Genomic DNA, 52685 nt, shown 5'->3' with positions numbered 1-52685 from the left:
CCCCCCCCCCCCCCCCCCCCCCCCCCCCCCCCCCCCCCCCCCCCCCCCCCCCCCCCACCCGGAACGGAGAATTAACGTCAAACTGACTGAGGTCGAGGTTTGACAGAACCAACAGGTTGGACGCTCGGCAGATCCAGGGTCATCGTGCTTCTCTAAACAATCTACCGCTCACGCGTCCGTGATGATATCACTCGAGCCACTTGGTTTTCAAGAGGGCTAGGTAGATGGGAATGTTACTTTAGGGATAATACCATGTCCCGGCAGCGCAGGCTTGACCTTGTCGAGATCGAACAAATCTCTTAGCGATGCATCCCTTCTGTACGGTGCAGTAGGCAACAGTCAGTCTCTACAATGCTCAAAGCAAAGAATGCACCAGGCCGCCTTTCACAAAGGGATGCTGGGCGATTGATTCTGATCATTGATGATGACCAAGCGCCCCAGGGATTCGCCTCTGCGCTACTCAGGGCAGCGGGCTACGAAGTTCAGAGGTTCGCATCGAGTGGCCCAGTCTTGTCGGGATGCGCCGCACCATCGATTTGCATGCTCATCGACGCCCAGCTGGCTGGCGGAGAGGATGGCATCGCCTTGCTGGAGACCCTTCGGGGCCGCGGTGATCGTACACCTGCGATCATCGTTACGGCCCACGGCAATATCCCGCTGGCCGTTCGTGCTATACGAGCAGGCGCTTTGGATGTAATCGAAAAGCCGTACTCCCCTCTTCGCATGCTGTCGGCGATTTCGGAGGCTGCCCATGCCGGAACGGCAGCAGCTCGCTCCGCCGCCTTGATTGCGACGTTAACGCCCCGTGAAAAGCAGGTTCTTGTCGGCCTCGTTTCTGGAAAAGCGAACAAGATGATCGCGGGTGAGCTCGGTATCAGCACTCGAACAGTTGAAGCATATCGAGCTCATCTCATGATTAAACTCGACTGCCGTTCGCTTGCCGAAGTAATACGGATTTCGAATCAGGCTGGTGTAGAAATGAGCGCGAGGTAGGATTTCGCTTTAGCGCCTACACTGACGAGGGCCAGCTGGCCTTCGTGCGGCAGATTGCCGGGGGGGGGAGGACGCGCCTGGTTTTCAACGTTCCGCGCCTGCAACGCGAGATGTTCGGCCGGTAGGGCCGCCCTTTCTGATACAAAGGGCAACCGGCCGAGGTCGCTGCCCTCAAGGAGGAGGTTCCGTTCCTCAAGGACGTGCCGCACCACTACCTCCAGGCATCTTTGGTCGACCGGCAGGCAGCATGCGGCCGCCTCCGCTTCTCCGACCCGAAGCAGCTTAACCACGAGGTCAGCGCGGGCGGGAAGTGGATGCTCTTGCGCCTGCCCATGATGGGCAAGCGCAAGGGTGACGCCGGTCAGCTGGAGGTGCGAATGCGCCGCCCGCTCCTGGGCGAGCTGCGTTCGGTCACCGTCCGGCTCGACTGTGACTGGCTGCGCGGGCAGCACCTGCACAAGGCGCCGTCGTGCACAAAGCGGGGTAGCGCGAACCGCCGCAAGGCGGCTCGCGCGCTCGGTCGCCACAAGTCGAAGGAGGCAAGGAGGAGCGCCGCGCTGCTTAAGGCGACCAGACGGCTGGCGAAAGACTATCGGCTGACGTGTTGGACAATCTGAAGATGCGCGGCATGACCGTGTCGGCGCGCGGCAGCGCCGGGAAACCAGGCCAGAACGTCGCGCGGAAGGCTGGGCTGAACCCGGCCATCCTCTCGGTGGGCGAGGGCATGGCCGAGCGCATGCTGGCCTACAAGACGCTCTGGTACGGCTTAGAGTTGCCCCCGTATGCTGCCGCACAGCACGAGCCAGACCTGCTTGCCGTGCGGGCACCGAGATACCGCGTCGCGATACAGCCAGGACGTGTTCCGCTGCACGGCGCGCAGGTTCACCGGCCACCGACCTGAGCGCGGCCAACGTCATCCTCAGCGCGGCCGCGCGGTGGAGCATACCCCAAAGGATCCTGGTTCGGGGTCAGCCTGCGTAGTCCTCTGCGAAGAGCATGGCGTCGGACCATGGAACCAAGGCTCGAGACCAGATGCCCGTCCTATAGGGAGGGGAGAAGTTACCATGTGGTCCGCATACTGGCCAAGGATGATCCTGGATTTCGACGCCTGAAGACCATGCCTGGCATTGGAGCCCTCGTCGTCACGACCTTAAGCTCGGCCTTCCATGATCACTCCTAATTCACCTGTTCGTAGAAAGTCGGTCCATGGATCGGCCTGCTCCCTCGCGCCATCACTTCGGAGAACGCAACGTGATCGGCAATATCGCACGAGCAGCAGATGCCAATCTCCGAAGCGCCTTGTGCCAGGCGGCCCCGGGCTGGTGCACCGGGGCCGAGCAAGCCGAGGCGGCCTTGGGGGGGGGGGCGGACTGGAACGCTCCTTTATCGGATGTGGGACAAAAGCACAGATTCAGTTTGGATGCACCGCGGGAATGCGCCAGCGCATGAAAACCATCCTGACGGCCGAAAACTTCTTCCGATGGCTGCCGGAGCGCCGACCTTCGAGCCTACCAGGACGGGCTTTCGATCTGACCCGGCACGAGCTCCAGCGCAGGCGTGCGCGGGACGGCGTCAAGACGCTGAGCCATCAGGAAGCCGCGGCACAGCTTGCGCGCGCAGCCCCTCTCACGCGTCGGTATTAGCTTGACGAAGGATGCCGCCACTCGCGAAGTCCTGAGCCCCGAAGATTTGCGAACAGGAAAAAAGCGAAGAATATCATGTCTTCTCTTGGCAAATAATAGTGTTCAATATTCGTTCATTTCGCCTATCGGGAATTTCTATTGAATCAAAACTCTCAAAGTGGTTTGCTTATTTTCTGAACATCCAGGAAATTTCGCCAGTTTCGCTGCAGGCCAACCCCGATTTCGTTTACTAAACAGTTCTCAAGGTCGGGTGAGGTCCGGAGGTTTGTCTGCGAGTCGGAAGATTGTTGAGGCCGCTTCGCGCCGCGAGCGAGACTAAGGTATACACACTCGATAAAGCCGGATACCCGTTGCGGCGCCAATTCATTGCGATTGCAATAGGATTTAAGGATTAGGGCGGTGAGGCCCAGAAGGTCCGGATCGTTGACTTTTGACACACTGTTTTTCCCCGTGTCCATGCAGAAGCGTTGCCACGAACCCATGAAGATGATCTTGGCTGCCAAGCCGAAATACGGCGCATCAGCTTGGCTCAGCTTCGAGCCATAGCCTCAATGTCGCAAGAGAAGAAGGCCTAAGAGCTGTGAACGTTCATTGTAGCCATATAATGGTTGCGGCGATGGTGGTCACAGCGAAATAGTTCCTCGCCGTCTTGTCGCAGCGGGTGACGATGTGCCTGAACCGCTTGAGCTTTGAGAACAGCATTCGACGAGATGGCGCTGGGCGTAGAGATGCTTGTCCAAGCTGTGCTTGCGATCCCGCGACGGATTGTTCGAGATTGCGGCGAGAGCAGCCTTCTCGACAATGACGTTGCGCGGGAATCGTAAGATGTATCGGCCAGAACGATATCCGCTGGAAGGCTGTCGCCGCGCCCGCGTCGAACCAGCGTTGGGCGTCCGTTGGCTTGGCCATCCCCTGCTGGAGCGAAGAGGTGGTCCATGTTGCGTTCACCATCGACACCCCCGACCGCGAGGTCATGGCCTGGGTTGCCACGGCGGGCGGAGGCATCAGTGGCGAGATGATCCGCGACATGATGCTGGCATGCGTTGAGAGCCGGTTCGGCGATGTCCGTGCCCCCCCCCTTCCCGTCCAGTGGCTCGCCGACAACGGCTCGCACGACACGGCCAAGGACACGGTCGACTTCGCAACCGCGCTGAACCTCGCCGCTTGCTTTACCCCACCCCGCAGACCGGAGAGCGACAGCGTCTGCGAGGCGTTTGTTAAGACCCGCCAGCGCGACTACTCCCGGGTAAACCCAAGGCCTGACGCCCTCACCCTCCTCAAGCAGCTGCCTGCTTGGTTCGAGAATTACAACACCACCCAACTCCGGCTTGCGCATGCTCTCACCCCGTGAGTTCATCGCCAGCCAACCGCCCCAACCAGCCGCCTGTCCGGTTTGACGGGAAGCACTCCACATCGAGACCAGCAGTTCCTCGCTTTGATCTCGCCCAACGCGACGCCAAGCTTCAGTGGGGGCCGGACCCATCAGCAACGAGATCGTGCCTACTCGCAGGCACCCGAAACTTCGTAGCCGCCTATCATAACCAGATCTGAGAAGATCTCTGGCGCTGGTAAGATCTGCCCAGCCGTCACTCTCGAGGAGATCGCCCCAACCGGCTGTCAAAAGCAGTGCCTGGCGCAGTGGGCCGCGATGACACCAACTCTAGGTTAATGTCCGACAGCCAATTTGTCGTTCTCGAAGCGAATGGTATCCAGAGACAATGTCAGGAGCTTCGCTGGCATGGTATCTGTTAGCCATGCGAGTCGAAGCCCTCCAGTCAGCGCAGTTTCCTTCCGAAACCCATCGGGGTGTCGCGCTGCAATTCGCTCATCATCACCATTCGCCGATGAGCGTGGTGGCGGCAGCGGACGTAGACATGCGGGTCACAACGTCGGCCTGCAAGAAGAGTGGTCGGCGACGTCGTGCACTGCGCCTAGGAATTGACTTTCATGAATAGTGCAAAGCGGATTCTTGGTTGGACCGAGGCGGAACGGCTGGAGGCTCTGGACGAATACGCCATCCTCGACACCTCACCAGAGGAAGAGTTCGACAACCTTGTACGTTTAACCGCTGACCTCCTTGAGGCGCCGGTCGCTGCGGTTTGCCTGGTTGCCAGGGATCGCCAGTGGTTCAAGGCTGAGGTTGGCCTGGGCGTGCGGGAACTGCAGCTCGGCGATACCCTTGATGCCCAGCTCATGCTGCAAACCGGAGAACTGGTCGTCTCAGACCTCGCAGATGACTCCCGCTTCGACGGCAACCCGCTGGTCACCAATGGACCTGGAATGCGGTTCTACGCGGCGGAACTCCTCCGGACGCCTGAGGGCCTGCCGCTAGGGATGCTGTGTGTGCTCGATACCAAGCCGCGGCCGCAAGGACTGACCGAACGGCAGAGCTTCATGCTGCGGACCCTCGCCCAGCAAGCTATGGGACAACTCAATTTCCGCCGGAGCCTAGCGCGGAAGGCACGCCTTCGCGCCAACCAAGCCCGCTCCGAGGCGCATCGGCGGCAAATTTTGGATAGCGCAACCGACTTCGCCATTATTAGCCTCGATTTGCAAGGTATAGTCACAGGTTGGAACGCCGGTGCTGTGAACACTATGGGCTGGGCTGAAGCCGAGATGCTTGGCAAGCCCGCCAAACTGTTCTTTACGCCGGAGGACTGCGCCTCCGGCGTTGTTGGAGCCGAAATGGACTTGGCTCGCCGTGCGGGCCGGGCCGCGGACGAACGCTGGCAGCTGCGTAAGGACGGCTCCCAGTTCTGGGCGTCGGGCGAGATGATGCCCCTGCGCGACGAGAGGGGTGATCATATAGGCTACCTCAAGGTGCTTCGCGACCGGACGGAGCAGCACCTTGCAGGTCAAGCGCTGGAGGTCATGAACGAGCGCCTCCGCCTGGCGCAGCAGGCTACGCGGGATGCGATTTGGGATTGGAGCTTCAAAGACAACAGCGTGCTTTGGAACGAGGCGTTGGAAGAAGCTTACGGTTGGCTGCCCAGCCAAGTGGAACCAACTGGTGAATGGTGGATCGCTCAGATCCACCCCGATGATCGTGACCGCATCGACCGCAGTATCCATGCGGCCATCGAGGGCGCAGGGACGGCGTGGGACGGGGAATACCGCTTCCGCCGCGCCGACGGCACATACGCCGAGGTGCTGGACCGGGGATCAGTCATTCGGACGCCGGACGGACAAGCCGTGCGCATGATCGGCGCCATGCTCGACATCAGCGAGCGAAAGCGGGCGGAGGCGGCGCTTGCTAGGAGTCATCTCGAGGCAGAGCGTCAGCGCCGTCTCTACGAGGCCATCCTTACGAACACACCGGATCTAGCTTACGTCTGGGGCCTTGATCACCGCTTCGTCTATGCCAACGAGGTCTTGCTCCAGATGTGGGGCAGGACTTGGGACGAAGCCATAGGCCGGAATTGCCTGGAGCTCGGGTACCCTGAATGGCATGCAGCCATGCATGACCGCGAGATCGAGCAGGTCATCGCCACTAAACAGCCGGTGCGTGGTGAGGTGCCATTCGACGGCGCCTTTGGGCTTCGCATCTACGACTACATCCTTGTGCCGGTCATCGGTGAGGCCGGAGAGGTCGAAGCGGTCGCTGGCACGACACGAGATGTGAGCGAGGCCAGGGAGACCGAGGCCGCATTAAAGCGGCATGGCGAGCGCATCCAGCTCGCGCTGGCTGCTGGCGCCATCGTCGGCACTTGGCACTGGGATCTACCCACCGACCGTTTCATAGTGGACGAAGGCTTCGCCCGCGCCTTCGGCCTGGATCCGGCCCTCGGACGGGTGGGCCTAAGCCTCGAGCAGGTGGTCGCAACCGTCCATCCGGAGGACAAGGCGGGGCTGGCTGCAGCCATCAAGGAGGTGATTGCTCGGGGTGGGGCGTACGCGCACCAGTACCGGGTGCGGCGTGCCGATGGAAACTACTACTGGATCGAGGCGAACGGCCGGGTCGAACACGCGCCGGACGGGACGCCCCAGAGCTTTCCTGGTGTGCTGATCGACGTGGAGGAGCGGCGCGCTGTCGAGGCGGAACGCGACCGGGCAATCCTGGAGCTTCGCGCGCTGACGGAAACGCTCGAGCAACGTGTCACCGAGCGCACGGCCGAGCTGATGCATGCCGAGGAGCAACTTCGGCAGTCTCAAAAAATGGAGGCGATGGGCCAGCTGACCGGCGGGATTGCCCACGACTTCAACAACCTGCTGACCGGTGTGACAGGCAATCTAGAGTTGCTGAGCACCCGCATAGCGCAGGGGCGCCTCAAGGACCTGGATCGCTACATCGCTGCCGCCCATGGTGCCGCTGGACGGGCTTCGGCGCTGACCCACCGGCTGCTAGCCTTCTCTCGCCGTCAGACACTGGATCCGCGGCCTACCGATGCGAACCGCCTAGTCAATGGGATTGAAGAGCTGATCCGACGCTCTGTGGGTCCCGGCATCACCGTTGAGGTGGTGGGAGCGGCGGGGCTTTGGCCAACCCTCGTCGACCCGAACCAGCTGGAAAACGCACTCCTCAACCTGTGCATCAACGCGCGCGATGCCATGCCGGACGGCGGGCGGCTGACAATCGAGACAGCAAACCGCTGGCTCGACGGCCGTTCTGGGCGTTTGCGCGACATCCCACCTGGCCAGTACATCTCGCTGTGCGTTTCGGATACAGGCACGGGCATGACCCCCGAGGTTGTCTCGAAGGCATTCGACCCGTTCTTCACTACCAAGCCGCTGGGCCAGGGAACGGGTCTCGGTCTGTCTATGATCTATGGCTTTACTCGGCAGTCGGGCGGGCAGACCCGCATCTATTCGGAAGTCGGCAAGGGCACCATGGTGTGCATGTACCTGCCCCGACACCTCGGCGTGGCCGAGACACCGGAGGCGGCCCCCGAGCTGACCCAGGTGCCTCGTGCGGAGGTCGGTGAGACCGTCCTGGTAGTGGATGACGAACCCACCGTGCGCATGCTGGTGACCGAGGTGCTGGAGGATCTCGGCTACGCCGCGCTCGAAGCTTCCGACGGAGCCGCAGGTCTCAAGCTCTTGCAGTCCGACGCACGGATCGATCTTCTTGTCAGCGATGTCGGGCTGCCCGGCGGGATGAACGGACGCCAAATGGCGGATGTTGCCCGAATAGGCCGCCCGAATCTCAAGGTGCTGTTCATCACCGGCTATGCGGAGAATGCCGTAGTAGGTGATGGGCATTTGGCGCCAGGCATACACGTACTGACGAAGCCTTTCACTTTGGAAAGCTTGGCCAGCCGCATTAAGGAACTGATTGACGAGAGATGATCCCGGGGACGCGATAAACACCCTAAGCACCGGCAGCAGTGCTAGAGGCTGCGTCTGCCCAGCGACACCCGACTTCGGGTCGGGCCAGCGAACCACATCCAGCAGCAGCGGCTGCTCATGACATGGCAGCAGCAGCGCGTCTGACCGCAACCGCCTAGCCGCATTCTGATGTACCAGAAAACGGACCTAGGCGGCTAGACACACAGCCCCCTCTTGTTCGATCACGACCGCTTTGAGCAGTACAACGTCAACTATGGGCGCCAGCAGGGAAATGAATGCTTGCTGGCTGAGTACTCGTCTAGGTGGTGAGATCAGTGGTTAGGTGTGCTGGTGACATGGCCACAAGTCTGGAGGTGAGAAAATGACGCTACGCCGTCCAAACGTCTCCTCGGACGGTATCGGAGATGGCAAACAAGTTTCGCGAGAGCCTAGAAACACGAGGTTTTCCTCATGGCACGAGCCAAACGTGGAACTTGGTCACCGCCAGCATCGGCATGGCATCAATGGCGCCGGAGAGGCATCGAGACCCGGGAGGGTTGTGAAGACTGCCAATGGCGCTCTGCACTCCTGGTAAGTATTAGGGCCGAAACGGGGTTGCGCTGACTGTAACGTCCTTCCTTCTTCCCTTTCCGCACGCTGCCGCATTGGACAAACCTTTGAAGACTTCGCCTCCGCCACCGGCGTGAGAACGTTAAGGCAAGGCCCGTCGTCGCGGAACAAAGGTTCGGCAAAATTCCATGAGTTGCCGATTCTTCGGCTGTCGAAGGCAGCCGCTACACCTGCCCTCCCTTGTTCGGTTCGCACAGTTGCCGGGCAAACGCCGTAAGGCGGTCTAGCCGGTAAGGTTTTTCCAGCAGGACCGCGGCGGGACTGAACGGCTTCAAACGGTCGCGTATGTTGTCGGCGAACCCCATGGCGACGATGATTGGCACTCTCGGGAAGAGAGCCCGAGCGTGGTGCGCCACGTCGACGCCGTCGTTGCGTCCCGGCATCCGAACATCGGTCACGACAATGTCCACGTGGTCCAGGGCATCCAGGAGCCGAATGGCCTCGTCGCCGCTATCTGCTGCAAAGATCTCGAAGCCATTAATCTCCAGTATTTCCTTGACTATTTCCCGGACCAGGCACTCATCTTCAACCAACAGCACCCTATTCACTTTTCTATACTTTCTTTGAGCCGGGCTCTCGGAGTATTGTGCACTTTCTTCCTCCACGTTCTACATCGAACAACTTACCGCAAACCGTTTCGGTAAAGCAGCCCGGACATTTCACACGTTGGGTGGGAGGCATCCCTGAGGGCCCCAGCGCTACTTTTAACAGTCCATCTACCCGGTCGACCAGAGCCGCCAAGGTGAAGGTCTTGAGCATCAGCTGGATATCACCGTCGCTGCCTTGCAGGGGACGATCGCATCGGCGGTGAAGCCTTTGACGAGAAGGGCCTTGAGGTCGCTCCTTGGAGCGCGGGCGGCCTCAAACATTTAGCGGCCGTCCATGTTGCCGAGCATGCCGATGTCCGAGATCACCAGGTCGATGTGGGCGTCCGACTTCAGAACGCCTAACCCAGAGGCGCCGTCCTGAGCCTCAGGGATATCGTAGCCTCGCTCCTCCAGCGCCTCGGGCTGGCTTTACGGCTGCAAAGAGCACCGGCCATGTCCAGATCCGTAAGCGGTCTATTCGACTGCTTTGCGGCGCATCCGGCTGACCTTCGGACCTGTTGAGCGGTTGGATGGAAGGCGGCAGGCGGGCCGCGGCTATCCAAACCCTGGTAGTAACGGCGGATCTCAACGGCTGGAACCCTCAGGCCGACCTGCGCGAGCTTCTCGACAGCATCCCTGTTCACCCGATCACCCGGATCAGTGAACTCGCCCCCGGAACCTGATGCCTGCCTACAGATGATGCCCGCCAGGTCAGTGTTGCCGTAGCCGCGGTGAACGCTTACACCGGAGTACCTTTTAGGTCCCGAGAGAAAGCCACGCTACAACCCGGAACTCCGCCGTCGTCTCGCCCCAACACCAGCACCTCGGGTACGCAGGCTCGGCTGGCTGCGTCCGGCGGTAGGGAGAGGTTGCTGGCCTGAGTCATTGCTGGTTTGCCTACGTAAACACCGGACGGCGCCTGCAGTGCGCCTATATGGCGCAGAGGTCTGTCTGGTCGACACGCGCTGCGCCACGACCCCACCCAGTCTGCCGGAAGCGGCCTCGCCGTCTGGCCACGCGGCCTTTTCAGGAATCCAGGAGGAAGGTCAAGGCTGCACATCAGAGCTGGGCGGCTCGGGACGACCAGCCGAACCTAGCGGAGCGCCATCGACAGGGCTGCCGTCATCCCCTTCTTCGGTGATCTGCTGGAGCGGCGCCACGGTGGCCTGGATGTCACCAGCCGCCCCTTGTACGCCCAGCATCCAGAAGCCACGCAGTACCGGCGGCGCGATCAGGCCATCGAATTTTCCTGTCGAGATTGCAGCCACATCGGCCGAGATCGCATGAAGGTCCGGTACGCCCGAAATCTGGAGTTCGGCCAGCTTGGCGGCAAGCCGGTGCAGGTCTGGTCGAGACACGGCCACACCGAAGTCGTGGGCCCAGCAGGTGAAACCCACGGCGCCCAGCAGGATGGCGAGCAGCCCGTTCGACCGGGTGCCACGCCAGGTGAAGAGGTGGACGTCATCGCCCACCCGGAAGGCTCGCCGGGCCTCAAGTCCCATGCGCCGGAAGGACTTCCTGCCCTCGTCGAGCAGGCGGGCCAAGGTCACGTCAATCCATCCCGGCTGGTCGTCAGCCATATAGACGGCGAGCATCTCGGCCGCGAGGCGGTCGTCCACTGGCTCAGGCGTGCTGTCCTCGAATGTAGGCGGCGTGCCGCCCTTGTGCGGGTCAACCGTGATGATGCGGGTGGGCTCGTCGACCTCGCGCACGATCCACCGGCGCCCGGCGAAGACGATGAGATTGCCCACCATGACGGGGCTGCTGATTGGGATGGAGCCGAGCGAGCGCCCGCCGGTAACCACGCGCCATTCGTCGCTGCTGGCGAACATGGCGAAGAAGTCGCGTGAGCCCGCCAGCCGCTCCCCCGCCTCGCCCAGCATCAGCACCCCGTCCGGCGCCTGCTCGATGAGCTTGGCAGCCGGGCCGCCCATGCTCCGCAGCAGATCCATGAACAGCGGCGGCTTCACCGACGCGAACGGCCCTGGGCCACAGAGCAGGCGGTAGATGGTCTCGGCGCGCGCACCGCCGCGCTCGCAGATGACGGATAACGTCTGGTGCAGCAGCGCCGATCCCAGTCCGTCAACGCTGCCCGGCGCTTCTACGAATCCTTGCCCGAGGAGGCGGATTGCGGCCACCGCGCGGATGGCCTCCTGACGGATCTGGTCCAACAGGCTTGCATCGGGCCTAAGCTCGTCCTCGATGACGTAAAGGCGCAGGACCGCTGGCGCGTCCGCTCGGCGCCCCGATCGCCCCAGGCGCTGCCGGAGCGAGGACAGGGAGCGTGGCGCCCCGATCTGCGCCACGGAGGCGACCGAGCCGATGTCGATGCCGAGCTCCAGGGTCGAGGTGCAGACGGCCGTAGTCGGCAGCCGCCCATCCTTGAGGCGGCGCTCCAAATCCTCGCGCACTTCCTTGGACAGGTTGCCGTGGTGCGGGAAGAACTCGTTGGGGACGTTGTCGCGCTCGCAAAGGCCGCGCAGCAGGTCGGCTACCATCTCAACGCGGCGGCGAGAGCCGCCGAACACCAAGGAATTCGAACCGCGCAGCGTCCCCATCAGATGGTCCGCCACGGTCCGGAGTGCCAAGTCCCCCTCGCCTTCCGTCGCCTGCGGCCGGAGAGGCTCCACGTAGCCGCGCACCTGGAGCTGCAGGTTGCTGCCACCGGGCGGCGACCGCACCAGCCGGACGCCATGTGGCGCCGCCGGTCGCAGCCAGGCTGAGGCGGCGTCGAGGTCACCCAGGGTCGCGGAGAGCCCGATGCGGCGGGCTGGCTGGGTCGCCAGAGCGTCGATCCGCCGCAGCAGCGATGCGAGGTGAACGCCGCGCGGTCCGGCGAGGAAGGCATGCAGCTCGTCGATGACGATGAAGCGTATGTTACCGAACAGCGCCTTGGCGGCGGCGGGGCGTCGGCTGAAGAGGGCCTCGATTGATTCCGGCGTGATGAGCGCCAGCCCGCGCGGCCGCTTTACCAGGCTGCTCTTTGCCGCCGCTGGCGCGTCGCCGTGCCAGCGAACCACCGACAATCCGAGCCGTTCACAAAGATCCTCCAGGCGGCCGAACTGGTCGTTGATCAACGCTTTCAGGGGGGCGACATAAAGGACCGATAAGCCGCTGACCGGCTCGCCTGCCACTTCGGACAGCACGGGGAGGAAGGCGGCCTCGGTCTTTCCGGCCGCCGTCGAGGCGGCGACAAGGATATCGCCCGCGCCCCGCCGGATCTCTAGGATGGCATGGGCCTGGATCTCACGCAGCCCCGCCCAGCCCTGGTCGCGGACCCAGCGCCTGACCTCAGGGTGGAGGAGGTCGTAGGCGCCTGCGAGATCAGAGCTTGAAGGCGGTGAGTTCATCGTCACGCGGGCCAGCCACGGCGACAACAGGCGCTTCTTTGGGTCCGGCAGCGGCCACCTCGGGCTCCGGGATCTCGGCGTCGTCGTCCGGCACCTCCGGCGAGACCTGCACGTCGCCGAGGAGGGTGCGCCAGTCGGCCCCAGGGTTCTGCTCAATGATGGACAGCAGCTGGCAGAACGCCTTGATGGTGTTGCGCGGGGTCCGGAAGTAGGCCTCGCCAACCCGCTCGTTGCAGTGGGCCATGAAGGTGTTCAGCGCCTCGTCCGGCACCAGGTGCCGCGCGGGGTCGCCACCGGCGAAGACGTTCCTGACGTTGCCGAGCAGCACCATCAGTTCCTCGGGCGTCAGGCTCTGCAGTCGCAGCACCGGGCCGGAGAGATCCACCAGGCCTTCGCGCGCGAAGCTGTTCTCGGAAAGCCGGGACTGCAGGGCAGCGTAGCTGTATAGGCCGCGGCGAGTGTCGGTGAGGAATTCCGGCGTGCCGCCCATGACGAAGCCGATGCCGGTGGTGTTTCCCTGGAGGACGTCGTTCAGGATGGCGAGGATCTGCTCGTAGTTCTGCTCGCGGGCCTGCTTGCTCTGGAGCTTGTACAGGTTGACCATCTCGTCGAAGACCACGAGCAGACCGGCGTAGCCCGCAAGCTTCGCCAACGCCGCCATCAGCTTCAACCCCTCGTAAAGGTCCTGGTCGTTGATGATGTTGCGTACGCCGAGTGCCTGACGCGCCTCGGTCTTGGTGGAGAACTCCCCACGCAGCCAGCGAAGGGCGTTCGCCTTCAGCTCCTCGCTGCCCTCCTCGCTGCCGCGCCAGTAGGCTTCTACCACGGTCGCAAAGTCGTAGCCGCCGCCGCCCTCCTGAAGATGGACCAGACGCTCCTCGAGGGCCCGCTTCACGGCAACGCCCCGCTCGCCAGCCGCCTTCACTACATCAGCCACGAAGCGTTCCAGTACGCTCGCCAGCGCGCCGCCGTCGGGCTTGGTGCGGGTCGCCATGTTCCGCACCGCCTCGCCGTAGAGTGTCCGGGCCTGGCCATTGGACGCCTGCAGCCGTCGGTCGGGCCCGAGGTCGGCGTGGACGGTCAGCAGACGCTTCTCCAGCGCCACCAGCCGCACCAAGCTAAGGAAGAAACTCTTACCGGCACCATACTCCCCGATGACGAAGCGGATGGCAGAACCGCCGTCGGCGATCCGCCCGATGTCGCGCACGAGGGCCTGGAGCTCCCCTACCCGTCCAACCTGGACGTGCTGCAGCCCGACGCGGGGAACGACGCCTGCCTGCAGTGCCTGGATAATGGTGTCGCGATCACGCGGGCGGATCTTGGTCGGTGCGCTCATGGTGTCTCTCGGACGGCAGTGAGTTCGGAACGGAGGTGCTCGGCGACCGCGACGATGTCGTCTTCGTTTTCCAGGATTGGCTCCTCGAAGTGCTCGAACGCCCAGTCGTTGATGGTATCAATTGCGCCCTCAGGGAAGAGCCTACCGCTTTTTGCCAGGGCTTCGAAGGCGGTCATCGGCAGGGAACCTGCGGCGGCGACAGCATCCAGGAGCGTGCCATGCGCGGCGTCCAAACCTGCGAACAGCTCCGCCATCGCGCTTGCCGGTTTCGAGGCAGCAGGTGCCTCCTCGGTTACAGCTTCGGCCTCCTCGTCGAAGATGCTCGACAACAACGATGCGACTTGGCTCGTCTCCTGACGGATGCGTGCCATTCGCTCCGCGTCCAGCGCGATCCCAGATTGCCCGGCAACTCCGCCCGGCTGGGCGAGTGCGACGGGACGCGGCGCCCGAAAGTCGGCGCTGACCCCCTGATGGAGAGCCGAATGCACGGACTCTGGCGGTAGGCCCAAAGTCCTGTGCAGTTTCTCGAGAAATGCGACCTCGGCGCGGGATGCCTGTCCGTCCGCCAAGACGGCTGAGACGGCAGCGCGTGCGATGGCCTGGCGGGCTTCCGGAGGCAGATCGGCCACCTTTTTCAGGGCACCCCCGCCTTTGCTCCGCTCCCGCAGGCGCCAGACGAAGGCTTCTAACCGCACCGACTCTGCCGGTGCCAGGTCCGGCATCGTCCTGGCTTCCCGGAGCAGCGCCTGGAACTCGAGATCAGACACGTCGCCGTCGGCCGACGCCGCCAGGGCGGCCACCTCCATGGCGGCCTTGGCGAGGTGAAAGGCAGGCCGTTCCGGATCGACGGCCGCGCCACCGGCAGCCTCGAACAGCATAACGTCCGCCGTCATCGTGATCGCCTCGCCACCATATCGCCGGTCCGGTTCAATGCCGAATCCGAGCGCGTCGAGCCGTTGAAAGAGTTGGCTGGCGACGCTCACCGGTAGGCGGCTGGCGCCCCGCTCCAGCGGCACGCCAAGCGCTTCAAGCAACCGACCTGGTGCCACAGGCGCCATCAAGGATTCACCCAGCAAGGATTTCACCGTCAGCCTTGCGACTGCCCCCGCTTCGGCCAAGGCTTCCTCGCGTAACGCAGACGGCAGAAGCATCGCGGCCTCCAGCGTCCCCCGCGCCTCCGGCCTTCGGCCCAACAGGCGGCTGTAAGCATCGAGCTCCGTCTGAATCGCTTCGAGCATATCCCGCAGCCCGCGAAGCGGCGCATCGATCGCAGAAATGTCGGGAAGGTTCTCGTGCGGACCAGGAATGCTGACCGAAAAGCCGCTAGCCGCCCGATAGCTCACCGACATGCGTCGCTGCGGCGCACTCACCGGCAGGCCTTTGGGGTGCCTGAAAGCGAACTGATGGGCGAAGAGACTACGGGCTTCCTCAAAGCAGCGCTGGCCCGGCGTCCTGAGCCGTGTTTCGGGGGTGCCGAGAACCCAGAGCAGCGCGTCGTCGGCCCCAAGGCTCCGTCCCTCAGCCAACACAGCCCCGAGGTGCAGGCGCGTCGACAAGGGCAAGTCCTCAGACCAGTTGACCACCGGAGCAGGTTTCGCAGCCGGGATGGCCCTTCCAGTGACGAGCGCGGCGGCCGCCAGGAAAGTGCTGCCGTAGCCTTGGAAAGAGTTGTGGGCGCCGTAGATGCCCAGCAGACGCTCCACCTCAGTAGCCAGCAGGTCCGCCTCAGCGACTTCTCGGTCAAAAAACAACCTGCGCTCGAGGCCGTAGAAGAAGAGGAAGACCAGCCCAATGTCGACCTGCGGATCCGAACGGCCTCCCGCCAGCCAATCGATGTAGGCGCGGCGCCGGGCGGGCGACAGGCCGCCGTATTCTGGCCAGTAGTTGACGTTCGTGATGTCGTCTGCTGCGGCCGCCCGGGCCACGCGTAAGGTCGGGTTGATGAGGCAGCGGTCCGTCCCCCACCCATTTGGGCTCGGCAGGTTCTCGCCCACGTAGATCATGCCGCCTGTGACCCGGGTCCCTCCCAGTCGGACTTCGGTGCCCGGCGGAATCCATCTCGCCAATCCGGGCGTCGCGGATGCTGCAGCCCGCGCGCGCCCCTGCACTTCATCCCGGCGAGACGGCGGGGTGGGCACTGGAGGTTGAGGAAGCGGTGCACCCGGACTAAGCCTGAAGGCGATCATGCCCCGATCATCCCGTGCGCCACTCGGTGGCAGCCCAGGCGACTTCACGGCCGGAGGCACGATGGCCGGGCTTGGCGCCTGCCCGTGCCCAGCATCGCGGACCTCCTGGACGAAGAAGGCAGACAGCTCGGTCGGCGAGCCGGATGGCGGTGGCGGATTGCTAGTACCAGCCGCGGGCGCGGCCGATCCCTTCTGCTGGCCAGCTAGATTGCCGAGTGCCTGGTGGGGCATCTCTAGCGTTGGCTGGGACGCCACCCGAGGCTGATCCGCGCTCCCACCGTTTAACCCAGCCGTCTCGACGGCCTGCTGCCGTCGAGACGCAAGCACCTGGGCGACGATCTCATGAGCAGTTCGCCTGCTCGCGGGCGAAGGCGGCGCCGTTGCCTCTCCCTGGCCACCGCCGTTCCCGGGCACCGGATCGGTAAGTGTCACGAGCACCCGCGTCAGGATCTCCTCGCGGGTTTTCTGCCCTGCTGGCAAGGCCTGAACCGCAGAACCCTGCGGAGGCTCTACTTTCTGAGGTGCAATAGGACCGCCTTGCTCGGCGCCTACAACCGGATACGCCATAACCGCCTCGAAGGCACGGCGCGAGCGCAGTTCGTTGTCAGCCACAAGTTCCTGCTCGCTCAACAGGAGGGGTGCCGAGGACTGGCGTTCCGCCTCGGTGCGCTCGGCGTCGCGGGACCGCAGAGCCCGTCGCGTGAGCAGCCAAACCGCGCCCGCGGCCGCCAAGCCGCCCGCAAGCTGAAGGGTTAGAATGGAAGGCATCGCGCTGAAGAGGTCCGGCTGGCCAGGGACTGGGGAAAGCGGGAATCGAGTGTCATGAGGGCGGGCGATGCTGATCGCCGGTCAGGGGGACAGGGGTAGCCCCGGAGTTGCTGGAATGCTGCCAGGGCGTGGGGGCCGTTCAGTTGCCGCCCTCCAGCAAGCTGGAGTGGACCCACCCCCATGCGTCCGCTTCACCCACCCGCACCCATCCGCCTGACCGGCCGAACACGTTGAGGCGGGTGCCTCCTGATGTGGTCCGCAGGACGTCGGCCGACCCGTTCGGCGCCGAGCGAATGTTCGCGCCGCCAGCCCGTACGACGATCCGCTCCCGCTCCGGTGCGGTCGCTTCCTTGGGCGGAGGATTTGCAGCTACCGTATCCACTGACGTGGACGTCGGTTCAGGGAGGGTCGTCGAGGGTGTGGTTGGGGAGGCGTTCACCTCAACTCGCCCGGTCGGCGCCACGGCAGTCTGGGGTGGTGCAGACGCCTGGGTGAACGGCGCACCCGAACCCGACGCGGTGGCCTGCAGTTCGCCGCCCAGCTGCCCCATGATGAGCAGCCAGACGCTGATGGCACCCGCCACGAGCGCGCCGACGGTATACTCGTGCGCCCTCCCAACAGACGGCGGCGGGGGCACTGACGCCGGTGCTCGCGTGAAAGGTGCAACACGTGGCTCGCCACGAGGTGCTGGCGGCACGCTGGCCAGTGAGCTTTCCTCCGCTGCTATGCACCTCTGGAGTTCGGTGAACGCTGTGGCGAAGCGATGGGCCAGCTCGGGATTGCTGACGAGGTAGCTGGTCGCCGCTATCCCCGGCGCCGAGAAGCGGACGAGGCCGTATCGTACGATCGCGATGCTCCGGTTGTTGGCGTACCGCCGGTCGGGGCTGCCATCCTTGTTCGCCTTCTCCCAGACCCGGGTGACCAAAGTGGCGTCGGCCGGAGGATCGATGTTCTCGGCCACGACCGTCGAAGTCGTATCCAGCCGGACATCGAGCAGGCTCACCGCCTTCGTGTCCGCCTTCGCACTGACCATCGCGAAGCCAGGGTAGAGCTCGAGCCCGCCGCCGGAATGCCTGAACGCCAGCCCTGGCCAATCCGATTCAACGTGTGGCGGCAGTGCCGGAGCGGGCTTCACGGCCTGCCTCTGCAACACCGCGCCGAGCACAGGAACGGCGACGGTACCCTCCGCCGTGCTCGTTGTGACCCAGATGGCGCGGGTCGTGCCCAAGGCGCGGAAGGCCAGGGCCAGGTTGCGGAAAGCCTCGAGCGTCGATGGCCGGAAGGCGAAATGGAGTGACGTCCAGCTGCCGTTCCTGCGGGCAACCGCCTCCTCAAGCTTCCTTTCGGCCGCCGCCAGTCTGGACCTCAGGGCTGGCAGGCGCCATCCGATGAAGGCGTTCAAGGGGAACGTCGAGGCGCGAGCCACCCGGCGGAAGGCAGCGTCGCGTGCAGCCAGGTGCTTGGGAAGCTCGGTCTCGAGCTGCCTCACCCCTCCAGAGACCGAGTCCAAGATGGAGACGACGTGAGCCAGATCGAGGTCCGCCTCCCCAGGAACGTCACTTCGCACGCTGGGAGGGGCCGCAACCCTGCAGGAGGCCCTCAGGTGGCCACCAATCAAACGAAATTCGATTTCCGGACAACCGGATGAAGCAATGCTAGCCGCCTCTGACATGCACAGGTTGTATCATGACACGACCGCGTTACGAAAGGTCATTGCGATCCAGTCACGGCTGTTATCCGCCTTTTGGGCATAGGAGACCTGGGGCGGGTAACTTCATGGTTGGAAGAAGTTCGCGCTGCTGCGACTGACCAGCGTGCTTTCCTGGCGACCTAGAACGGCGCCATGGGCGCCTGCGCCCGGCGTGCGGCAAGCTCGAGGCTGCGGCGCCAGCAGAAGCCAATTGTTGACGTGGATGAGCGTTGGCGGTGGTGGCGCGTCCGGACGCGAGCGTCCCCAACTGGAGACGCGGTAGGTAACCCATGCCCCCGGACCGGCACGTTCCGTCACCAACCGGGTAACCGTGCCCACCAGCCGATCCAGCAGCGCAGGCGGGTGATTTCGCTTCACCTAGAATCTATTCAAGATTCGGGGCTAATTCCTTCAACAAAATCGGACGCTTATGGCCGTCGTCCCCTACGGATCGCGCGGAACTTCACTGCGGACCGCGCCCGGAACGTATCGACTTCGATCGGTTTATCCCAAGAGCGCGGGGGGGCGCCCTACAGCCAGATGAGGCTGCGGTTTACCGTGGAACTCCACGCCAGATGCCGAGGCGTCGTTAACCGTGGTGTTCCACGGCGTCATCGTTATTCCTTGGCATGGTTTGGCCCGGCTGGTGCGCCCGGAGGCACAGCCGCTGATGGTGCAGGCGGCGACGGTTCGCGGATGCTGGGGCCGCCGAAGGATTGACCCAGGAGACCAACGGCGTCGCGTGCCCGCGGCACCTGTCCGCGGCCGTGCGGCAGCACGGCGCCGTTCCTGTGATTGGACCGGCGATCGCCTCGGCGCCACCTTCGCCGCCGCGCGTCCGAAGGCCAAGCCGATGGCCGCAAGGAAGCGTGGCGCGATGCAGAAGGAAAGCGCATGCCCGAGAAGGAATCGACGTTCAGAGGACACACCCCTGCCCCGCTGGCGCGGCCGGAAGGACAGGCGCCGGTGGTGTGGGGCCCCAACGGGTCGTGGATGCTGGAGCTGGCGCGCGGCGCGGACGGCGCGTTCGAGTTCGCGTACGAGCGCGTCGGCGGCATCGTCCGCGTGACTGGCCAGGCGGTGCTGCGGCAACCGGCCGGTCAAGTCCTGCAGCCGGTCACCGTCGTCATGCGCGAGGAGGACGCCGGGAAGCGGGGGGCGGGAGTGCTGGGAATCCTTGGATCCTGAGGGCAAGCGGCCGCCATCTCAGAAAGGAATGGGTCCAACCGGTGAGCTGAGCACCCGGCCTTCGGAACAGCCGCCTGTCGTACCGATGGCTCGGTGGCTATAGATTGCCCGCGAGACAACGAGCAGTGATCATGCCCGACGACAGCACCGACCTCCCGACCAAGTCCGAAGAGACACAGCGCGGCGCCGTGATTGGCGCACGGGTTGCCTTCGCAGAAATCGAGAGGGACAGCACGGGACTTTCCGAGCCCTGCCATGCCATCACCTTCCGGCATCCGCCGCTGGCAGATAAGACAATCGCGTTTGCGGCCAACGGCCGAGATCAGCTGGTCGAGGCGCTCAGCTCCGCGTCGGTGGATCGCCTGGTGCGTCGAGTGGCGGGTGCGGACATGGCTGCCTTCGAGGCGCGCATGGCCGTGTTCGGGCAGTCGTCCAACAGCATCACGTCGGCGCCTGATGCCGGGAACATCAATGATTAGGCTACCCGTTCGTTGGTGGAGGACGTGCGCGCCTCCCCGACCTCAGGCGACCTCTTCCTCGTCTCAGCCCAACGCCCGACAAGCTGTCCGTACCCATCCGGGGAAGGCCGCGGGTGCCGACGGTGGGGGAGCGATCACCGCCTCTGGTCGGCGATGAGCTCCTTGAGGCTTTCGATGCCCCGCATGGTGAAGCCGAGCGTTTCCCGGTCCTCGATGTCGTAGATCCAGAGGCAGCCGTCCTCTGGTTCCAATTGGTCCGCGATCTGGTCGAGCAGATCGACGCTCTCGCCGAGCATCTCGGCAGCGCGGGCGATGGTGAATACGTGGCTGGGTGCGGCCATGGTCAGGCTGCCTCCGCGGCTGGTGCTGCCTGCGCGGCCTTCCACGTCCACGGCAGCAGCTCGTGCAGGCGGGAGGCTGGATGGTCGGCGATGCGGGCCAGCACGTCGGCCAGCCAGGCACGAGGATCGACGTCGTTCATCTTGGCGGTGACGATCAGCGAATACATCGCCGCAGCGCGCTCGCCGCCGCGGTCGCTTCCGGCGAACATCCAAGCGCGCCTGCCGAGCGCCACGCCGCGCAGCGCGCGTTCCGCCGCATTGTTGGTCAGGCAGATCCGGCCATCCACCAGAAAACGGGTGAATGCCTCCCAGCGCACCAGCATGTAGTCTATGGCCTTGGCCAGGTCAGCGTGGCGCGACATGCGGGCGCGCTGCTCGCGCATCCAGCGTTCCAACTCGGCGACCAGCGGCGCGATCCGTTCCTGCCGCACCGCCATGCGCTGCTCGACGGGCAGGCCGTTGATGGCGCGCTCGGCGTCGAAGATCGCGTCGATCCTCCGCACCGCCTCCGCTGCCAACGGGGACCGCGCCACCTCCGCCAGCTTGAACAGCTTGCGCCGGGCATGCGCCCAGCAAGCGGCCTCGCGGATCGGGCCCGGCTTGCGGTTCGCAGCGTAGAGGTCATTGAACCCGGCATAGGCATCGGCCTGCAGGATGCCCTGGTAGCCCGCCAGATGGCGTTGCGGATGTTCGCCGGTGCGGTCACGCGAGTAGCGGAACATCGCCGACGGCGGGGCGGGCCCGGCAAAGGGCCGGTCGTCACGCAGATAGGTCCAGATCCGGCCGGTGACGGTGCGGCCCCTGGCCAGCACTGGCACTGTGGTGTCGTCGCCATGCAGCCGAGCTGCGGCCAGCACATGCGCGTCAATCAGCACCATCAGCGGTGTCAGCATGGCAGTACAGGTGCCGACCCAGTCGGCAATGGTCGAAACGCTGAGCTCGATGCCCTCGCGGGCATAGGTCTCGCTCAGACGGTTCAGCGGCAGATGCTGGCCGAACTTGGCCTCCAGGATCATCGCCAGCAGCTGCGGCCCGGCGCGGCCCCGCACGATCGGGTGGAACGGTGCCGGTGGCTGAGTGATGGCCTCGCAGGATCGGCACGAGAATTTCTCGCGCACGGTTTGGATTACCTTCCACTGCCGAGGCACGACTTCCAGGGTTTCGGTGATGTCCTCGCCCAGCTTGGCTAGCTTGCCGCCGCAGCACGGGCAGACGCTGGAGGCCGGGAGCACCACGCGCTCCCGCGGTAGGTGCTCTGGCAGCGGCGCACGCACGGGCCGACGGCGCAGCGTCTCGGATGGGATGCGCGGCTCGCCGGTCTCGGCCTTGGTGGCGTCCTCGCTGGCCGCGGTGACCCGTTCGCTCAGCTCCAATTCGAGCTGGTCGATCAGCTTGCGGCCACGTTCCGACGAGGCGCCGAACCTGTCGTGCTTGAGCTTGGCGATCAGCAGCTTGAGGTGGGCAACCATCGCCTCGGCGCCCACGGCACGCGCCTCGGCCTCCTGTCGCGCCAGTTCCGCAGCCGCGAGCGTGGCACGCAGCGCCTCGACTTCCTGGCAAGGGTGGGCGGCGACGACATCCTGCGTGAAGTGAATCACGCGCCAGGTCGCCGCGCCAGCGCTATCCCGCCACCTCCGGCCGCCAGCTGCGCTGCGGGTTTCGCCAGTCGATGCCGTCCAGCATGTAGGCCAGCTGTGCGCCGGAGATCGCCACGGAGCCATCCGTCGGCGAAGGCCAGATGAACCGCCCGCGTTCCAGCCGTTTTGCATAGAGCGACATGCCGAGGCCATCATGCCAGACGATCTTGATCAATGATCCGGCCTTGCCACGGAAGACGTAGAGATCGCCCGCATGCGGATCGCGCCCGAGCGCCTGCTGCACCTGCAGCGCCAGGCCGTTCATGCCACGCCGCATGTCAGTGTGGCCGACCGCGAGCCAGACCCGCACACCCGATGGAACTGGGATCATCCGCGCAACACCAGGAGCACGCGACGCAGCGCCGTGGCACTGATGCCCTCGCTGACGTGAATCACCGTTCCGTCCGACAAGGCGATCTCGATCCGGTCGCTATGGCAGGCGCAAGGGCTGCCCGGTATGGCGGAGGCCGTCGGTTCTGCTGGCGGCGTCGCCACCGGCAAATCCGACACAACGCGCAGCGGCATGAAGGTCGTCTCCTCGGCCGCCAGCGCCCCGCGTCGCAAAGCATCACGCCACTGCCACAGCAAGCCGCGGCTCACCTCGTTCCGGCGCGCCACCTCTGCGAAGGTCACGCCCGGCTCCCTCAACTCGGCCAGGATCCGTAGCTTATCCTCCCCCCGCCAATGCCGCCGCCGCTCCACCCCGGTGATGATCTCCACCACGCCCACTGCCTCCGTCCTTAACAGCGCTCCAAAGAACGCCCGTAAGATCACAAGACAGGTTCAGCCGCTGGGTGGTAGGCGGCCGTCACCGGATGGATACAGCTGTCCTGGGACATTGCCGGTATCGGAGTTCCCGTGTGGAGGTTCAGGTGCGTCGGATCATGATGGCGGCGGCGGCCGCAGTTGCCGCGAACCTGCTGAGGATGGCGCCGAACGATGCCTCGGCGGCCCCGGCCGCCACTTCCGTGACCGCGCCGCCAGCGGTGGCGCAGACCGTGCAGTACTGGGACCCTGGGCAGTAAGACCGAGGCTGGGAGAGGCGACAGCAGTGGCGGGAGTGGCGCCGGGAACGGGACGAAGCCCGCATCGCCGAGGCCGCGCGGCGCGAAGCCTGGCGCATCGAGCAGGAACGCGAGCAGCGCCGAGCGTGGCGGCACCAGCAAGGTTATGGCGCGCGCTACGAACGCGGTTGGTGATGGAAGGCCGCAGCGGCTGGGGCCTTGCAGCCACCATAGGTTGCCGAGGCCTTGATCCTCGTGCCCCGCCGGGCGTGCAGCGACATGTAGCCGGTCCGGGTTGGCCGGGCTGCTCCCCTCTGGCAGACGTCGCGCTATGATGCGCCCATCGTCGTCTGGAGATCGAGGATGCTGCTGCGCCTGAACCGCGAGTGGACACTGGGGGACCGGATCGGGGCCGGTGGCTTCGGGCAGGTGTTCGAGGCTCAGTGCACCTCCGGGGATGTTGGTCCCGCCGTGGCAGAACTCGTCTCGAAGGCACCGGGCGCCCAGCGCGAGATGCTGTTCACGCAGATGGAGGGGATCCGGAACGTCGTCCCCGTCATCGACAGCGGTGAGACCGACGGCCACTGGGTTCTGATTATGCCGCGCGCGCAGGCGTCATTGCGGCAGCACGTCACGGACTCCGGGGGCACCTTGCCCCTGGAAGATGCGCTGTCCGCGATGGCTGACGTCGCCATGGCGCTATCCGACAGCAACGGCAAGGTTGTGCCCCGTGACCTGAAGCCAGAGAACGTCCTGCTTCTTGATGGCAGGTGGTGCCTCGCAGATTTCGGCATCTACCGGTACGCCGAGGCGACCACGTCGCCGGACACCCTGAAGAACGCGACGAGCCTCGCGTACCCCGCCCCGGAGCGGTGGAGGGGAGAGCGTGCCACCGGCGCGGCTGACGTGTATGCCCTGGGCATCATCGCCTAGGAACTCGTGTCCGGGTCCCGCCCATTCCCCGGGCCTGACATGCACGATTTCCGGGAACAGCACCTGCACGCCGATGCGGTGCCGCTGGCAGGATTCTCCATTGCCCTGGCGTCCGTCATCGCGGAATGCCTCTACAAGTCGGCCGGTACCCGACCCAGCCACGCTAACCTCCTCACACGCCTCGAGGCGGCCCAACGCCCCGGCCTCCCAGGGCAGGGGCCGCCTGCGTGAGGCAAACGGGATAAACGTCGCGCGTATGGGCCAGGAGGCCCGACAGGCGTCATCTGCGCGTTCAGATGCGGAAGGCGCCGAGACCTCGTCCGCGACGCGCAGGCTTCCTTCAGGCGGCTGAGCGAGCAGGTGCACGATGCCATCAAGACGGATGCTCCGACAGCTACCATCCGCACTGCACAGGACGGCGGCTGGTCCGCGTCGCTTAACGGGGCGACCCTGTCCTTGAACAACGTCGTCGCCGTGCCCGAGAAGCCGTGAGAAGGCTGGGAGGCGCCCGCCTTCAACGTGGCTGCCGCGACCTCCATTGAGTTGCGGATGCCCTCGAATCGCTACGACTACGACGGCCGCTCGCACGCCCTCTGGTTCGGCGACATCAACAAGGCGGGCCGATACGGCTGGTACGAGGCTGCCTTCATGCTGAGCCCTTTTTCACACCAGCGTTCCCGGCTCGCACCGTTCTCCCTGCCGCCCGGCGAGGCATCCGCGAAGGCGCTATGGACCGGGATGGCAGAGTACCAGATGGCTTGGCCGTTCACGCCTTTGGCTTCGCAAAGCCTGGAAGATTTCATCGACCGGTGGCTCGGCTGATTCGCTGACGGAACCCAAGGGAAGCTACACCATCCCAGTTCTATGCCGGAGCGGCGCCCGGAAGGATCCTGGCGCCGATGAAAACCCTGCCCGGCACCGGATTGGGCGCGGCAGCTCGGCCGTACGCACGCATCGCCGCATCCTCCGAACTTGTTTCTTCCAGACGGATGGTGGCAGTCCCTTCGTAAAGCCGGGCACCTGGCAGGCGATGGCGAGGACCGTTCGATCTACCTGCGGGAGCCGGATGGCGGCACGGGTCCCAAGCGTCCCGGGGCCAAAGAAGGCAAATGGTTCACCCAGGAAGGTGGACACCTCGGCAAGTTGCCCGACGCTCCGACCCTCCTCGAACTGTGTCCACTCAGCGCCAACGTCCTTCGCGCTCCTGGAGCATTCCCTCGTCCTTGATGCTCAGGATAGTCACGATCTCTCCGTCGGCAACCCTGAATGACTGCTCCTGGACCTCGTACTGCTGGGCCTCGGACCGGTCGAACCACGCCTCGGCTCCGATCTTCCTCGGGAACGCCTGTTCGGCGCCGCGCCCATGGAGCAGGTCGAAGGCGTAACTCTCGGCGTCCAGCTCCGAACGTGGAAACCACCGCGACGGCACGTCGGGCGACCTCGCGAACCACTTCCGCCCGTGCAGCCCATGGCACACCAGTATCGAGGGACTGTGGCTCGCCTCTACGAGCTTGATGGCAGTGGCGGACAGGCTCGCGCCGAACCGGCCAGCCAGATCCCGCAGCACCTTCACCGTGAGCTGAGGATGGCGGCGTGCCAGGGGCGTCAGGAGATACGGAGGAAGCAGCAGATCCGCGGCGAAGCGGTTCGCTGACTTCTCGATGTCCTGCGAACCCCTGCTATCGCCGATGTCGTCGCAGCGGCAAAGCAGGGTCCTGCCGCGATGAAAGTGCCAATGCCCGAGTTCGTGTGCCACCGAGAACCGCCTCCGCTGCGGGATGGCGCGCTCGTCGACGGTGATGATCGCTTTGTCGCCGACGCCCACGATGCGCGCCTCGCAGCCGTCCAACTCCCGGTACTTCACCTTCACCACGCCCATCTGCCAGGCGATCGCCTCGAGGTCGATCTCCTCCGGCTCGGTGACCCCGAGGTACTGGAGCACCTTCTCGGCGGGCGAAAGCGTGTTCAACTTTCCTTCCCTTCTTCCTCGATGAGCGCATTGAGTTCGGCGAGATCCTCTTCGACACCTTTGAGATCGCGATCCAATTGTTCCCCGCCATTGCGCGCCGCCATCGTGAGCTTGCGCGCGTTGCCGACATCATTCGCCGCCCGACCCGCGAAGCCAGCGGACTGTGATACGGGAATGCGACCATGAGGCGCCACGGAGCGATGCGCGGCGGCCGCCGCCTTTGCCGCCGCCATCCGCGTCTTCCCGCTCTCCAGGCGGGCGCGCTCGAGCATGGAGCGCATGACAGCCGCCTGCGCCTCCAGGTCGATGCCATCCTCGGCCGCCTCGGCGGCTATCTCGTCGTCCGTGGCGCCCAGGATGTCGTCGATCAGTGCGTCCTCGAGGCGCCGCACCGCGTCCCTGTCCTTGGTCGGACCCTTGCTCATGGCTGGCCTCCCTCGGCCTGAAGCTTGCTCAACCGCCGCCTGATCAGGCGGCGCTTGCTGGCGTACGCCGTCGGATCGAGTTCCGTGAGGCCGCGCAGCGCCTCGCCTTCCATTCCTTCGAGCATGCCCTCAAGGAGAATCTGCGCGTCGAAGTCACCCTCGAAGGCAGCCACGACCCTCTCCTTGAGCCTCTCGGCCGCCTGCTCCCCGGCCAGGGCCTCTTCGGGGGTCGGTCCGGCATCGGCCATGTCGATCACCAGGGCGCCGGAGCCGTCATAGAGGGACGCGGCCCGCCGCGCCGGTGAGCGCTTGACCTTCGCCCGCTCCCCGTGGGCGACGCTCTTTATGACCCCTGCCAGGAACGTCACCAGCGGCATCCCCTGCGGCCAGGGTCGGCCTCCATCGAGAACCCGCAGCATCGTTTCCTGCAAGAGCTCATCCTCCCCGCCCTTCCCCCCGGCGGCCAGGGCGGCCGCGATCTTGCGCAGCCGCGCCCAGCCGAGGGCATCGAGGTTCTCCAGTGCATCGTCGATCTCGTGGGGCTGGCGGAACGCCTTGCCCTCGTCGGCCACGGACGGTGGCTCGTCCATCTGTGAATCCTTATGCGCGGCGCGTCCGCCGGGTCGGACACCGCATCAATCCCGCACACGAAAAAAAGAGGCAGTCAACCGCCGATTGGTGTCCGAGCGGCCTCGCCGCCCGCGCATGGAAGGACAGAGGCGAAGCCCGCCATGGGCTCAAACCATAAGGACTACAGGACTAATGACTGCAAGGATTACCGTGTTCCCGCTGGGGAACGCCGACACGACCCGCATCGACCTGCGGGACGGCCGCAAGATGCTGGTCGACTACGCCAACATGCGGAATCCCGCCGACGCGGCGGACAAGCGGATCGACCTCCCGGTGGAACTGCGGAAGGACCTGAGCGCCGCCCGCCGGGATTCCTTCGACGTGGTGTGCTTCACCCACCTGGACGACGACCACGTCCGGGGCTCCAGCGACTTCTTCTCCTTCGACCACGCGGCCAAGTACCAGGGCGGCGAGCGCATCAAGATCAAGGAGCTCTGGGTCCCGGCAGGCGCCATCACCGAGGTGGGCTGCGAGGACTGCGCGCGGGTCATCCGCGAGGAGGCCAAGCACCGGCTGGAGAAGGGCTACGGCATCCGTGTCTTCTCGCGGCCCGACGCCCTGAAGGGATGGCTGGCTGCGAAGGGCCTCACCCTGGAGGACCGGTCGCACCTCATCACCGACGCCGGTCAGCTGGTGCCCGGCTTCAGCAAGTGGGGTGCGGAGGGGGTCGAATTCTTCATCCACAGTCCGTTCGGCTTCCGCCGCAACGCGAGGGAGGTCGAGGACCGTAACCAGGACAGCGTGGTGTTCCAGGCGACCTTCCGGGAAGGCAGCAAGGACACCCGCGCCCTGTTCACGGCTGACATGACCTGGGACGGCCTGACGGACATCGTGAACATCACGCGCCTGCACGCTCATGACGAGCGGCTTCACTGGGACATCATGAAGCTGCCCCACCACTGCTCGTACCTGTCCTTGTCCACCATCAAGGGCGAGAACCACACCACGCCGGTGGAGAAGGTGCGCTGGCTGCACGAGGAGGCCGGGCAGCGCCGGAGCCTCATGATCTCCACCAGCAAGCCCATCCCCTTTCCCGGCACCGATGAGGACAAGGACCCGCAGCCGCCGCACCGGCAGGCGGCCAATTACTACAAGAGCGTCCAGAACCAGCGCGACGGCGACTTCGTGGTGACCATGGAGCGGCCCAGGGCGAAGCCGCGGCCGGTGGAGGTCGACATCACGGAGCGTGGAGCGGTGCTTCGCAGCGCGGTCTCGGCGCCCGCGGTCGCCATCGCCTCGTCACCGGTCAGGGCGGGTTGACCATGGCGCTCCACCCCAAGCTCGAAATCTTTGGAGCGGCGGTGGCGCCGCGTGAGCTGCAGCATCCCCGTGCTGCAGCCATGGCGGCTTACCTGGCTTCCGGCGATCATGACGACGCCCGTCTGCTGGAATGCCGACTGAGTCGCGAGGATGGCCTGGAAACCGTCCTGTTCGAGGTTCGGGCGGAGCGTCCCCAGGAGATGGTCGCGGACATTCGTCGATGGGAGCCGGTCGCGGCCGTGTTCGCGGCCAGCGACGACAGGCAGCCCTGCCTCTTCGCGGCGCGGGAGGACTTCCCCGAAGTGCCGCACCAGAACATCGTCCCAGCCGGGTGGATGCGCAGCCCGTGCGTGGACGACCGTCCGTGGGCCGAGGCGAGGTCCACCTGGACCCCGCTAGCGTTCCTGGAGAGGGTACGGTGGTGGATGGGCGCCGCAGCCAGCGGTGGCCTTTCTGACCAGACCCAGGCCATCGACCCGCTGTTTGTCTCCTCGGGACCGAACATCGCGATCCCGAGGGCGTTCCTGCAGCCTGACACCCCTGCCGGGAACATGACCTTATTCGCTGGGGCAGGCACGGAGAAGACCGCGCTATACCACCTCCGCCCGCACGCCGCCCGGGACGGCGGCCGGGGAGCACTGAGGCTCATCCCCGTTCGTCTGCCCCCGCAGCCGATGCGGGCCGTCCGGTCGGCGCCAAGGACACTCGCCGAGCTCATCGCGGCCTTCAGCGACTGCGGCTTCGACCTGTTGGCGGCGCTTCGCGAGGCCGCGCTCGACGTTCTGAACCCGCCCTACAGCAACCCGCCGCGCGTGGCGGTGCTGCTGGTCGCCCCCATCGTCCGCACCGCCGACGGGCCCGTCGCGGCGGAGGACGCCAGGGCCTTCGGCATCCCGCTGACGCTGGGCGAGCTTGGCGAACGCCTCGGCGCCATCGCCAGCAACCCAGGGTACAGCGCCGCAGACCCCGGGAAGTCCTCCCCCTACGGCCGCTCCTTCCCGCCTGCAGCCCCGGAAGGGTTGGAAGCCGTCGCAATCGACAGCCTGCCGGTTCACGCCGAGTTCGACCGGGAGCTGGCGCGCGAGTGTGCGGGGCTGGAGGGTGCCGACTCCCGCCAAGTCGTCTTGGTCGGGGCCGGTGCGGTCGGATCCCATCTGGCGCTGGCGTTGGCCCGCGAAGGCCGGTTCCGCTGGACCGTCGTGGACGACGATTACCTGCTGCCGCACAACCTGGCGCGGCACACCCTCGGGCGGTACGAGCTTGGCGATCGCAAGGCAACCGCCCTCGCGGCCGAGGTTGCCGAACTCCTAGGTGAGGGCGACGCCGCCCACGGCCTCGCCTGCAACGTCCTGTTCCCCGGGGACATGGCGCCGGAGTTGGATACGGCATTGACCGAGGCCGAGCTCGTCATCGATGCCTCGGCCTCCGTGGCCGTCGCCCGCCGGTTGTCGGACGCGGCTGGCGGCGCACGGCGCGCGTCCGTCTTCCTGAACCCGGCCGGGACGGCGTCGGTGGTGCTGTCCGAGGACACCGCCCGTGCTACCCGCCTCGACGCCCTGGAAGGCCAGTACTACCGCCACCTGCTGCGCGAGCCGCGCCTCCGCAGCCACCTCGTCCCGCCGGGTGGCGGTCTGCGGTACACCGGCGCCTGCCGACACGTCAGCAGCCGCATCCCGGAAACCAACGTCGCCGCGCTGACCGCCCTAGCCTCCCGCGGCCTCACCGATTCACTTGACGCCGACGCCGGGGGCATCGGCATCTGGACGCTGGATGCGGACGGCGGGGTTTTCGTCTCGAAGGTCGCTCCAAGAGCCTCTAAGTGCGTGGCCGTGGCCGACTGGACCGTGGTCCACGACGAGGGACTGCTCGAACACCTCAAGGCGGCGCGCGAGGCCGCGCTGCCTGCTGAGACCGGCGGCGCCTTGGTGGGCATCGTGGATGTCGCCAGGAAGTCCATCATCGTTGTGGACGCGCTCGCGCCGCCGCCCGACAGCGTCGGCAGCCCGACCCAGTTCGAGCGTGGCGTGGACGGCCTGCTAGGCAGGCTGGCCGACATCCAGTCGGTCACGCGGGACCAGGTCCGGTACGTCGGCGAGTGGCACAGCCACCCACGCCGCCACAGCGCCATGCCCAGCCAGATGGACGTCGCGCAGCTCATCGGGCTGCACGGCGAGCTCGGCCGCGAAGGGATCCCGCCGATCATGATGATCGTGGGCGAGCGGGACGTCGCCCTGGTGTCCGCCACCAGCCCTGCCGACGCGGCCCCGAACGCCAGCGACACCTGCATCCAGGAGCCTGCCCAGTGAGCAAGCCGCTTCCCCTCGTCCTCGACCAGTACGACCGCGGCGCACGGCTCTACCCGGCCATGATCGCGATGCTTCCCGCCCTCGTGGCCGGTGCGGTGATGGTCCCGCATTTCTGCGGCAAGGACGCCCTATCCCTGCTGCTGTCGCTGGTCGGTGCATGTGGCTTGCTGGTGCTGGTCGCCCATGTCGCCCGTGATGCCGGTAAGGCAAAGGAGCCCGAGTGGTTCCATGCTTGGGGCGGCAGGCCATCGGTTGCGATGCTCCGGCACCGGGATGGTCGCCTGCCCGGCTTGGACAAGGCACACCACCACAGTTTCCTGGCCGCGCATGTGCCGGGCCTGTGTCTCCCGTCAGCCGAACAGGAAGCTGCGGACCCAGCCGGAGCGGACGAAGCCTACGGCAGGGCGGTGAACTGGCTGCTGCAGCAGACCCGGGACAAAGTGCGCTTCGGCCTGCTCTTCCGCCGCAACCTGGAGTACGGCTTCCGCCGTAACCTGACGGCGTTGCGGAACGTGGCGCTGTCCCTGGACGCCGTCCTCGTCTGCGCGGTGGTGGCGGCGCTGGTCCTCACAGACCGCGGCGTCATCCCGGAACGGTTCGCGCTTCCAGCATCGGGTGCTGGCCTGACGCTGGGTATCGCCGTGCTCCATGCCGCGCTCGCGCTGGCAATCCTGCGGCCAGCATGGGTCGCGCGGGCATCCGAGGACTTTTCTCGGCAGTTGCTCGCTTCCAGCGACGCGCTCGGTGCTTCCCCCAGCAAGCCCGCCGCGAAGAAGGAGCCGCCGACGCGGAGGAAGGCATCGGTGCCGACCTAGCAGGCTGCTGAAGAACGTTGGTTTTGCAGAGTGATGTAAACCCTTCCTGGATTAGGGAGGGGCGACACCTGAGACGATAGCAGCCGCTGCTTCAGGCAGGTGGTCTTTCTGGTTGGCGTTCACGCCGTTGGCGCCAGAACCTTGGGCAGGTTGTAGGCGGTGGTAGCCAGATCGAAGCACCAGGCAACCCGATCTCGACCGCGGTGCCGGGTTTGTCGGAACCCAGCAGAGAACTTCACCCAGCCGAACACCTCCGCGATCCGTTTGCGCAGGCGCTGGCTGACGGCATAGCCCGGGTGGCGCTGGGTGCGGCCATCGATGCCCGAGCGCCGTACCACGCCGGTCTTGCTGACGCGCCGGTCAGTTGCGATGTGCGGGGTCACCCGGCGCTGCCGCAGCGCCTGGACGAAGCCCAGCACGTCGTAGCCCTTGTCGGCCCCCAGCGTGATGCGCTGCCGCCGCCCGAGCTGGTCGACCAGTTCCAGGGCAGCATCCCGCTCGGCTGTGCCGCTTGCCAGAGTCAGGCAGGAGCGGGCCACCAAGCCGTTCCGGTTCTCCATCAGCACATGCCCGGCATAGGCCAGGACGCTGGCCTGGCCGTTCGACTTGCGCGCCTGTCGGGCATCGGGGTCGGTTGTGCTGCGATGTGTCTCGTTGCTGCGCTTTTGCCCCGCCAGCTTTGCTCGGCGTTGCGGCCGCCAGGCGGGCCAGGATCGCCAAGGGGCGGCGCATCATCCCCCTCGCCACCAGACTGGGGCTGGAAGGATTTGTGGGACGCCCAGGCCTGGATCAGCGTGCCATCGATCGAGAAATGCTCGTCCAACATCAACGCCCGCACCCGTGGCTGCCCGACCGCGGCCGCCAGCAGCCGCTGCGCCGCGTCGCCATCCAGCAGGCGGTCGCGGTTCTTTCCGAAGGTGGTCGCGTCCCACACCGGCGCATCCATGCCCAGCCCCACGAACCAGCGAAATAGCAGGTTGTAGCCGATCTGCTACATCAGCTGCCGCTCGGACCGAACCGAGTAGAAGGCATGCAGCAGCAGTGCCCGCAACAGTTTCTCCGGGGCGATGCCGGGGCGGCCGATCCGGGCATACAGCCGCTCGAACTCCGGCGACAGAACCTCCAACGCCTCGTCCACCACGGCACGGATCAGCCGCAGCGGATGGTCCGACGGCACGCGGGCCTCGCAGCTCATGTAGCTGAACAAAGACCCCGTCTGCTCATCCGCACCACGCATCAGCCCCACTCCGCCGCTCCGGCAGAGCGAATCACGGCAGACAGGCTACAGGCCAGTGTTTTTCAGCAGTCTGATAGGTCGCGCTCGACGGCGGCGCTTTCAGGCGCCAGTCCCAGGAAACGTCCGAGGCCGCCTGCATCGGCCAGACCACCGCGTCGGGGTGCCGCGCCTGCTTTCGACAGGAATTCCGACTACTTAGATTCATGTCGGTCGCCTGGGCCCCAGGTCCGGCCGCCCTAGGCTGGCCTTACGCAAATCCGCAGGTTTGGCTTTGCCCAGCCGCTGCAGCAGTTTGGTGCGGCTTAACAGTTGCTCGCCGCCAATGTAGCTATCGCCTAAGCGCTTTTTCGAAGCCGGTGGGGCCCTGGCATTCGGACGTCTGCTCGTGATCACTATTCGCCATGGACCATGCTGGCCGCTGGGACGGCCGCCCCGTCAATGTCGCCGCGATCGATTCCTTGACGTAGAGCCACGGCATGGAGGTGGTACGGGCGATGCTGTGTCCGAGAGATCGGAGGCGTCCGGGCGTCTTCCGGACAGCTGTAGTCCTGCGCCTCACGGACGCGCAGTGTAGGGCCTACAAGCTGGGCCTGCTCAGGGTTTTGTGCCAGGCGGCCCACGGGTCCGCCGGGCTTGGTCGCCCTGGATTCGGATGGATCTACCACTGGCTAAGGGGGATTCGCGAAGGCGCCTGGCAAACGGTGCGGAGCTGGCGGTTTGGCTTTGGCGGACCGGTGCGACAGGCCTTTGCGGCGAGCACCCCGCGGTGCCTGACGCCTGGACCGGCACCTCACCTGCCTAGAACATCACTGAAAATGCGCCGGATTTGGAGGCTGACGATCCACGGATGAAGTGGAGCGAGATACCAATGCCACAACCATATCGACCAGGATACGCGGATCGAATGGCCATTGGAAAACGGCATGATTGCGGAGAAGCGGGTCAGTGTCATCCTTGTCAGTTAAGCTGAGCACCAGGCACAGAACCCCTCGACGGCCGAGACTTTCCGCCAGCTGATCAGACCTCAGGCCGCGGAGAACGCTGTTGAAGACCGCCGCATCCAGGTCCATGGATTGAGCAACTTTAAGAGCTTGCTCGAAAGCTGGCACGGGTCCCAGTATTGACGCCCCAACTTCTTCCAGGACGTCTGCGATGTGGCTGGCGAGGAAGAAGCTGTCCTCCACTACCACGATGCGTCGCCGTAAGAGAGATCTGTAAATCAAATTAGCCATGTGCATCCCTCCCTTTGCCGCGAATCCTGTCATGTCGATTCCGCGATGATTGCAGCCAGGCGCGGGCTCACCGCGTAACACATTCCGATATCGGAACTATTGGAGCCTTTCTTGCATTCACGACGCAAACGTGTGTGACAAGTCGGCTCGGCATACATGCCGCGTTGCCATGTTATAGGGTGGTAGTATTCTCGGATAACCTGGAGATGCCGGATGAGAAGCCCGTACTCGGACCTACCTGATCGAGCCTTCTGGTCGCGTGCCATGACTCCTGATGCAGCACGACCCATGGCATCGCTTGCTCAAAGCCAGTTCACTATAGGGCCGACGGATGCTGTTGCGACTGCGGGAAGCTGCTTCGCCCAACACATCGCTCGGTACCTGGATCGCAGTGGCTTCTCGTACCTAAGCGTCGAGAAAGGCAAAAGCGGCCTCGCGGACCTGCATGGCTACGACCTCTTCTCCGCTCGTTACGGCAACATCTACACATGCAAACAGCTGCTCCAGACCTTTGAACGCGCTTACGGTCTATTCAATCCCGTGGACGATGTCTGGCAGCGGCAGGATGGCAGATACATCGACGCGTTTCGCCCGCGCGCCGCAGAGGACGGCTTCGACGATCCGGCTGCCGTCAGGCAGCAACGTGAACCTCATCTGGCAGCCGTCAGGAAGGTGTTTGAAGAATGCGAAGTATTCGTTTTCACACTCGGCCTAACAGAGGCGTGGGTCAGCAAGCTCGATGGCGCCGTGTACCCACTTGCGCCAGGTGTGGTCGGTGCGGGTCGCGAGGACGCTGACTATGCCTTCGTGAACTTCAAGGCGTCGCAGGTTTCCGCTGACCTCTCGAGCTTCATCGAACGGCTCCGGCATGTAAACCCGACGTCAAAGGTGGTCCTCACGGTGTCGCCGGTTGGCCTCGTTGCCACCTACTCCGGCCAGCATGTTCTGGCTGCCAACACCTACAGCAAGTCAGTCTTGAGAGTGGCAGCCGAAGAGGTGGCCAACACGCATACCGACGTGACCTACTTCCCATCCTTCGAAATCATCACTGGTCCGCAGGCGCGAGGTGGCTACTACGCCGAGGATCTCAGGTCGGTCACACCCGAGGGCGTAGAAGCCGTCATGTCCGTCTTCGAGCAACATATGATGCGGAGACCAAGTCTTGCTGGCATGGCCTCTGCCACTCCAGCAGGTTCGTCACCACCGGATGTGCCGGGGAACGTGCGGCGCGGCACCAGCGATGCAGCGGACACAGTGGCAGAGCAAGAACAGGCGCAAGCCTCCCTCATCATCTGCGATGAGGAGGAAATCGAGAGAAGCGTCTCGGATGCCAGCAGGTGAGGATCCTGATTGTTGGCAACTGCCAGACGTCCACTTTTCGGGATGCCACGCAGGTCTGGCTGCCAAGGGCTGAGGTTGTCCACTATTCATCAGCTGCATCTGCAACGGCCACCCAAGCTGAGGCTATCGCAGCGTCGATACCCAGCTTCGATGTGGCGCTGATCCATCCCATCCAGGAAGCCAAGTTTGGTCCCCTCCAGAAGAGTGCACTGCTGAAAGCAGCGCACCGCAACCTGCACCTGATGCCGAGCCTTGCCTTCAGTGGGTATCAGCCGGACTTCCTCTACATTAACAAGCCTGCTGGCAATCCAAGCGTCGGCCCTCTGGGTGTATGCTCGTCCGCCCTGGCTGCTGCAGCGTTCTGCGAAGGCATGTCAGTTGAGCGAACGGTCCGGCTCTTCAACAGCTACGTCTACTCTCGACTGGGGTACTTCTCAGAATTCGGGGGTGCCACGAAGGCACTGGCCAAGCAGCTGATTGCATTCGGCCTTGATGGAAATTGCATCCTCGCGGGCTGGGGCGGACGTTCGTTCATGCACACGCCCATCCATCCGAAAGCCTACGCCATCTCGGATCTGTGCCACGCAATCCTTCGCAAGCTCGAATTGATTGATGATGTTTCACCCGAGCTCGGAGATACTCTTGGCGACCGCCTGATTAATCATCCCGTTTGGCCTGTGTACCCCGAACTCGGCAAGCGGGTTGGTGTAAGGGGCTGTCTGCTCTTCCGCCGAGCACTGCCAGCCGCCGACGGCCCTCCCTTAAAGGTTTACAGCCTGGGTGACTTCGTCGAGGCCTCCTTTTCGCACTTCGGGACCTTTCCTGCGGAGCTTGCAGACATAGCCAGATCGAAGCCCAAGATCTCGCGTGCCATCCAATTCATCCAGGACGATGTCCAGAGAGACTATGTTGGTGCGGAGGGCGATTGTGACTGACTGCTGAGTGCGAGGGCACCGATGTTCAGGCGCACCTGACTTGACGTAGATCTCCGCTTCGGCCTACCCGAGACCGAGTACGAAGGCAGTCCGATATGAGCGTTCACCGGCGAACACGGATACGTTGAACTCGCCGGGCAGCGAGGAAGAGATGGGATACGGAGACAGGCGACGGAGGCCAGTACTCCGCGCGAGGATCGTCCATCGTCGGAGCCTCCTGGCCAACGGACCAGTAACTGCCGTCACGCCGTTTTATCAGATAGCGGACTATCAGAACCTGCCAATCTTCCCAAGATCCTCAGATTCTCGGATAAGCGGCCCGACACGCAGGTCGCTTCTTCTCCCCAGACCTTCGAGAGATGTTCGACCACTTCGCCTGTTTCTCCGGGCAATAGTGGCCTATCTCCATTCTCGACGAACGGCCCGTCCGTCTCAGGAAGGACACGGTCGCGGGGTATGAAAGCCACCAGCGATGCTCCACGCCGACCACGCACCATCGCCGGGCCGATCGAGAACCAGCAGCCTTGATCGACGGCCCGCTTCGCCTCCACAGCCGATCCGCTGAACCAGTGGAGGATGGGCACTCCGGCATCTGGCTCAGACCTGAGCAGATCCAGGACAGGCCTGGCTGCACGCCTGCTGTGGATGCTGAGGATGCGGCCGCCCCTTGTGGAGCAGGTGCGGAGAACGCGCCGGAACACTTCTTCCTGTACACCCGCATGCGCCTTCAGTTCCGGCGAGCCATCAAGGCCCACCTCGCCGACGTACTGTGTCTGCACAACAAGATGGTCGAAGAGGTCCAGTTCACGTCGTCGCTCATGGGCGAGGGCTGGATGGAGGCCGAGAGCCGTACGGATCCGCTTGCTTCCGGCAGCGAGGGCGCTGGTTCCGGACCAGGCCGAAGGAGTATTCGTGACGGAAAGGATGTAGGCGCCGGAATCCATCGCAGCCGCGGCCACGGAATGGGGTTCCGGGTAAAGGTCGAGGTGACAGTGGAAGTCGATCAAGGGATGATCCGTTCCTTCCGTAGCAGGGCGGCGACCTCCTTCATGCCACGCCCGGCTATGCCGACCCAGTCGTCGAACTCCGCCTCATCCTCCGGCATCGGGCCACTTGTCCGTGCCCACGCGGCCATCTCCGAAGTCGGTCGCCCGGCGGCCAACCCCATCGCCAGCACATCGTCCCGGTAGCGCATCTCGTCGAGAGCCGCTCTGAGGTCGGGTGCCTCGTAGTCAGTCATATCCGTCCATCCCGCACACTTGAAGGCGGCTCGCCGGATCAGGCATGGGACGCACTTCCCGCACTGCTGGTTGCGGCGCTTCCATTTCCCGCAGGACACTGTGACAGGTGCCACGATCCTCAGACGCGGTTCATCTTTACATGCCTGCATCATCTCCCCCTTCGTCCGGCTCCGGTAGGGGTTGTCGATCCTCGCTCGGATCCCGAGACGATCCAGGATCTGCTGGTATCGAGCCAGGAAGTGCGGATGGGTCGTCCGGGTGCTGTGGCTCCCGAGGCGACGTCTGGTCAGCGGGGGATTGAGGGCGATGAAGCCGTTCTCGGGGACCAGCAGGTCGGTCGACGCCACGTTCTTCGTGCGTGAGATCGCGTCGGCCACCGCTGCCCCGACCGCAAGGAAGTTGAAGCTCCTGGTCCTCATCGAGACATCGTGCTGGATCCCGGTACATCTCGGATCCGCGTTGAAGGCGATCTGCATGTGACCGGGGGGCAGCTGCTTCATCACCATGGTCTGCCTCGACGCATCCTTGGGATAGGCATGGCGGACCAGGACGGGACGCTTCTCCGCCTTCAGCAGATCAAGGGCGCCAATCGCCGAATCGAGACCGCCGGAAAACAGGATAGCGCAGGAGGCCTGGCCGAGCTGGGGACGCCGTCGAACCGCGGGCAGGTCCCAAGGCAGGGCCTGCACGAACTCAAGGCTCCACATGTCGCCGCTGAGGAATCCAAGGGCCTCCCGCAGGATGTCCACCACGCCGCTGCAGGCATTAGGATCCTCGACCGGGACGACCAGATGAATCATCCGGCACCAGCCATCGGCAGCGTCGGCGCGGTGCACGAAGGTATCCGCCGCCGTCACGCCCATGGCGATCGCCACCAGATCCCGCGCTCCTGTCGATGCCTGTCCTCCCAGCCGCGCCAGCGTGCGTCCGATGCCGCGCCCGACGCTCGGGCCGGAGAAGTGGGGCGGAGGCTCGGTGCAGCACAGGACGGTCCGGTCATCCGGTGAGGACGGCCAGACCAGGGTGTGGTCACGGACGCAGCGGATCGTGGAGGTCATTGGCCGCTCTCCCAGACATCCCATACCTCGGTGACGATCTGCTCCTGCAGACCGACGATCTGGGCCTCTCCCAGCCCGCTGGTTCCGGTCAGGAGGGAACGCGCCTGGTCGTTGACCACCTGCCCCACCAGGGCCAGCAGTTCCCTCTCCATTCTGGCGACCTGCTGGAGATCGTCGGTCCGCTGGAAGGCCCGTCCGGAATCCGCGACGACAGTCTGGAAGATCACGTCCCTCAGGTAGATGACCATCATGTCGGTCAGGACGTCGGGCGTGATGGCGTTCTGGTCGAAAGTCTCCGCACCCGCCAGGGCGGTCGACAGGGCATCCTGCAGCGCGGCGGCGACCTTGTCGCGATCACCGTCCAGGGGAACAAGCGCCGACACGACCCGGTCGACAGCGACGCGGACGCTCAAGCCGTTCAGGCTGGCCAGCGTGATCGTCTGCCCGGTCGGGCCGGTGGCGGTTCCAGTGCCGAACAGGGAGTGGACCCGGCTACCCGTCCTCAGGGGCGACCCGAGCCTACGGGCGGCGGTCCGTCCGCCGCCGGTTGCCTTCGCGTACCTCTTGAGAGCCTTGCCGAACCCTCCGGACGTTCCACTGCCAACCGCGTTACCGAGCGATCGGCGAAATCCCAGCAGGTTCAGCGTCGCTGGATCACCGGCTGCCGGATCCTCGTCTGCGGGACTTCCCGGCGTCGTCGTGTCCTTCGAGGCGTCCTCTTCCTCGGGGGCAGGCGCAGGCACGACCTCGTCAGGTACCGGATCGGCCCAGGGAGGTATCAGGGGAGAGCCGGGTCGTGGCCCCTTGGCCGAGGCCGAAGTCCCCATCAGCCCCGTCCTCGCCCAGGAAGGACATTCGAGTTCCTGGCCGCCGCTATCAGCCAGGGCGGCGGCTTGTCCCCGGCACGCTCGCCGACGACCCTCTGGAGGATCGCGAGGGTCGACTTGTCATGGTCCAGGAGGATGACAGCGCCCCACCACCCCTTGGGGTGGCTGCTCCAGTCCAGCTCCTTCCGCATCTCGGCGGCCAGGGCCTCCATGAGAACAACGTTTTCGGCCTGAGGGACGGCTTCCAGCGCTCTCCTGGCCACGGAACTGGTGCGCGTCTCGGCGCCGAGGAGGACGGATAGCGCGCTCCTCCCAGCCTGGGACAGTGCGGCCTTCTGGACGGACAGCGCCGCCGTATCCCGTCCGAGATAGGCTATGGGACGGAGATCGCCGGACACCTTAGGCTCCAGCGCGAACCAGGCCCGCAGGAGGTCGGCCTCCCGCTTCCAAGTCTCGGGCAGTGCCTCCACGAAGGCAGGGGCATCCTCCACCAGCTTCTCAAGGGCGGCGAATTGCTTCACCTCCCCGCCCTCGGCTGCCTGGATGAGGGCGTAGAACCCCTTCGTCGCTTCCTCGCTCATGCAGCGCTCGAACAGGGCCACCTTGGCGATGATGTCCTCCGAGACGGGCATGGACCTTCTCCTGGCCAGCCGGGCACGCATCCGCACCACATTCAGCATGCGCTTGATCAGGCGAGGATTCCCATTGACCGGCGGCATGGCCAGTAGGGGCGCAATCCGGTCGGCCGTGAAGAACGGGACGACCTGAGGGGAGGCGGGATCCAGGCCGAGGAGGGTGACCACGTCCCTTACCGATACCGGATCGTCCCGCCACGCCGCCTGCAGGTTGTCCACCAGTGCCTTGCGCAGGCGGTCCTGGGCCTCCTCGTCCATCCTTTCCGCGTCGGCGAGGAGCTGGAAGAGGTAGGCACGGACCTCGCGGACGCCGAGCCGTGGCACGCGCACGGGGATCTGGACCAGCTTGTCGAGGTAGTCCGTCACATGACGCTCGCCGATGTTGGCGAAGTGCGCCCGCACGGACTGGCGGACCATCTCCTCGTCGGCCGCCACCACGAAGGCGGTTCGGTGCATTGAGAGGAAAAGACGCATGGCCTCCAGCGTGCGGATCGTCTGTTCCGGCATGCAGCGGTCCAGGTTGTCCACGAAGACGACGAGCGTCCTCTTCAAGCCATCCATGACCTTGCCAAACTCTGCCTTGAACTCGTCGATTTCTTTAGGCGGGGTCCGCTTCTCCTTATCTAAGATAAGGCCTTTTGCCCTGTCGCCGATCTCCTTGGCAGCTTCCCGTACCTTCTTCAGGTCATCCTCGGTGCCCTCACCCTCAAGCAGCTTCTCACCCGCCGCGGCAGCAGCCCGCGCCGCGCCGAACAAGGGCATGCCCGCAATGGCTGCCCCAACCTCGGCCGCAAATCCTGCGGCACGGAACCACTTGACCCGCCCGGCGAGCTCGATGGCCTTGCCCGTCAGCGACTTGTCCTCAGCATCCTTAGCGGCCGCGATCATGGCCTCTGCGACAGTCTCCATGAGCGCCGCCTTGGCATCGTCGTATCCCTGATACAGCCAGGCGTCGAAGCGGACGACGATTGAATCCTTCGTCTTGGAGTCGGCCCTCAGTTCGGCCTCGATGATGTTCAGCAGGCTCGACTTGCCAGTACCCCAAGTGCCGAGAACACCGATCGAGGTAGGCAGCATCCTTTCGTCCTGGATGATCTCGGCAACCAGAACCGCAGCCTCCCCGTAGTTCAAAAAATCCTGCCTCGTGTCGATGTCGGCCCACACGGCAGATGCCCCCCACAGTTCATAATCTGAAGCGCCACACCTTGACCAAAGCAGTAAATTTTCGCAACGGTATGAAAACGTCCAGGGTTCAAAATCCTCATGGGCTGCGGCTCAGCTCCTGGGCGTCGCTGGCACTGTCGAGAGCTGGTGCAACTTTGGAGTTCAGTAAGCGGCGCCTTATGGTGAAACTAGCCTTACTCATTGAAAATCCCGACTTCTCAGGTTCAACGCCGGACGCCTCGACCCCGGCTCTGGCCGCCTGACCTCGTCCGCCCGCCCGAGGCTAGCCACACCCCAGTCGGCGGGCTCAGCCTCATCCAGCCCCTGCAGCAGGTCTGTGCGGTCAATCAGCTGCTCGATGATGACGTGGGTAACCGGCACCTCGGCGTGCTGGGTCTCGCGCTCGATCTTCCCTTTGACCACGAGCAGCCTGGCGTTGATGAGTGCCGCCCGATCGCGATCGACGATGTTCGCGAAGACAACCAGGTTGGCCTGGCCGTGCTCGTCCTCGACAGTGACGAAGACCACTCCCTTGGACGTCCCCGGACGCTGACGCATCAGCACGAGCCCCGCCAGCAGGATTCGCTTTCCGGCCGGTAGCTCGTCGACCTCCCGGGTGTCCCGGCATCCCATGTCCCGCAGCCGCGGCCGCAGGAGCTCGAGCGGGTGGTGCCCGAGCGACATGCCCGTGGCCAGGTAGTCGAGGACGACCTTCTGGCCTGCCTGCTCCAGCGGCAGCGCGGGACTGGGTTCCGGCAGCAGCGGCGGTTCACCGGCGGCGGCGCTCTGGGCGGCCATCAGCAGCAGCGGCGGGATGTCCTTCTCAACACCGCGGGCCGCCCACATCGCCGCCCGCCGGTCGACGCCCATGCCGCCAAAGGCGTCGGCTGCCGCCAGCGCCTCGGTGCCCTTCCGAGTCAGCTCGGCGCGATGGACAACCTCCTCGACCGAGGAGAATGGCGACCTGTTCCCGGCCTCGCGCGCCTTCACGACACGCTCGGCCTCCGCCTGCGCCAGCCCGGCCGCCTGCCGGAGCCCCAGGCGCAGCGCCAGCCCTTCGGCGCTGTCGGGTTCAGGCTCCAGGGTGCAGTCCCAGTCGCTTCGGTTCACGTCCACCGGCCGCACGGCGACGCCATGCTCACGGGCGTCCCGGACGATCTGGGCGGGCGCGTAGAAGCCCATGGGCTGCGCGTTCAGTAGGGCGGCAGCGAACACCGATGGGTGCCAGCGCTTCATCCAGCTGCTGGCATAGGCCAGGTGCGCGAAGGAGGCGGCGTGGCTTTCCGGGAAGCCGTAGCTGCCGAATCCTTCAAGCTGCTTGAACACCCGCTCGGCCAGCTCCGGGTCGTAGCCGCGGCGGACCATGCCGCCCACCAGCCGGTCCCGGTACTCGCTGACTCCCGCCGTGTGCTTGAAGGTCGCCATGGCGCGCCGCAGCTTGTCCGCCTCCTCGGGGGTGAACTCCGCCGCCACCATGGCCACCCGCATGGCCTGCTCCTGGAACAGCGGCACGCCGAGCGTCCTCTTGAGCACATCCTTGAGCTCGTCCGGGTGGCCGTGCTCCGGGCTGGGTGAAGGATAGACGGGCTGCTCCAGCCCCCAGCGGCGCCGCAGGTAGGGATGCACCATGTCGCCCTGGATGGGCCCGGGCCGGATGATCGCCACCTGGACGACGAGGTCGTAGAACTTCTCCGGCCGCAGGCGCGGCAGCATGTTCATCTGGGCCCGGCTCTCAACCTGGAAGACGCCGACGCTGTCCGCCCGCCGCAGCATGGCGTAGGTCTCTGGGCAGTCGCGCGGGATGCCAGCCAGGTCGAGCTCGCGCCGGTGGTGGCGCCGCAGGAGCGAGAAGCCCCGGCGCAGCATCGAGAGCATGCCCAAGGCAAGGATATCGACCTTCAGCAGCCCGAGGGCGTCGATGTCGTCCTTGTCCCACTCAAGGACAGTGCGCCCCTCCATGGCGGCGTTGCCGACGACGGCCAGCTCGGTCAGCGGGCCGCGGCTGATGACGAAGCCGCCGACATGGGTGGCGAGGTGGCGCGGGAAATCCTGGATCTCCTCGGCCAGCTGGAGCGTCCAGCTCAGGCGGGTGTCGGTGGGATCGAGGCCGAGGCCGGACGCGAGCTCCGCCAGCGTCTGCTCCCGGCCCGGCCCCCAGGACGCCTTGGCGAGGCGGCCGGTGACGTCCTCGGACAGCCCCATCGCCTTGCCCACTTCGCGGACGGCGCTGCGGGCTCGGTAGCGGATGACGGTACCGGCGATGGCGGCACGGTGACGGCCGTAGCGCTCGTAGATGTGCTGGATGACCTCCTCGCGGCGCTCGTGCTCGAAATCCACGTCGATGTCGGGCGGCTCGTTGCGCGACGCGCTGACGAAGCGCTCGAAGAGCAGGTCGTGCTTGGCCGGGTCGACGGCGGTGATGCCAAGGACATAGCAGCAGGTGGAGTTCGCCGCGGAGCCGCGCCCCTGGCAGAGGATGCCTTTCCGCCGCGCGAACCGGACCACCTCGTGCACCGTGAGGAAATAGGGCGCGTAGTCCAGCTGCTGGATCAGCCGGAGCTCGTGGTCCAGCCGCTGCTGAATGCTTGCTGGCACGCCGTTGGGCCAGCGTTCGGCTGCCGCCTCGGTGACGCGGCTCGTCAGGGTCTGCTGAGGGGTGCGGCCAGGTTCGAGGATTTCGTCAGGGTACTCATGCCGCAGCTGGCTCAAGGAGAAGCCACGCGTCGCTTCGAGGACCCGCATGGTGCTGGCCAACGCCTCCGGGTAGCGGGCGAAGAGGCGCGCCATTGCCGCCGGTGGCTTGAGGCAGCGCTCGTCGTTCGGCTCGGCGTTCGGTCCCAAGGAATCAACGGTCACCGTGAGCCGGATGGCGGTGACCAGGTCGGCCACCGGCTGCCGCTGCCGGTTGTGGTACCGCACGTCGTTCCAGGCCAGCAGTGCGGCGCCGCAGCCCGCCTGCGCCACGGTGTCGGCAAGGAAAGGCAGGCGCTCGTGGTCGTGACCGTCTAGGTAGAAAGCCGCGGTGCAGAACAGCGGCAGAGCGAGGTGGCGCTGCGTGTCCTTGGCCGCCACGGCGAAGCGGCTGGCGAAATCCGCATCGGGGCGCCGCGGCGGAATGGCGGCCAGGCACCAATCCTTTGCGTGCTCCACCATCTCGACGAAGGATATCTGGCACTCGCCCTTGGGCGCCCGCATCTTCCCGCGGGAAAGCAGGGTGCTCAGCCGACCGTAGCTGGCGCGGTCGGTCGGCCAGGCCAGCCACGCGGAGCCGTCGTCCAGCACCAGGCGGGCGCCAACCACGTAGGGCACCTCTTCCTCGCGCGCGGCGACGTGGCCGCGGACCACACCGGCCAGACTGTTGGTGTCGCAGATGCCTAGCCCGGCATGCCCCAGCGTCTTGGCGGTCAGGACCAGTTCGGCCGGATGCGACGCTCCGTCGAGCAAGGAGAAGTTGGAGCGGGCGCCGAGCTCCACGTAGCCAGGGGGCATGGCGTCACGCAAGCTCCCCGTGGAGGAACCAGCGCGGCGCCGCACCGCCTTCGCGCAACCGGCAGATCCACAGGCGGGGTCCTTCGGCCGTCTGGATCCGGTAGTAGTCCCGGATGGGCCGGTTCAAATCCTCGCCCCACCACTCCGGCTTCAGGCGCTCGGGACCCAGCGCCGCAAGGACACGGTAGACGCGGCCACCGCACTGCAGGCGGACCGGCGGGCCGTCCGGCGCCGCGCTCTCGACCGTCACGGCCAGCGGCGTCCGAAGCAGGCGCAGGGGGCGGATCTCCTTGCCCCAGTCCTTCGGCACTTCAGGTGCCATGTAAGGATCCGCTGGCGCCGCAGCGTATTCCGGCCAGTGGCTGGAAAGCGGCTGGGGACGAGAGATCGGGATTCGCTGGCGTGTCCGGTCAAGGAGTTCCGGCAGCGCGCCAGGACTCGCTGCCGTGCCATCACCGCCGCGGGCCATCTCGGCCTGCGTGCGGACCACCGGCTCGGTCGCGGTGGCCTCCAGCACCATGCGCTCGAATCCTAGGTCGGGCTCGAGCTCGCCTACCGCTTCCCGGAACAGCTTGAACAGGTGCACGGCCGCATGCGACGCGGCGCCGGTGCCAACGGACACCTCCTGAACCACGCGGTCGACACGGAAGCCGCGCAGGACCAAGCGGCGGGCCCCCTCCCCCGCGTGCTCCATCGCCTGGCAGAGTTCCTCGAGCAGGTTCTCGAGAACGTGGTCGATGGCTGGCCGGGTGATGATGGGCTCGAGCAGGTGCCGGACGGCCGAGAAGACGGGCGGCGGTCGCACCGGCTGGATCGGCCGAGGGCGGGCACCTGTGGCGTCGTCGAGGGCGTCGAGCAGCGGGCGCCCGAATCGTCGGGCCAGCGGTCCGCGAGGCTGGCGCAGGACGTCGCCGACCTGCCGCAGGCCCAAGCGCCCCAAACCGTGCACGATGTCCTGCGGCAGGCGGAGCGCCTCCAGTGGCAGACGGCCCAAGGACTCGAGCTCCTGGCCTTCTGGCAGCACCGGCGGCGCCGCGCAGCCGGGCGTGCCTGCGATGGCGGCCAGTACCCGGTAGCCGCCACTGGCGAAGCTCTCCAGCACGGCTGCCAGCAGCGCGGCCTCTCAGCCAAACAGCGCCTCGACACCCGTGGTGTCGAGCATCAGTCCGTCCTCGCCATCGACGGCCGACAACGGCGTGAAGCGCAGCGCCCAGAGTGCCAGCCGCTCCAGGATGGCAGCGTCCCCATCAGGGTCCGCGTCGGCCAGGATGAGGTCCGGCAGGATTGCCTGGGCGTCGGCCAGCGCCTGGCCCGGGGACAGGCAGGGAGCATCCGTAGCGGTCAGGCAGCGCCGGTTGCCAACGGCGGCCCAGACAGCCAACGGCCGGTCATCCCAATCAGGATGCTGGCGTCGCAGCCGGTCCAGAGGGAGGTAAGGCAGGCACAGGGCCAAGTAGCGGCGGCTCACGCGTATTCTGCGAAGGCGGCCTCCTCGACCTCCAACGCACCTTAATTCCAGCGGACATCCCAGCTGCTCGGCCGTCCAGCGCGGCAGCGAAGCAGGTCCAGCCGCCAGCGTGGTCGCGCTGCGGCGTTGGCCAGGGACGCCACCCGCCATCGGCTGACGGGGCTGGACGGGCCATGCTCGGCCACGTTCCGCAGCAGCAGCCCGACTCGTGGCGAACTCTCCCGCCAGCTGGAGGCGCCGGGAGGCGGTCATGTCCAAGCGATCGATCTGAAGCACTGCGCCTCCGAAAGCTGGCGAGCGGAGCGCCTCCGTCCACAAGCCATCGGCAGGCTGGCGATAGCTCGCCTGCAGCAGACGGTCGGCGCGCAGCCCGAGGGCATGCAGGCCGGGGGCCCAAACGCCTTCGGCATGGGCGCTGATCCACAGCACCGGCCCATCGGTGCGGCTGAGGATGAGCGTGCACAGGGCAAGACCGGCGCCGAGGTCGGATGCCTGGACCTCGTGCAGTGCGCCCCGGGCCAATCCGCCGCCGGGCAAATGGTCATCGATGGGAGAGGTCAAGCTGATTGGGGGCAGTGTCGCATCGCCCCCGGTGCCGCGCTCGCTCCTGGCGAGCGAGGCTCGGAGGTCGCGCAGAACGGCGTCCGAGGCCGACATCGGGGAACCCTATCCTGCGCTGTGCAGCCGCGCGGGCGGCAGCTTGAGGACAAGGACGCCCGAGCGCTCCAGGTGCTTCACCAGGTGCTCGGCGGCCAGGCTGGCGACCAGCTGGCCGCCTGATGGGCGGGGCTTGCCGCGCTGGTCGTAACGCAGCGCGTAGGCCAGGGCGTCGGCCACCTCATCGGGGGATGCGGTGGACAGGCCGGGAGGCAAGGGGATGGGGGGTGGGGCAGAGTCGGCCATGGGCTCGACGCTAATCGGGGCGAGGGGAACGAATCAAGAACAAAGAGCGGGTTGACAGAGCCGAAGCTTGGCATCGGAGTGTTGTTGCCCGTCAGGTTGGTGCTGCATCAACAGCGTCTTGCGTGTCATCGGCTCATGAACTGGACGAGCTACGCCGTGGATCTTCCTGACCCTGGTAGTTCGATTTTCTTGGCAGGCAAGGCAGGCAAAATTTGCTCCTCCCGCTTAGTCAGCCTGAACTCCGGGCAATCGGCCGACAAACGGCGGCTCGCCGCAAATGGTTCTGAGAACATCTCGTCTCAGCCAGACGCAGCCCACTCTTCGCGCGCCAAGTTCGACCGCGATGCTGCGGCGAAGCAGGCTGGCGTAACGGACGCCCGACTGGGTAAGCTTCCCATCAACGGCCCGTCGAAGATGGCGCCGCAGGCCCGCCCTGCACGCCCGAGAGAGGCCGATACAAGGGAGCCGACCATGAAGCGCCGCCACCTCCTGCCCCTGCTCGCTGCCCCCGCGCTGATTACCCGCGCCCGAGCCCAGGGAAGCGCCCAGGGCCGTCCTATCACGCTGATCGTGCCCTACGCCGCGGGCGGCGGCACCGATATCGTAGCGCGCGAGCTGGCGCCGATCCTGATGGAGCAGCTCGGTCAAAGCGTCGTCGTGGAGAACCGCGGCGGCGCGGCAGGCCATGTCGGCGCGACCTCCGTCGCCCGCGCGCGGCCCGACGGCACGACGCTGCTCTTCGCGGTGTCCACCAACATTGTGGTCAACCCGCACCTGCAGAGGAACGACAGGATCAACCTGTCCAGCGTGCTTTCGCCGGTGACCAAGGCCAGCTCCTACCAATACGTGCTGGTGATCGACCCGAAGCTGCCGGTGACCAGCCTGCGAGAGCTGATTGCGGCAGGCAAGCAGCCGAACGCGGATTTCAGCTTCTCGTCCGGCGGCGTGGGCTCCAACAATCACTTGGCAGGCATCCTGTTTGCCGAGGCCGCCGGGCTGCAGATGGAGCACATCTCCTACCGCGGCACCGCGCCTGCCCTGCAGGACGTGGTGACCGGACGCGTCACCATGAACTTCTCCTCGCCGCCACCCGCGGTGCCGCTCGCCAAGGAAGGGCGGCTGCGTGCCTTGGCGGTGACGGGCAACCACCGCTTGCCGTCGCTGCCCGATGTGCCGACGCTGTCCGAGGCCGGGTTGCCCGGCATCGTCATCCTGGGCTGGCACGGCATCTTCGCGCCTGCCGGGACGCCCGATGGCGAGATGAGCCGCCTGGAGGCTGCCGCCAACAAGGCCATCCGCGATCCGCGCTTCGCCCGCAGCTTGGAGCGCGACGGCCTCGAGGTGGCCGCCGCGCAGCCCCGCGCTGAATTCGCCATCGCGATCCGCGAGGAGTACGAGTTCTGGGGCAAGAAGGTGCGGGAGCTGGACCTCAAGGCGGAGTAGCCAGGTGATGAAGGCTGCAAGTGTCCGCTTCGCCTGACCTTGCTGGAGCTGGGTTCGCGGCGTCGGAGCGGCGCCGAGAACCAAGGGACGGCAAAAGGCATCGGCTGTATGACGGCGCCCATGACGATGCTTGTCCGACTCCTCCTCGCCGCCTTCATTCTCATCGCCCCGCCCGCCTTCGCCGCGGACCTCATCGGCCGCGTCGTCGGCATCTTAGATGGAGACACCCTCACCCTGCTGACGCCAGGCAAGCGCCAGGTGCGTGTCCGCCTGGCTGGTATCGACGCGCCGGAGAGCCGACAGCCCTACGGGACGCGGGCCCAGCAGGAATTGTCGGGCCTGGCGTTCGGCAAGAACGGCCGCATCGAAGTGCAGGACACCGACCGCTATGGCAGGACGGTCGGCACCCTCTTCATCGGCGCGCTGAACGTGAACCAGGAGATGGTTCGGCGCGGGGCGGCGTGGGTCTACACCCAGTACAACCGCGACCCTGTTCTGCCTCGCCTCGAGGTGTAGGCCCGGGGGGGCCGCGTCGGACTTTGGGCATTGCCGGAGCATGAACGCCGGGCGCCCTGGGACTGGCGTCACTCGGGCGGCGCCGCCAGCCGGACGGCCGCTCCCCGCCAGTCGACACCGGCGCCACCCTCTGGGTCCGGCTTCAGCTGCGGGACGAAGAGATACTGCGGCCAGATGCTGAACTGCGCCGAAGCTCAATTCTACTTCCGTCGGTGCGGGGTGACGCGGCTGGATGGAGATCGAGACGGCATCCCGTGCGAGCGTCTCTGTCGGTGACAGGGGCCGCGGCAACAAGCCGCGACGCCTCGTGGGAAATGGCCTCCGTACCCCCGCCCTGTCGCCCGGCTAATCGCTGCCTTGGTTAGCTCTGAGGCAAATTACGACCTTTCGGCCGCCTGCTTAAACCCGATGGCCGCGCTCCACGTGAAGGTCAGTAAGGTTAGCGGCGCTTCCGCACCGCTGAATGTGGCGACGTCACATTCCAGTTCGCTGGGCCGAGCATTCGCGCCTGAAACGCACAGGGTGCCCAACGGCGCGCCGCCGCGGCCCTGTCGGTTGCGTCGAACTTCACGCAGGAGCCGACAGCCAAGCTCCGTCGAATGCCCATGGCACCGGTTAGAAGAGGCGACTGGCCCAATGCCAATGGTGCTCCTTCTACTCATCGTCGGCCATCTGCCTTTCAGCCCTGTTGGGCAGCGAATGGAATAGCCCGTGGAAACTAGGGGCTTTCCAGATCGTCTTTCTTGATAGCCACCCGATCGCCACGGGCGCAGGCGGATCAATCAAAGAAATGGAGAAAACGATGGCAAACACGACGATTGCCGACTTATCCAAGATGATGGCCGACATTGATTTCGCAACGATGTCGACCACCGCCGTGACGGGCGGCATCACCTCGCGCCCGATGAGCAACAACCGTGATGTCGAGTTCCAAGGCGATGCCTACTTCTTTGCCTACGAGAGCTCCGCGAAGATCGCAGAGATCGAGCGTGATGCAAGCACAAGCCTGAGCTATGCCGGTTCGAAGGGTTTGCTTTTAGGCACTCCACTCTTCATCGCCGTGATGGGTCGCTCTACGCTTATCAGAGACAAGGCAGATTTTGCTGCTCACTGGACCAAGGAGCTTGACCGTTGGTTCCCACAGGGCATTGACACCCCAGGTGTCATTCTCATCAAGGTTCACGCCAGCCGTATTCGATACTGGATCGGCGAGGATCAGGGCGAGCTGACCGTCTGACGAAGCACGAAGGCCCTTCCAGTCGTTTGGATAGGCTGTGCTTACGGCACTGTTTGATAGTCGGGCATACGTGGCCGCGCTGATCTCGTCGTGCGAGATGAAGCATGGCCATCGCTAGCCAACCATGAGTTGCCGCTAGTTCTCACGCTCGGGGCACCAAGTTAGCGCTGAGCAAGTGCTGATTTTCTGGTAGCTGGTCTGCCACTTCCCACCGAGGCAAGCTATCCGCGCCAAGGCCTGATCGTTCAAGGTGCGGTGGATTACAGCCAGGCATGCTTCTCGGCAGCACGCGTTGATGAAGAGGCTTCAACCAAATGGACACGTCATGGACGATGCACGAATCTGGGAATTTGAGGAGAGCCTTTGGACCGCAGACCCAGAGCATTACCGAAGCACCATCAGCGAAGAATGCCTCCTGGTCCTGCCGGAAGCCCCCTTTATTCTGGGACGGGATAAGGCAGTTGAAGCCGTGACGCAGTCGCCGCGGTGGACCAGTGTCTCATTTTCAGCGCAGCAGGTGCGTCGCCCCCAGGAGGGACTGATCGTCATCGCCTATCAGGTCCATGCCGAGAAGGGCGAAGGCGCGTCTTATGAGGCATCCTGCACCTCAGTTTACCGACGTCTTTCGCACGAGAATTGGGATGTTATCCAGCACCAGCAGACGCCGCCGATGAAGGTAACTTCTCGAGATTGACGCTGATGACGTAAGAGTTCGGCAATACGGACTGGCAACGTCCTATCCGGTTAAGTTGGCGCAGCCCCTTCGCGACTATTACGGCTGCGCCCACCTGCTGCGGCGGCACCTGCTACCGAGATGCTCGCCGCCGCCGCAGTAGAGCCCTTCGGATCCTTCGCCTTCAGTCTTGTCTCACCGAGGCTGTCAGAGCTTTCTGCAGCAGGTGCTGGGACAAGTCTCGAGTACCTAGCAGGCGGCGCTTGATGATCCATTCGATCGGCCGGGCGCCCTTGAACGGTGCCTCTGCAAGCGGTGCGCTCACCCAGGCCGATGACTGTTCGGCCAAGGTGTTCAATGTGGCTTCGATACTCTGCAGCGCCTGGAGCAGTCCGGCCTCTTCTGAGCTCAGCTTGAAGCGAGGCCATCGGCCTTTGGAGGTCAGGCCCCGCCCGCGGTCGAGCAGCCGCAGCGCACTACCATCCTCGACGCCCCATCGATCCATGAAGGCCCAGAACGCATTTGAGGTCAGGCCCGGCGCTGTCCTCGTCCTTGAAGGAGACGTTCCCGGCCGAGACAGCGTGTCGCGGCGCCTGGGTCCAGTCGAGGAGGACTGCGGAATAGGCCTGCGGCCTCGTAGCTCTACGACATTGGATTCCTTTTTGTCTCCCTTTCGCCCGGCTCGCTGGGACTGCGGCTTCTGGGCCGCTGCGTACGTGTCGGGTGGCGCCTTCGGCGGCGGAGGCTCGGGTTCTGGCGGCACTGCGCGAGCAGCCGGTCGCGAGCCCTCGAGGTCGACGCCGAAAGCCAGACAGAGTTCGGCCAGCGCCTCCTTTGTCATTTTGATAGCTTTGTTGACAAGCGTGGCGCTCGGAGGCTGCCGAGGACTTCCATCGTCCTGAAGTGCAGGCCGATATCCCGTTTCCGCCACCAGCGCCCGCAGCTTTTCGACAGCAGGAAAGTGGTCCGGGATCGCGTGCCAGCGCGCCTCGCCTTCTCCATCAAACCGGCCTACCGCCGATGCGCTCAGGGCGGCGCCCATTTTCAAACCGGCGGCTTGCATGAGCGTTCCCGCATTCCTTGCGCTCGCGCTGCGGACCAAGTTCTGAGCATCTTCGAGGTCGGCGCTAGCCATCCGCAGCAGATTGCCAATTGCCCGCCGTATGGTGACCGGACCCGCTGATCCTTTCGCCATCAAGACGTCTCCAGCGCCGAATCCGTCCGATTGCCCCTGGCCACCACGACCATCTGCTCATCCGGCAGTGGCCGCTGCAGCTCGCGGACTATTTTCCAGGACGCTTCCAGCCAGGTGGTCATTTCGTCAGGCGTCGTGAGCAGCACCGGCATGGCCTTTTGGTGGATGGCGCCGACTGTCTCGTTCGGATCGCAGGTTAGGAAACCACAGAGATCGTGCTCACCCTCGGCCGGGCTGGACTTCGGGCCTCGCGTGCCGGTCCAACGGGTCCAGATACCGGCAAACGCAAAGAGAGGGCGCTCCGGCGCCAAGCCGAACCAGACCGGCGTCTTCTTGGGCTTGGTGTCTTCCCACTCCGAGAAGGAAGTGACCGGCACCAGGCAACGGTGCGCCGGGCCGAGCCACCGGCGCCAGTGCGGGTTGCGGGTGTTCCGGATGTTCGTCACGGGGTGCCCGCCGTACTGCTCAGGCCCCGGCATGCCCCAGCGCATCATGGTCAACTCGCGCCCGCCGTCCTGGCACTGACGCACTACCGGCGCCATGCATCCAGGTAGCTGGCGGGGAGCGGCGGGAGGTTTCCCGTGTGGTCATGGAGCGCCCGGGTCAGTTCCAGGATGGCGCGCTGGTTGCTTGTCATCGAGTAGAGGTTGCACACA

The 52685-nt window shown here is 65.4% G+C and carries 43 protein-coding genes and 2 pseudogenes; 20 read left to right on the top strand and 25 right to left on the bottom strand.

Annotated features, from left to right (window positions below; all coding sequences use genetic code 11):
- The first annotated feature begins 351 nt into the window (after nt 1–351).
- From WFI16_RS23670 to WFI16_RS23660, 3 genes are all read left to right on the top strand, one after another.
- Nucleotides 352–993, top strand: coding sequence for a response regulator transcription factor (locus tag WFI16_RS23670; protein WP_419900317.1), 642 nt, complete (start codon nt 352–354; stop codon nt 991–993).
- A gap of 314 nt (nt 994–1307) precedes the next feature.
- Complete coding sequence (locus WFI16_RS23665; protein ID WP_419900316.1) at nt 1308–1610, top strand: hypothetical protein; 303 nt, start codon at nt 1308–1310, stop codon at nt 1608–1610.
- Nucleotides 1598–1894, top strand: a complete 297-nt coding sequence (locus WFI16_RS23660; RefSeq protein ID WP_419900315.1) for a hypothetical protein — start codon at nt 1598–1600, stop codon at nt 1892–1894. Before WFI16_RS23665 ends, WFI16_RS23660 begins: the two co-directional genes overlap by 13 nt.
- 1330 nt (nt 1895–3224) lie before the next feature.
- On the opposite strand, the pseudogene WFI16_RS23655 reads toward WFI16_RS23660, so the two are convergent.
- A pseudogene (locus WFI16_RS23655) lies at nt 3225–3498 on the bottom strand (IS5/IS1182 family transposase); the annotation flags it as partial.
- Between WFI16_RS23655 and WFI16_RS23650 the strand changes: the two are divergent.
- Both WFI16_RS23650 and WFI16_RS23645 read left to right on the top strand, forming a co-directional pair.
- Nucleotides 3454–3987, top strand: a complete 534-nt coding sequence (locus tag WFI16_RS23650; protein ID WP_419900321.1) for a DDE-type integrase/transposase/recombinase — start codon at nt 3454–3456, stop codon at nt 3985–3987. The pseudogene WFI16_RS23655 and the gene WFI16_RS23650 sit on opposite strands and share 45 nt — an antisense overlap.
- A gap of 596 nt (nt 3988–4583) precedes the next feature.
- A complete protein-coding gene (locus WFI16_RS23645) occupies nt 4584–7922 on the top strand; it encodes a PAS domain S-box protein (RefSeq protein ID WP_419900314.1) in 3339 nt (1112 codons plus the stop codon).
- Nucleotides 7923–8695: 773 nt separating this feature from the next.
- On the opposite strand, the gene WFI16_RS23640 is transcribed toward WFI16_RS23645, so the two are convergent.
- Entirely contained in the window at nt 8696–9070 is a 375-nt protein-coding gene (locus tag WFI16_RS23640) for a response regulator (protein ID WP_419900313.1), read from the bottom strand.
- A 578-nt stretch (nt 9071–9648) separates the two neighbouring features.
- Between WFI16_RS23640 and WFI16_RS26980 the strand changes: the two genes are divergently transcribed.
- On the top strand, nt 9649–9801 hold the full coding sequence (locus WFI16_RS26980) for a transposase domain-containing protein (RefSeq protein ID WP_442970730.1): 153 nt from the start codon (nt 9649–9651) through the stop codon (nt 9799–9801).
- A gap of 363 nt (nt 9802–10164) precedes the next feature.
- Here the strand turns inward: WFI16_RS26980 and WFI16_RS23635 are convergent, their stop codons facing one another.
- From WFI16_RS23635 to WFI16_RS23620, 4 genes are all read right to left on the bottom strand, one after another.
- On the bottom strand, nt 10165–12495 hold the full coding sequence (locus tag WFI16_RS23635) for a DEAD/DEAH box helicase (protein ID WP_419900312.1): 2331 nt from the start codon (nt 12493–12495) through the stop codon (nt 10165–10167).
- Nucleotides 12443–13804 (bottom strand): ATP-binding protein, encoded by a 1362-nt coding sequence (locus tag WFI16_RS23630; RefSeq protein ID WP_419900311.1) that lies wholly within the window; start codon nt 13802–13804, stop codon nt 12443–12445. The genes WFI16_RS23635 and WFI16_RS23630 overlap by 53 nt, the downstream gene beginning before the upstream one ends.
- Entirely contained in the window at nt 13801–15990 is a 2190-nt protein-coding gene (locus WFI16_RS23625; protein ID WP_419900310.1) for a TerB N-terminal domain-containing protein, read from the bottom strand. The genes WFI16_RS23630 and WFI16_RS23625 overlap by 4 nt, the downstream gene beginning before the upstream one ends.
- A 907-nt stretch (nt 15991–16897) precedes the next feature.
- Complete coding sequence (locus WFI16_RS23620; protein WP_419900309.1) at nt 16898–18247, bottom strand: SH3 domain-containing protein; 1350 nt, start codon at nt 18245–18247, stop codon at nt 16898–16900.
- A 1095-nt stretch (nt 18248–19342) separates the two neighbouring features.
- Here WFI16_RS23620 and WFI16_RS23615 point away from each other — a divergent pair.
- The gene (locus WFI16_RS23615) at nt 19343–19636 is read left to right on the top strand and encodes a hypothetical protein (RefSeq protein WP_419900308.1); all 294 of its coding nucleotides are present in this window, start codon (nt 19343–19345) and stop codon (nt 19634–19636) included.
- 131 nt (nt 19637–19767) lie between these two features.
- Nucleotides 19768–20115, top strand: coding sequence for a hypothetical protein (locus WFI16_RS23610; RefSeq protein ID WP_419900307.1), 348 nt, complete (start codon nt 19768–19770; stop codon nt 20113–20115).
- 134 nt (nt 20116–20249) lie between these two features.
- Here the strand turns inward: WFI16_RS23610 and WFI16_RS23605 are convergent, their stop codons facing one another.
- From WFI16_RS23605 to tnpA, 4 genes are all read right to left on the bottom strand, one after another.
- Nucleotides 20250–20456 (bottom strand): hypothetical protein, encoded by a 207-nt coding sequence (locus WFI16_RS23605; RefSeq protein WP_419900306.1) that lies wholly within the window; start codon nt 20454–20456, stop codon nt 20250–20252.
- Between the two features lie 2 nt (nt 20457–20458).
- On the bottom strand, nt 20459–21997 hold the full coding sequence (tnpC, locus tag WFI16_RS23600; protein ID WP_442970731.1) for an IS66 family transposase: 1539 nt from the start codon (nt 21995–21997) through the stop codon (nt 20459–20461).
- A 79-nt stretch (nt 21998–22076) separates the two neighbouring features.
- Nucleotides 22077–22424 (bottom strand): IS66 family insertion sequence element accessory protein TnpB, encoded by a 348-nt coding sequence (gene tnpB, locus WFI16_RS23595; protein ID WP_419900305.1) that lies wholly within the window; start codon nt 22422–22424, stop codon nt 22077–22079.
- Complete coding sequence (tnpA, locus tag WFI16_RS23590) at nt 22421–22816, bottom strand: IS66-like element accessory protein TnpA (protein WP_419900304.1); 396 nt, start codon at nt 22814–22816, stop codon at nt 22421–22423. Before tnpA ends, tnpB begins: the two co-directional genes overlap by 4 nt.
- A gap of 644 nt (nt 22817–23460) precedes the next feature.
- Between tnpA and WFI16_RS23585 the strand changes: the two genes are divergently transcribed.
- Nucleotides 23461–24030 carry a protein kinase domain-containing protein gene (locus WFI16_RS23585; protein ID WP_419900303.1) on the top strand — a complete coding sequence of 190 codons (570 nt, stop codon included), beginning with the start codon at nt 23461–23463 and terminating at the stop codon, nt 24028–24030.
- A 519-nt stretch (nt 24031–24549) separates the two neighbouring features.
- Nucleotides 24550–24852 carry a hypothetical protein gene (locus WFI16_RS23580; protein WP_419900302.1) on the top strand — a complete coding sequence of 101 codons (303 nt, stop codon included), beginning with the start codon at nt 24550–24552 and terminating at the stop codon, nt 24850–24852.
- Between the two features lie 358 nt (nt 24853–25210).
- On the opposite strand, the gene WFI16_RS23575 is transcribed toward WFI16_RS23580, so the two are convergent.
- Genes WFI16_RS23575 through WFI16_RS23565 form a run of 3 tightly spaced genes read right to left on the bottom strand, consistent with a single transcriptional unit; the run spans nt 25211 to nt 27014 of the window.
- Nucleotides 25211–25999 (bottom strand): ImmA/IrrE family metallo-endopeptidase, encoded by a 789-nt coding sequence (locus WFI16_RS23575; protein WP_419900301.1) that lies wholly within the window; start codon nt 25997–25999, stop codon nt 25211–25213.
- Nucleotides 25996–26424 (bottom strand): hypothetical protein, encoded by a 429-nt coding sequence (locus WFI16_RS23570; protein WP_419900300.1) that lies wholly within the window; start codon nt 26422–26424, stop codon nt 25996–25998. Before WFI16_RS23570 ends, WFI16_RS23575 begins: the two co-directional genes overlap by 4 nt.
- Nucleotides 26421–27014, bottom strand: a complete 594-nt coding sequence (locus tag WFI16_RS23565) for a hypothetical protein (RefSeq protein ID WP_419900299.1) — start codon at nt 27012–27014, stop codon at nt 26421–26423. The genes WFI16_RS23570 and WFI16_RS23565 overlap by 4 nt, the downstream gene beginning before the upstream one ends.
- 190 nt (nt 27015–27204) lie before the next feature.
- On the opposite strand from WFI16_RS23565, the gene WFI16_RS23560 reads away from it, so the two are divergent.
- Genes WFI16_RS23560 through WFI16_RS23550 form a run of 3 tightly spaced genes read left to right on the top strand, consistent with a single transcriptional unit; the run spans nt 27205 to nt 31435 of the window.
- The gene (locus tag WFI16_RS23560; RefSeq protein WP_419900298.1) at nt 27205–28314 is read left to right on the top strand and encodes a hypothetical protein; all 1110 of its coding nucleotides are present in this window, start codon (nt 27205–27207) and stop codon (nt 28312–28314) included.
- Between the two features lie 2 nt (nt 28315–28316).
- Nucleotides 28317–30620: a ThiF family adenylyltransferase gene (locus WFI16_RS23555; RefSeq protein WP_419900297.1), complete on the top strand. Its 2304-nt coding sequence runs from the start codon at nt 28317–28319 to the stop codon at nt 30618–30620.
- On the top strand, nt 30617–31435 hold the full coding sequence (locus tag WFI16_RS23550) for a hypothetical protein (protein ID WP_419900296.1): 819 nt from the start codon (nt 30617–30619) through the stop codon (nt 31433–31435). The genes WFI16_RS23555 and WFI16_RS23550 overlap by 4 nt, the downstream gene beginning before the upstream one ends.
- A gap of 119 nt (nt 31436–31554) precedes the next feature.
- On the opposite strand, the pseudogene WFI16_RS23545 reads toward WFI16_RS23550, so the two are convergent.
- Nucleotides 31555–32672: pseudogene (locus WFI16_RS23545) on the bottom strand (IS5 family transposase).
- 806 nt (nt 32673–33478) lie between these two features.
- Complete coding sequence (locus WFI16_RS23540; protein WP_419900295.1) at nt 33479–33904, bottom strand: hypothetical protein; 426 nt, start codon at nt 33902–33904, stop codon at nt 33479–33481.
- Nucleotides 33905–34192: 288 nt separating this feature from the next.
- On the opposite strand from WFI16_RS23540, the gene WFI16_RS23535 reads away from it, so the two are divergent.
- Together WFI16_RS23535 and WFI16_RS23530 are read left to right on the top strand one after the other, a co-directional pair.
- Nucleotides 34193–35245 (top strand): GSCFA domain-containing protein, encoded by a 1053-nt coding sequence (locus WFI16_RS23535; protein ID WP_419900294.1) that lies wholly within the window; start codon nt 34193–34195, stop codon nt 35243–35245.
- On the top strand, nt 35242–36180 hold the full coding sequence (locus WFI16_RS23530) for a WcbI family polysaccharide biosynthesis putative acetyltransferase (protein ID WP_419900293.1): 939 nt from the start codon (nt 35242–35244) through the stop codon (nt 36178–36180). The genes WFI16_RS23535 and WFI16_RS23530 overlap by 4 nt, the downstream gene beginning before the upstream one ends.
- A 242-nt stretch (nt 36181–36422) precedes the next feature.
- On the opposite strand, the gene qatD is transcribed toward WFI16_RS23530, so the two are convergent.
- The 8 genes from qatD to WFI16_RS23490 all read right to left on the bottom strand — a co-directional run bounded on the left by qatD (nt 36423) and on the right by WFI16_RS23490 (nt 46899).
- Entirely contained in the window at nt 36423–37187 is a 765-nt protein-coding gene (gene qatD, locus WFI16_RS23525) for a Qat anti-phage system TatD family nuclease QatD (RefSeq protein WP_419900292.1), read from the bottom strand.
- Nucleotides 37184–38479 carry a Qat anti-phage system QueC-like protein QatC gene (gene qatC / locus WFI16_RS23520; RefSeq protein WP_419900291.1) on the bottom strand — a complete coding sequence of 432 codons (1296 nt, stop codon included), beginning with the start codon at nt 38477–38479 and terminating at the stop codon, nt 37184–37186. Before qatC ends, qatD begins: the two co-directional genes overlap by 4 nt.
- The gene (locus WFI16_RS23515; RefSeq protein ID WP_419900290.1) at nt 38476–39306 is read right to left on the bottom strand and encodes a hypothetical protein; all 831 of its coding nucleotides are present in this window, start codon (nt 39304–39306) and stop codon (nt 38476–38478) included. The genes qatC and WFI16_RS23515 overlap by 4 nt, the downstream gene beginning before the upstream one ends.
- Nucleotides 39306–41105, bottom strand: coding sequence for a KAP family P-loop NTPase fold protein (locus WFI16_RS23510; RefSeq protein ID WP_419900289.1), 1800 nt, complete (start codon nt 41103–41105; stop codon nt 39306–39308). Before WFI16_RS23510 ends, WFI16_RS23515 begins: the two co-directional genes overlap by 1 nt.
- 198 nt (nt 41106–41303) lie before the next feature.
- The gene (locus tag WFI16_RS23505; RefSeq protein ID WP_419900288.1) at nt 41304–44594 is read right to left on the bottom strand and encodes an error-prone DNA polymerase; all 3291 of its coding nucleotides are present in this window, start codon (nt 44592–44594) and stop codon (nt 41304–41306) included.
- 4 nt (nt 44595–44598) lie between these two features.
- Nucleotides 44599–45696 carry a Y-family DNA polymerase gene (locus WFI16_RS23500; protein ID WP_419900287.1) on the bottom strand — a complete coding sequence of 366 codons (1098 nt, stop codon included), beginning with the start codon at nt 45694–45696 and terminating at the stop codon, nt 44599–44601.
- A gap of 21 nt (nt 45697–45717) precedes the next feature.
- Complete coding sequence (locus WFI16_RS23495) at nt 45718–46719, bottom strand: hypothetical protein (RefSeq protein ID WP_419900286.1); 1002 nt, start codon at nt 46717–46719, stop codon at nt 45718–45720.
- A gap of 9 nt (nt 46720–46728) precedes the next feature.
- On the bottom strand, nt 46729–46899 hold the full coding sequence (locus WFI16_RS23490; RefSeq protein WP_419900285.1) for a hypothetical protein: 171 nt from the start codon (nt 46897–46899) through the stop codon (nt 46729–46731).
- A gap of 201 nt (nt 46900–47100) precedes the next feature.
- Here WFI16_RS23490 and WFI16_RS23485 point away from each other — a divergent pair, with 201 nt between their 5' ends.
- The 5 genes from WFI16_RS23485 to WFI16_RS23470 all read left to right on the top strand — a co-directional run bounded on the left by WFI16_RS23485 (nt 47101) and on the right by WFI16_RS23470 (nt 50855).
- Entirely contained in the window at nt 47101–48408 is a 1308-nt protein-coding gene (locus WFI16_RS23485; protein WP_419900284.1) for a Bug family tripartite tricarboxylate transporter substrate binding protein, read from the top strand.
- 120 nt (nt 48409–48528) lie between these two features.
- The gene (locus WFI16_RS23480; protein ID WP_419900283.1) at nt 48529–48924 is read left to right on the top strand and encodes a thermonuclease family protein; all 396 of its coding nucleotides are present in this window, start codon (nt 48529–48531) and stop codon (nt 48922–48924) included.
- Nucleotides 48925–48954: 30 nt separating this feature from the next.
- Nucleotides 48955–49200 (top strand): excalibur calcium-binding domain-containing protein, encoded by a 246-nt coding sequence (locus tag WFI16_RS26975; protein ID WP_442970729.1) that lies wholly within the window; start codon nt 48955–48957, stop codon nt 49198–49200.
- Between the two features lie 412 nt (nt 49201–49612).
- Nucleotides 49613–50161, top strand: coding sequence for a pyridoxamine 5'-phosphate oxidase family protein (locus WFI16_RS23475; protein ID WP_419900282.1), 549 nt, complete (start codon nt 49613–49615; stop codon nt 50159–50161).
- Between the two features lie 325 nt (nt 50162–50486).
- Nucleotides 50487–50855 carry a DUF4440 domain-containing protein gene (locus tag WFI16_RS23470; protein WP_419900281.1) on the top strand — a complete coding sequence of 123 codons (369 nt, stop codon included), beginning with the start codon at nt 50487–50489 and terminating at the stop codon, nt 50853–50855.
- 163 nt (nt 50856–51018) lie between these two features.
- Here the strand turns inward: WFI16_RS23470 and WFI16_RS23465 are convergent, their stop codons facing one another.
- Together WFI16_RS23465 and WFI16_RS23460 are read right to left on the bottom strand one after the other, a co-directional pair.
- The gene (locus WFI16_RS23465; protein ID WP_419900280.1) at nt 51019–52029 is read right to left on the bottom strand and encodes a hypothetical protein; all 1011 of its coding nucleotides are present in this window, start codon (nt 52027–52029) and stop codon (nt 51019–51021) included.
- Nucleotides 52029–52523, bottom strand: a complete 495-nt coding sequence (locus tag WFI16_RS23460) for an SOS response-associated peptidase (protein WP_419900319.1) — start codon at nt 52521–52523, stop codon at nt 52029–52031. The genes WFI16_RS23465 and WFI16_RS23460 overlap by 1 nt, the downstream gene beginning before the upstream one ends.
- Between the last annotated feature and the right edge of the window lie 162 nt (nt 52524–52685).

This window comes from Roseomonas sp. USHLN139 (assembly GCF_037145735.1).
Classification (GTDB): Bacteria; Pseudomonadota; Alphaproteobacteria; order Acetobacterales; family Acetobacteraceae; genus Pseudoroseomonas.
This window is presented reverse-complemented; position numbering and strand designations above follow the sequence as displayed.

Excerpts from the sequence above, each read along its gene's own strand:
- WFI16_RS23495 (WP_419900286.1), bottom strand. The coding sequence starts at position 46,719 with ATGTCGGCCTCGGACGCCGTTCTGCGCGACCTCCGAGCCTCGCTCGCC.
- WFI16_RS23570 (WP_419900300.1), bottom strand. The coding sequence starts at position 26,424 with ATGAGCAAGGGTCCGACCAAGGACAGGGACGCGGTGCGGCGCCTCGAG.
- qatC (WP_419900291.1), bottom strand. The coding sequence starts at position 38,479 with ATGACCTCCACGATCCGCTGCGTCCGTGACCACACCCTGGTCTGGCCG.
- WFI16_RS23505 (WP_419900288.1), bottom strand. The coding sequence starts at position 44,594 with ATGCCCCCTGGCTACGTGGAGCTCGGCGCCCGCTCCAACTTCTCCTTG.
- WFI16_RS23585 (WP_419900303.1), top strand. The coding sequence starts at position 23,461 with ATGCTGCTGCGCCTGAACCGCGAGTGGACACTGGGGGACCGGATCGGG.
- WFI16_RS23465 (WP_419900280.1), bottom strand. The coding sequence starts at position 52,029 with ATGGCGAAAGGATCAGCGGGTCCGGTCACCATACGGCGGGCAATTGGC.
- WFI16_RS23540 (WP_419900295.1), bottom strand. The coding sequence starts at position 33,904 with ATGGCTAATTTGATTTACAGATCTCTCTTACGGCGACGCATCGTGGTA.
- WFI16_RS23665 (WP_419900316.1), top strand. The coding sequence starts at position 1,308 with ATGCTCTTGCGCCTGCCCATGATGGGCAAGCGCAAGGGTGACGCCGGT.
- WFI16_RS23605 (WP_419900306.1), bottom strand. The coding sequence starts at position 20,456 with ATGGCCGCACCCAGCCACGTATTCACCATCGCCCGCGCTGCCGAGATG.
- WFI16_RS23515 (WP_419900290.1), bottom strand. The coding sequence starts at position 39,306 with ATGGGGACTTCGGCCTCGGCCAAGGGGCCACGACCCGGCTCTCCCCTG.
- WFI16_RS23460 (WP_419900319.1), bottom strand. The coding sequence starts at position 52,523 with ATGATGCGCTGGGGCATGCCGGGGCCTGAGCAGTACGGCGGGCACCCC.
- WFI16_RS23630 (WP_419900311.1), bottom strand. The coding sequence starts at position 13,804 with ATGAGCGCACCGACCAAGATCCGCCCGCGTGATCGCGACACCATTATC.
- WFI16_RS23670 (WP_419900317.1), top strand. The coding sequence starts at position 352 with ATGCTCAAAGCAAAGAATGCACCAGGCCGCCTTTCACAAAGGGATGCT.
- WFI16_RS23485 (WP_419900284.1), top strand. The coding sequence starts at position 47,101 with ATGAACTGGACGAGCTACGCCGTGGATCTTCCTGACCCTGGTAGTTCG.
- WFI16_RS23610 (WP_419900307.1), top strand. The coding sequence starts at position 19,768 with ATGCCCGACGACAGCACCGACCTCCCGACCAAGTCCGAAGAGACACAG.
- WFI16_RS23615 (WP_419900308.1), top strand. The coding sequence starts at position 19,343 with ATGCCCGAGAAGGAATCGACGTTCAGAGGACACACCCCTGCCCCGCTG.
- WFI16_RS23470 (WP_419900281.1), top strand. The coding sequence starts at position 50,487 with ATGGACGATGCACGAATCTGGGAATTTGAGGAGAGCCTTTGGACCGCA.
- tnpB (WP_419900305.1), bottom strand. The coding sequence starts at position 22,424 with ATGATCCCAGTTCCATCGGGTGTGCGGGTCTGGCTCGCGGTCGGCCAC.
- WFI16_RS23625 (WP_419900310.1), bottom strand. The coding sequence starts at position 15,990 with ATGATCGCCTTCAGGCTTAGTCCGGGTGCACCGCTTCCTCAACCTCCA.
- WFI16_RS23480 (WP_419900283.1), top strand. The coding sequence starts at position 48,529 with ATGACGATGCTTGTCCGACTCCTCCTCGCCGCCTTCATTCTCATCGCC.
- WFI16_RS23535 (WP_419900294.1), top strand. The coding sequence starts at position 34,193 with ATGGCATCGCTTGCTCAAAGCCAGTTCACTATAGGGCCGACGGATGCT.
- WFI16_RS26980 (WP_442970730.1), top strand. The coding sequence starts at position 9,649 with ATGGAAGGCGGCAGGCGGGCCGCGGCTATCCAAACCCTGGTAGTAACG.
- WFI16_RS23555 (WP_419900297.1), top strand. The coding sequence starts at position 28,317 with ATGGCGCTCCACCCCAAGCTCGAAATCTTTGGAGCGGCGGTGGCGCCG.
- WFI16_RS23565 (WP_419900299.1), bottom strand. The coding sequence starts at position 27,014 with ATGGACGAGCCACCGTCCGTGGCCGACGAGGGCAAGGCGTTCCGCCAG.
- WFI16_RS23645 (WP_419900314.1), top strand. The coding sequence starts at position 4,584 with ATGAATAGTGCAAAGCGGATTCTTGGTTGGACCGAGGCGGAACGGCTG.